Annotated in this window: 51 protein-coding genes and 1 pseudogene (2 of these 52 running past the window's edge); 24 read left to right on the top strand and 28 right to left on the bottom strand. The window is 70.9% G+C overall.

The genetic code is table 11. The features are described from left to right. A protein-coding gene (locus IEY79_RS05175) for a VWA domain-containing protein (protein ID WP_189106103.1) crosses the window boundary here: on the top strand, positions 1–884 show its 3' portion. Its footprint begins 430 nt before the window's first position; the window shows 884 of its 1,314 coding nt (coding positions 431–1,314); the start codon falls outside the window, past its left edge; its stop codon occupies positions 882–884. Between the two features lie 102 nt (positions 885–986). On the opposite strand, the gene IEY79_RS05180 is transcribed toward IEY79_RS05175, so the two are convergent. The 3 genes from IEY79_RS05180 to IEY79_RS05190 all read right to left on the bottom strand — a co-directional run bounded on the left by IEY79_RS05180 (position 987) and on the right by IEY79_RS05190 (position 2,471). After that, entirely contained in the window at positions 987–1,958 is a 972-nt protein-coding gene (locus IEY79_RS05180) for a threonine ammonia-lyase (protein ID WP_444544899.1), read from the bottom strand. Between the two features lie 76 nt (positions 1,959–2,034). Beyond that, a complete protein-coding gene (locus IEY79_RS05185; protein WP_189106104.1) occupies positions 2,035–2,292 on the bottom strand; it encodes a hypothetical protein in 258 nt (85 codons plus the stop codon). After that, positions 2,289–2,471 (bottom strand): hypothetical protein, encoded by a 183-nt coding sequence (locus IEY79_RS05190; protein WP_189106105.1) that lies wholly within the window; start codon positions 2,469–2,471, stop codon positions 2,289–2,291. The genes IEY79_RS05185 and IEY79_RS05190 overlap by 4 nt, the downstream gene beginning before the upstream one ends. Positions 2,472–2,591: 120 nt before the next feature. Here IEY79_RS05190 and IEY79_RS05195 point away from each other — a divergent pair, with 120 nt between their 5' ends. Both IEY79_RS05195 and IEY79_RS05200 read left to right on the top strand, forming a co-directional pair. Next, positions 2,592–3,437: a helix-turn-helix domain-containing protein gene (locus IEY79_RS05195; protein ID WP_189106106.1), complete on the top strand. Its 846-nt coding sequence runs from the start codon at positions 2,592–2,594 to the stop codon at positions 3,435–3,437. Continuing rightward, on the top strand, positions 3,416–3,607 hold the full coding sequence (locus IEY79_RS05200; RefSeq protein ID WP_189106107.1) for a DUF397 domain-containing protein: 192 nt from the start codon (positions 3,416–3,418) through the stop codon (positions 3,605–3,607). Before IEY79_RS05195 ends, IEY79_RS05200 begins: the two co-directional genes overlap by 22 nt. On the opposite strand, the gene IEY79_RS05205 is transcribed toward IEY79_RS05200, so the two are convergent. Next, on the bottom strand, positions 3,594–4,040 hold the full coding sequence (locus IEY79_RS05205; RefSeq protein ID WP_189106108.1) for a DUF6210 family protein: 447 nt from the start codon (positions 4,038–4,040) through the stop codon (positions 3,594–3,596). The genes IEY79_RS05200 and IEY79_RS05205 overlap by 14 nt on opposite strands. Here IEY79_RS05205 and IEY79_RS05210 point away from each other — a divergent pair. Next, positions 4,039–4,527 (top strand): HIT family protein, encoded by a 489-nt coding sequence (locus IEY79_RS05210; protein WP_229700665.1) that lies wholly within the window; start codon positions 4,039–4,041, stop codon positions 4,525–4,527. The genes IEY79_RS05205 and IEY79_RS05210 overlap by 2 nt on opposite strands. On the opposite strand, the gene IEY79_RS05215 is transcribed toward IEY79_RS05210, so the two are convergent. The 3 genes from IEY79_RS05215 to IEY79_RS05225 are packed head-to-tail and all read right to left on the bottom strand — an operon-like array spanning position 4,499 to position 6,780. After that, positions 4,499–4,945, bottom strand: a complete 447-nt coding sequence (locus IEY79_RS05215; RefSeq protein ID WP_189106109.1) for a GNAT family N-acetyltransferase — start codon at positions 4,943–4,945, stop codon at positions 4,499–4,501. The genes IEY79_RS05210 and IEY79_RS05215 overlap by 29 nt on opposite strands. A 60-nt stretch (positions 4,946–5,005) precedes the next feature. Then, positions 5,006–6,133 (bottom strand): HAMP domain-containing sensor histidine kinase, encoded by a 1,128-nt coding sequence (locus IEY79_RS05220; protein WP_189106427.1) that lies wholly within the window; start codon positions 6,131–6,133, stop codon positions 5,006–5,008. After that, on the bottom strand, positions 6,121–6,780 hold the full coding sequence (locus IEY79_RS05225; RefSeq protein WP_189106110.1) for a response regulator transcription factor: 660 nt from the start codon (positions 6,778–6,780) through the stop codon (positions 6,121–6,123). Before IEY79_RS05225 ends, IEY79_RS05220 begins: the two co-directional genes overlap by 13 nt. A 177-nt stretch (positions 6,781–6,957) precedes the next feature. On the opposite strand from IEY79_RS05225, the gene metG reads away from it, so the two are divergent. Next, positions 6,958–8,571, top strand: a complete 1,614-nt coding sequence (metG, locus tag IEY79_RS05230) for a methionine--tRNA ligase (protein WP_189106111.1) — start codon at positions 6,958–6,960, stop codon at positions 8,569–8,571. Between the two features lie 185 nt (positions 8,572–8,756). Here metG and IEY79_RS05235 read toward each other — a convergent pair whose 3' ends face one another. The 4 genes from IEY79_RS05235 to aspS all read right to left on the bottom strand — a co-directional run bounded on the left by IEY79_RS05235 (position 8,757) and on the right by aspS (position 12,878). Continuing rightward, positions 8,757–9,578, bottom strand: coding sequence for a L,D-transpeptidase family protein (locus tag IEY79_RS05235; RefSeq protein WP_189106112.1), 822 nt, complete (start codon positions 9,576–9,578; stop codon positions 8,757–8,759). Positions 9,579–9,588: 10 nt separating this feature from the next. Beyond that, the gene (locus IEY79_RS05240; protein ID WP_189106113.1) at positions 9,589–10,458 is read right to left on the bottom strand and encodes a hypothetical protein; all 870 of its coding nucleotides are present in this window, start codon (positions 10,456–10,458) and stop codon (positions 9,589–9,591) included. After that, entirely contained in the window at positions 10,451–10,960 is a 510-nt protein-coding gene (locus IEY79_RS05245) for a SigE family RNA polymerase sigma factor (protein WP_189106114.1), read from the bottom strand. Before IEY79_RS05245 ends, IEY79_RS05240 begins: the two co-directional genes overlap by 8 nt. A 154-nt stretch (positions 10,961–11,114) precedes the next feature. After that, positions 11,115–12,878 carry an aspartate--tRNA ligase gene (gene aspS, locus IEY79_RS05250; protein WP_189106115.1) on the bottom strand — a complete coding sequence of 588 codons (1,764 nt, stop codon included), beginning with the start codon at positions 12,876–12,878 and terminating at the stop codon, positions 11,115–11,117. A 187-nt stretch (positions 12,879–13,065) separates the two neighbouring features. On the opposite strand from aspS, the gene IEY79_RS05255 reads away from it, so the two are divergent. Then, positions 13,066–15,210 (top strand): ATP-binding SpoIIE family protein phosphatase, encoded by a 2,145-nt coding sequence (locus IEY79_RS05255; RefSeq protein WP_189106116.1) that lies wholly within the window; start codon positions 13,066–13,068, stop codon positions 15,208–15,210. Positions 15,211–15,236: 26 nt separating this feature from the next. Here IEY79_RS05255 and IEY79_RS05260 read toward each other — a convergent pair whose 3' ends face one another. The 3 genes and pseudogenes from IEY79_RS05260 to IEY79_RS05270 form a co-directional block, all read right to left on the bottom strand. Then, positions 15,237–16,298, bottom strand: coding sequence for an AI-2E family transporter (locus IEY79_RS05260; protein WP_189106117.1), 1,062 nt, complete (start codon positions 16,296–16,298; stop codon positions 15,237–15,239). A 79-nt stretch (positions 16,299–16,377) separates the two neighbouring features. Continuing rightward, positions 16,378–17,170: pseudogene (locus tag IEY79_RS05265) on the bottom strand (pirin family protein). Positions 17,171–17,366: 196 nt separating this feature from the next. Continuing rightward, entirely contained in the window at positions 17,367–17,831 is a 465-nt protein-coding gene (locus IEY79_RS05270) for an SseB family protein (RefSeq protein WP_189106118.1), read from the bottom strand. A 173-nt stretch (positions 17,832–18,004) separates the two neighbouring features. Here IEY79_RS05270 and IEY79_RS05275 point away from each other — a divergent pair, with 173 nt between their 5' ends. The 3 genes from IEY79_RS05275 to IEY79_RS05285 all read left to right on the top strand — a co-directional run bounded on the left by IEY79_RS05275 (position 18,005) and on the right by IEY79_RS05285 (position 21,618). After that, positions 18,005–19,831, top strand: coding sequence for an acyl-CoA dehydrogenase (locus tag IEY79_RS05275; protein WP_189106119.1), 1,827 nt, complete (start codon positions 18,005–18,007; stop codon positions 19,829–19,831). 184 nt (positions 19,832–20,015) lie between these two features. Continuing rightward, positions 20,016–21,320, top strand: a complete 1,305-nt coding sequence (locus tag IEY79_RS05280) for a M18 family aminopeptidase (RefSeq protein WP_189106120.1) — start codon at positions 20,016–20,018, stop codon at positions 21,318–21,320. A gap of 88 nt (positions 21,321–21,408) precedes the next feature. Further along, positions 21,409–21,618, top strand: a complete 210-nt coding sequence (locus IEY79_RS05285; RefSeq protein ID WP_189106121.1) for a DUF6458 family protein — start codon at positions 21,409–21,411, stop codon at positions 21,616–21,618. A gap of 30 nt (positions 21,619–21,648) precedes the next feature. Here IEY79_RS05285 and IEY79_RS05290 read toward each other — a convergent pair whose 3' ends face one another. After that, on the bottom strand, positions 21,649–23,484 hold the full coding sequence (locus tag IEY79_RS05290; RefSeq protein WP_189106122.1) for an NHL domain-containing thioredoxin family protein: 1,836 nt from the start codon (positions 23,482–23,484) through the stop codon (positions 21,649–21,651). Beyond that, complete coding sequence (locus IEY79_RS05295; RefSeq protein WP_229700667.1) at positions 23,481–24,554, bottom strand: ArsR/SmtB family transcription factor; 1,074 nt, start codon at positions 24,552–24,554, stop codon at positions 23,481–23,483. The genes IEY79_RS05290 and IEY79_RS05295 overlap by 4 nt, the downstream gene beginning before the upstream one ends. An 81-nt stretch (positions 24,555–24,635) precedes the next feature. Here IEY79_RS05295 and IEY79_RS05300 point away from each other — a divergent pair, with 81 nt between their 5' ends. Both IEY79_RS05300 and IEY79_RS05305 read left to right on the top strand, forming a co-directional pair. Further along, positions 24,636–25,883 (top strand): MFS transporter, encoded by a 1,248-nt coding sequence (locus tag IEY79_RS05300; protein ID WP_189106123.1) that lies wholly within the window; start codon positions 24,636–24,638, stop codon positions 25,881–25,883. Continuing rightward, entirely contained in the window at positions 25,880–26,374 is a 495-nt protein-coding gene (locus IEY79_RS05305) for an LURP-one-related/scramblase family protein (protein WP_189106124.1), read from the top strand. Before IEY79_RS05300 ends, IEY79_RS05305 begins: the two co-directional genes overlap by 4 nt. 61 nt (positions 26,375–26,435) lie before the next feature. Here the strand turns inward: IEY79_RS05305 and IEY79_RS05310 are convergent, their stop codons facing one another. Next, entirely contained in the window at positions 26,436–27,248 is an 813-nt protein-coding gene (locus IEY79_RS05310) for a carbon-nitrogen family hydrolase (protein ID WP_189106125.1), read from the bottom strand. A gap of 177 nt (positions 27,249–27,425) precedes the next feature. Between IEY79_RS05310 and IEY79_RS05315 the strand changes: the two genes are divergently transcribed. Then, positions 27,426–28,250 carry a maleylpyruvate isomerase family mycothiol-dependent enzyme gene (locus tag IEY79_RS05315; RefSeq protein ID WP_189106126.1) on the top strand — a complete coding sequence of 275 codons (825 nt, stop codon included), beginning with the start codon at positions 27,426–27,428 and terminating at the stop codon, positions 28,248–28,250. 47 nt (positions 28,251–28,297) lie between these two features. Here the strand turns inward: IEY79_RS05315 and IEY79_RS05320 are convergent, their stop codons facing one another. Together IEY79_RS05320 and IEY79_RS05325 are read right to left on the bottom strand one after the other, a co-directional pair. Then, the gene (locus tag IEY79_RS05320; protein WP_229700709.1) at positions 28,298–29,545 is read right to left on the bottom strand and encodes an MFS transporter; all 1,248 of its coding nucleotides are present in this window, start codon (positions 29,543–29,545) and stop codon (positions 28,298–28,300) included. Between the two features lie 200 nt (positions 29,546–29,745). Next, on the bottom strand, positions 29,746–30,429 hold the full coding sequence (locus tag IEY79_RS05325) for a GntR family transcriptional regulator (protein ID WP_189106128.1): 684 nt from the start codon (positions 30,427–30,429) through the stop codon (positions 29,746–29,748). A gap of 255 nt (positions 30,430–30,684) precedes the next feature. Between IEY79_RS05325 and IEY79_RS05330 the strand changes: the two genes are divergently transcribed. Together IEY79_RS05330 and IEY79_RS05335 are read left to right on the top strand one after the other, a co-directional pair. After that, complete coding sequence (locus IEY79_RS05330) at positions 30,685–31,593, top strand: D-alanyl-D-alanine carboxypeptidase family protein (RefSeq protein ID WP_189106428.1); 909 nt, start codon at positions 30,685–30,687, stop codon at positions 31,591–31,593. A 186-nt stretch (positions 31,594–31,779) separates the two neighbouring features. Continuing rightward, positions 31,780–32,601, top strand: a complete 822-nt coding sequence (locus tag IEY79_RS05335) for an RNA methyltransferase (RefSeq protein WP_189106129.1) — start codon at positions 31,780–31,782, stop codon at positions 32,599–32,601. Between the two features lie 171 nt (positions 32,602–32,772). On the opposite strand, the gene IEY79_RS05340 is transcribed toward IEY79_RS05335, so the two are convergent. From IEY79_RS05340 to pdhA, 3 genes are read right to left on the bottom strand one after another with little or no spacing between them, the layout of a single operon-like run. Continuing rightward, entirely contained in the window at positions 32,773–34,158 is a 1,386-nt protein-coding gene (locus IEY79_RS05340; RefSeq protein WP_189106130.1) for a dihydrolipoamide acetyltransferase family protein, read from the bottom strand. A gap of 14 nt (positions 34,159–34,172) precedes the next feature. Beyond that, positions 34,173–35,153: an alpha-ketoacid dehydrogenase subunit beta gene (locus tag IEY79_RS05345; protein WP_189106131.1), complete on the bottom strand. Its 981-nt coding sequence runs from the start codon at positions 35,151–35,153 to the stop codon at positions 34,173–34,175. A 2-nt stretch (positions 35,154–35,155) separates the two neighbouring features. Continuing rightward, entirely contained in the window at positions 35,156–36,355 is a 1,200-nt protein-coding gene (gene pdhA, locus IEY79_RS05350; protein ID WP_189106132.1) for a pyruvate dehydrogenase (acetyl-transferring) E1 component subunit alpha, read from the bottom strand. A gap of 324 nt (positions 36,356–36,679) precedes the next feature. On the opposite strand from pdhA, the gene IEY79_RS05355 reads away from it, so the two are divergent. From IEY79_RS05355 to IEY79_RS05365, 3 genes are all read left to right on the top strand, one after another. After that, positions 36,680–37,339 carry a response regulator gene (locus IEY79_RS05355; RefSeq protein ID WP_189106133.1) on the top strand — a complete coding sequence of 220 codons (660 nt, stop codon included), beginning with the start codon at positions 36,680–36,682 and terminating at the stop codon, positions 37,337–37,339. Between the two features lie 120 nt (positions 37,340–37,459). Further along, positions 37,460–37,891, top strand: a complete 432-nt coding sequence (locus IEY79_RS05360; protein WP_189106134.1) for a pyridoxamine 5'-phosphate oxidase family protein — start codon at positions 37,460–37,462, stop codon at positions 37,889–37,891. 107 nt (positions 37,892–37,998) lie between these two features. Next, complete coding sequence (locus IEY79_RS05365; RefSeq protein WP_189106135.1) at positions 37,999–39,048, top strand: phosphotransferase; 1,050 nt, start codon at positions 37,999–38,001, stop codon at positions 39,046–39,048. A gap of 49 nt (positions 39,049–39,097) precedes the next feature. Here IEY79_RS05365 and IEY79_RS05370 read toward each other — a convergent pair whose 3' ends face one another. Further along, positions 39,098–40,708, bottom strand: coding sequence for a protein kinase domain-containing protein (locus IEY79_RS05370; protein ID WP_189106136.1), 1,611 nt, complete (start codon positions 40,706–40,708; stop codon positions 39,098–39,100). A 383-nt stretch (positions 40,709–41,091) separates the two neighbouring features. On the opposite strand from IEY79_RS05370, the gene IEY79_RS05375 reads away from it, so the two are divergent. The 7 genes from IEY79_RS05375 to IEY79_RS05405 all read left to right on the top strand — a co-directional run bounded on the left by IEY79_RS05375 (position 41,092) and on the right by IEY79_RS05405 (position 49,262). Beyond that, positions 41,092–42,720 (top strand): protein kinase domain-containing protein, encoded by a 1,629-nt coding sequence (locus IEY79_RS05375; protein ID WP_189106137.1) that lies wholly within the window; start codon positions 41,092–41,094, stop codon positions 42,718–42,720. Between the two features lie 10 nt (positions 42,721–42,730). After that, positions 42,731–43,162 (top strand): hypothetical protein, encoded by a 432-nt coding sequence (locus tag IEY79_RS05380; protein ID WP_189106138.1) that lies wholly within the window; start codon positions 42,731–42,733, stop codon positions 43,160–43,162. A gap of 167 nt (positions 43,163–43,329) precedes the next feature. Continuing rightward, complete coding sequence (locus tag IEY79_RS05385; RefSeq protein ID WP_189106139.1) at positions 43,330–43,983, top strand: hypothetical protein; 654 nt, start codon at positions 43,330–43,332, stop codon at positions 43,981–43,983. Between the two features lie 157 nt (positions 43,984–44,140). Beyond that, complete coding sequence (locus tag IEY79_RS05390; protein WP_189106140.1) at positions 44,141–44,836, top strand: PadR family transcriptional regulator; 696 nt, start codon at positions 44,141–44,143, stop codon at positions 44,834–44,836. A gap of 92 nt (positions 44,837–44,928) precedes the next feature. Continuing rightward, positions 44,929–45,669 (top strand): ABC transporter ATP-binding protein, encoded by a 741-nt coding sequence (locus tag IEY79_RS05395; RefSeq protein WP_189106141.1) that lies wholly within the window; start codon positions 44,929–44,931, stop codon positions 45,667–45,669. Then, positions 45,666–48,608 carry an FtsX-like permease family protein gene (locus IEY79_RS05400; protein WP_189106142.1) on the top strand — a complete coding sequence of 981 codons (2,943 nt, stop codon included), beginning with the start codon at positions 45,666–45,668 and terminating at the stop codon, positions 48,606–48,608. The genes IEY79_RS05395 and IEY79_RS05400 overlap by 4 nt, the downstream gene beginning before the upstream one ends. 99 nt (positions 48,609–48,707) lie before the next feature. Then, entirely contained in the window at positions 48,708–49,262 is a 555-nt protein-coding gene (locus IEY79_RS05405; RefSeq protein ID WP_189106143.1) for a bacterial proteasome activator family protein, read from the top strand. 229 nt (positions 49,263–49,491) lie between these two features. Here IEY79_RS05405 and IEY79_RS05410 read toward each other — a convergent pair whose 3' ends face one another. The 5 genes from IEY79_RS05410 to IEY79_RS05425 all read right to left on the bottom strand — a co-directional run. Continuing rightward, on the bottom strand, positions 49,492–50,478 hold the full coding sequence (locus IEY79_RS05410; protein ID WP_189106144.1) for an NAD(P)H-quinone oxidoreductase: 987 nt from the start codon (positions 50,476–50,478) through the stop codon (positions 49,492–49,494). A gap of 117 nt (positions 50,479–50,595) precedes the next feature. Next, positions 50,596–51,675, bottom strand: coding sequence for a potassium channel family protein (locus tag IEY79_RS05415; protein ID WP_189106145.1), 1,080 nt, complete (start codon positions 51,673–51,675; stop codon positions 50,596–50,598). Further along, complete coding sequence (locus IEY79_RS05420; RefSeq protein WP_229700668.1) at positions 51,672–53,165, bottom strand: molybdopterin molybdotransferase MoeA; 1,494 nt, start codon at positions 53,163–53,165, stop codon at positions 51,672–51,674. The genes IEY79_RS05415 and IEY79_RS05420 overlap by 4 nt, the downstream gene beginning before the upstream one ends. Next, entirely contained in the window at positions 53,162–54,085 is a 924-nt protein-coding gene (locus IEY79_RS37230) for an NTP transferase domain-containing protein (RefSeq protein ID WP_229700711.1), read from the bottom strand. Before IEY79_RS37230 ends, IEY79_RS05420 begins: the two co-directional genes overlap by 4 nt. A gap of 350 nt (positions 54,086–54,435) precedes the next feature. Then, on the bottom strand, positions 54,436–55,847 hold the 3' portion of the coding sequence (locus tag IEY79_RS05425) for a dihydrolipoamide acetyltransferase family protein (protein ID WP_229700669.1). The gene runs 4 nt beyond the window's last position; 1,412 of the gene's 1,416 nt are visible here — the last part of the coding sequence; its start codon lies beyond the right edge, outside the window — the gene reads right to left on this strand; its stop codon occupies positions 54,436–54,438.

Here is a 55,847-nt window from a genome sequence, read left to right on the forward strand (position 1 = left end):
CCCAGTCGACACCGGAACCGGCGAAGCCGAAGCCGGTGGTCGAGCCCGAGCCGGAGCCGGTGAAGGCGGCGGCCGAGCCGGAGCCCGAGGTCGTACCCGAGCCCGAGCCCGAGCCCGAGCCGGTCGCTGTCGCCGAGCCGGCCCCGGCCCCCGCCCCGGTCGCCGCCCCCGCCCCCGCCCCCAAGGAGACGGGCAAGCCGGCGTACTCCCTCGCGAAGGTCAAGACCCAGGCGCCGGGCCTCGTCGACTCGTACAAGGCGGCGGGTGCCGCGCTCAAGAAGGCCGGCCTGGACGGAGAGCGGGCGACGGTCTATCTCGTGCTCGACCGTTCAGGTTCCATGCGCCCGTTCTTCAAGGACGGCAGCGCTCAGCGCCTCGGCGAGCAGGCCGTCGCGCTCTCGGCCCACCTGGACGAGAAGGCGACCGTGCAGGTCGTCTTCTTCTCTACCGAGATCGACGGTACGGGGGAGGTCTCCCTCTCCTCGTACGAGAACAAGGTGGACGAACTGCACGCCGGGCTCGGCCGCATGGGCCGGACGAATTACGCCGCCGCGGTCGAAGAGGTCGTCGCCCTGCACGAGAAGGCGGGCAACCCGGGCCCGGCGCTGGTGATCTTCCAGACGGACGGCCCGCCGGAGGCCAAGCAGGCGGCGGAGAAGGCGTTCGCGAACGTGGCGAAGCTGCCGCTGTTCTGGCAGATCGTGGCGTTCGGCGAGCACGAGGCGAAGGGATTCGACTTCGCGCGGAAGCTCGGCGCGGACGAGAAGGCGGCGAACGTGGCGTTCTTCCACGCGGGCCCGACGCCGAAGGAACTCCCGGAAGCGGAGATCTTCACCAACGTGCTCGCGGCGCTGCCGGCCTGGTGGTCCGCGAACAAGGCCTGATCGCAGCTGAGGCATCACGAGACGCGCCCTCCGTAGGACGACGGAGGGCGCGTCTCGTTCGCTCCCCGCCGGTCCACCACGGGTGGCATCCACCGGAACGCCTCAAGACCGCCCCCGACCGCCCCGCGTCCAGCCGTCGAAATCCGTCGGCGACACATTGCTCCCGCACAGGATCGTCGCGACCGTCCTGCCGTCGAACCGGCCGCCGCCCTCCAGGATCGACGCGACGCCCAGCGCCGCCGCGGGTTCGACCACCAGGCCCGCGTGCACGTGGATCAGGCGCATTGCCTCGACGATGCCGTCTTCCGTGACCAGGACCGCGTCGTCCACGACCGAAGCGAGATCGTCGAGCACCTCCGGCAGGACATACCGGCCGGCAACTCCGTCGGCGATGGTGTCCGGAACCCCGACCTCGACCGGCCGGCCCGCCCGCCACGCCAGCGTCATCGCCGGCGCGTTCTCGGGCTGGACACAGATGACCTCGGTGCCCCTGCGCAGACTCTTCAGCGCGTGGCCCACACCGGACGCCATCGCACCGGCGCCCAAGGAGACGACCACCGCGTCGAGTTCACCGGGCAGATCCGCCAGCTCGACACCGATCGTCGCCGCACCCTCACACGTGTCGACGTCTCTGCTGTCCTCGACCAGGAACGCGCCCGTCTCGGCGGCATATCGCGTGGCGGCTTCGAGAGCCTGCTCGATCTCCCCGTCGACCAGGATCACGTTGGCGCCGAGCGTCTTCATTCGCTCGATCTTCAGCGGGTTGGCCGCCGACGATGCGACGACCGTGACCCCGATTCCACGCGACCGGCCGCCGAAGGCGAGCGCCTGACCAAGATTCCCCGCGCTCGCACAGACGACGGCGTCCGCCGCCCCGCTGTCATGAAGACGGTTGAGAACGGTCTCGGTCCCACGGCCCTTGAACGAGCGGACGGGATTGAGGGTCTCCACCTTCAGGATCAGGCGGCAGCCCAGCGCATCGCCCAAGGGCTCGCATTCGTACTGCGGTGTGTCCAGGAACACCGGATTCATCCGGGTACGGGCCACAAGGATTCTCGCGAGATCCAACCGCACCGCGAACCTCCGGCGTCATACGAACGTGGTCGGGGCAATGTCCTCGTACCCGCTGACGTCACTCCTGGAGCCGAGACTACTCAAGGCGCGCCCGCCGGCTGTGCTGGTTGCGCTCCGCCAGACGCGCGCTCAACTTCGAGACGGGCGGTACGTAGTCCGGGCACTTGGGGCTGCCGCACTCACACTTGGGCCACGCGAGCGACCCGCCCGGCCCGAGGAGCTGTTCCATGTCGCCTTCGCCGTTGCCGTCGATTTTCCGCACCACCAGCACCCCATCCGTACCGAACGTACTCATCAACCGGGCCAGAAACCGCCGCGCGTCGCTGCCGCTCACTCGGCGACCCGCTTAAGCGCCTGTTCAACGCGGAGCAGCAGCTCAGGTGTCACCGGTGCGTACAGACGGGGGACGGAGTCGGGCACGAGCCGCCAGAAGCCGAAGCTGTGCACGACGGCGTCCAACTCGGCCACGTCGGCGGGGACACGGGACGGTGTTCGAGTCTCGGGTTCGAACATGAGGGGATGCACCTTCCGTCATTGCGCAATTACGTTCCGTGCATCAAGAATCGGCAGAAGGGGCCGTGTCCAAAAGGGCTCGGCCATAGCCGGGTTGCCGTTGGACACAGGGGAGTTGTCATGGGCGCACGGAAGCCGAACGCAGGTCAGAGGCCGTCGGCACGGCAGATGCTCGCGAAGGAACTGGCGCGGCTGCGGGAGGAGTCGGGGATGTCACTGGCCACGTTGGGCGAGGCGACGACTTATGACCGTGCGTATCTGCACAAGCTGGAAACGGGCGCGCGGGTCGGCTCGCCGGAGGTCATCGCGGCGCTGAGCGCGGTGTACGGGACGGGTGACCAGCTCTCGATGCTTTGGCAGTTGGCACGGGAGGACGCGTTCGCGGACAAGTACAAGCGGTTCATGGAGTTGGAGGCGAGGGCGACCGTTCAGTACGCGTACTCGGTCGGTGCCATTCACGGCCTGCTCCAGACGGAGGGATACGCCCGCGAGGTGTTCGAGGCCACCCGGCCACGCGATGAGCACGATCTGACCGAAGAGATCGCCGCGCGGCTGGGACGACAGGATTTGCTGCGGCGCGAAAACGCGCCGCACTTCCGCGCGGTCCTCGATGAATCCGTACTTCGACGCAAGACCCGCGACCCCAAGGAGTGGGCGCGACAGCTGGAACACCTTGTGGAGGCAAGCCAGTTGCCAAACGTCACCCTTCAGGTGTTGCCTTTTGATGCGGGGCCACACGGCCTGTTGGGCACGTCGGTCACCGTCCTCTGGCTTCCGGACGGCAAGGCCATCGCGTACACGGAAGACGCCCACTCCGGGCAGTTGATCGAAGATCCGTCAGAGGTCGAGAAACTACGGCTGTCTTACGATCTACTGAGGGACTTGGCCCTGTCGCCCCGGGAATCCGTGGCATTCATCGAGCGACTGCTGGAGGAGTACACACCATGCGCCCCCGACCTGACCTGAGTACTGCACTGTGGCGTAAGTCCAGCTACAGCAACGGCGACGGCGGCCAGTGCGTCGAGGTAGCCGACGGCTACCCCGGTGTCATCCCCGTCCGCGACAGCAAGACCCCCACCGGCCCCGTGCTCCTCCTCACCCCCGCCGCCTGGGCCGACTTCCTCAACTCGCTCTGACGCGTCTGGCCGACCACACCAGCAGTCCGGGGCCGTCGGGCGTGTGCACGGGTAGCCACGCGTCGTCGGCCTCGGGCAGGCGGGACTCGTCGAGTCGCAGCGGGTGCGGGCGCTCCGCGTTGCCGTCGCACGCCCAGAATCTGACGGCGCCGACGGCCGCACGCAGCGCGTCCAGCTGTGCGCCCTCCCAGACATGGCCTCCCGCCCCGCCGCTCCGGAACGGCTCGAAGACCGCAGCGACCGCCTCGATCTCGCCGGATGTCCCGGACATGGGGACGAGGTAGCCCTCCGTCTGGCCCTGACGGCGCGAAGTGCCGCCGTACTCCTGCTGATAGAAGACACCGGTCGGCGCTTCGACCACGACGTGGGCCCAGTCACCGGCCGTACCGTCGGGGTCGATGAAAACAAATCGTGAAGTGGGGGAAGTGGCCATGGGGGAAGTCTCCAACATGGATCTCGCGGCCTACGAAGAACGCGCCCGCAACGGGCCCTGCTTCGTCTGCGCGTTCCTGCGCGGGGAGCCCGGCTATCACCACGAGACGGTCTACGAGGACGACGCCCACATCGCCTTCCTCGATCGCTGGCCCACTCTCCCCGGGCGGGTCCTCGTGGCGCCCAAGGCGCATGTGGAACATGTTGTAAGGGAGTTGGACGAGGAGGCGTACACCCGGCTCATGCTCGTCGTACGGCGCGTGGCGCTCGCCGTGGAGAGTGTGCTGCGGCCGGAGCGTACGTATCTGCTCTCACTCGGCAGCCAGCAGGCAAACTCCCACCTCCACTGGCACATCGCCGCGCTGCCGCCCGGTGTGCCGCCGGAGCGGCAGCAGTATCACGCGCTCATGGCCGAGAACGGGGTTCTGACGCCGGCCCCTGACGAGATCGCCGCCCTGGTCACCCGCCTGCGCGCGGCACTCGGCTGAGCGGTTTCACCCAGCGGCTCCACTGCTCCTGCGCCTGGTAGCCGGCGTCGCGCCAGGCGTGGTGGGCGAGTTCGTTGTGGTCCAGGACCATGGCGTCGGCCCGGCGCCCGCCGAGTGCGACGAAGCGCTCGTGCGCGGCGGCGAGCAGCGCCGAGGCGATGCCCTGGCGGCGCCGGTCCGGGGCGACGGCCAGGCGGTACAGATGGCAGCGCCAGCCGTCGTAGCCCGCGATGACCGTGCCGACGATCGCGCCGTCGTCCGCAACGGCCACCAGCAGCGCGTCCGGGTCCCGGGAGATGAGACGGGCGACCCCGTCCATGTCGTCGGTGATACTGGCGCCTTCCGCCGACCGGGCCCAGAAGGCCAGCAGGGCGGGCACCTCGGCGGGGTTCGCGGTACGGATCCTGACGTTGGTCATGGGGGCTGTCTAGCAAAGGTGTCCGCGCGCGAGCGGAGATTTTCACCCGTCGGACAGCGTCTACGCGCCCGACGCCGGGAGCACCACCCGCACCGACAGGCCGCCCGCCTCGCCCCCCGGCCGTGCCGTCACCGTGCCGCCGTGGGCCGTCACTATCGAGCGGACGATGGAGAGGCCCAGGCCCGCCCCCGGGCCCATGCGGTCGCGGCCCTCGCCGCGGCGGAAGGGTTCGAAGAAGGCCGGGATGTCCTCCGGAGCGACGTCGGGGCCGTCATTGCGGACGGTCAGGGCCGTTCCCGAGACCGAGACGTCCACCACGCCCTTCCCGTACGCCTGCGCGTTGGCCAGCAGATTGCCGACCAGCCGGTCCAGCAGCGCCCGGTTGCCCCGTACGCCGCCCGGCTCGGTCACCGTCACCGGCAGGCCGTGCCGGGCCGACTCCTCGGTCACCAGGTCGCCCCAGTGGATCTCCTCCTGGTCCTCGACCTCCCGCTCGCTGCGCGCCAGGACCAGCAGGCCCTCGATGAGCTGCTCGCTGCGGCGGTTGTTGTCGAGCAGCAGCTCCTTCGTACGGGCCAGTTCCTCCGGCGAGCCCGCGCCCGCGAGGCCCACCTGGATCGCCGTGCGCTGCGTGGCCAGCGGGGTACGCAGCTCGTGGGAGGCGTTCGCGATGAAGCGCTTCTGGCTGTCGAAGGCCTTCTGGAGCCGGCCGAGCAACTCGTCGAGCGTGTCGCCCAGTTCCTTCAGCTCGTCGTCGGGGCCGGTCGACCCGATCCGCTCGTGGAGGTTGTGCTCGGACAGCAGCCGCGCCTTCGCCGTCATGGCGTGCACCGGCCGCAGCACCCGCCCCGCCGTCCACCAGCCGACGCCGACCGCGCACAGCGCCATCACCACCAGCGCGGCCACCGACCAGAACATCAGCTCGTCCGACGCCGCTTCGCTGACGTTGTCCGTGAGCTGGTAGACGGTGACGGGCGCGAGCCGGCCCTCCTCGTCGAGGAAGTAGCCGTTGCCCGACGACGGCGGCAGCGCCGGTACGACGCGGGCCGCGATCTCGGCGGCCTCCGTCTGCGTACCGGCGCTGGACAGCAGGTTCACGACCGTGAGCAGGCAGCCGCCGAGGACGAGGAAGACCGCGCCGTATACGAGAGCGATCCGTTCCCTGATCGCGCCCGTCACAGCACGTATCCCCCTCCGTCCAGGTCCACCGGGCGGATCAGCGCCGGTTCGCCCAGCTTCACGCCCAGCGCGCCCACGCAGACGCGTACGACACCGGCGAACGGGTCGGTCCCGGCGTCCCACGCCCGCTCCAGCAGTTGCTGCGTCGTCACCGCCTTGCCGTCCGCCTCCAGCAGGATCTGGAGCACGGTCAGCTCCTTCACGGAGAGGTCGAGTGCCTTGCCGTCGCGCAGCGCCGTACGGCTCACGGTGTCCAGCCGCACACCGCGCCGCTCCAGCGTCGGCTGTAACGCCCGCGAGCTCCGCCGGCGCAGCGCCCGCACGCGCGAGACCAGCTCGGGGAACTCGAAGGGCTTGCCCAGGTAGTCGTCCGCGCCCAGGTCGAGCCCCTTCACGCGCTCCTCCATGGAGGAGGACGCGGTGAGCATCAGGATCCGGGTCCGGGACTGGTCGGCGACGAGCTTGCGGGCGACGTCGTCGCCGTGGACGCGGGGGAGGTCACGGTCGAGGACGACGACGTCGTAGTCGTGCAGTCCGAGATAGGCGAGGGCGGCGTCCCCGCTGTAGACGGTGTCGACGGCGAAACCGGCCCGCCGCAGCCCGGTGGCGATGAGCTCGGCCAGGATTTCCTCGTCTTCGGCGACCAGCACCCGCATGTTGATCCTTCCCGCCCCGTCCTGGCTGATCCGGCCCGTGGGACCCGATGTCGTCCCTCTCCTCACTAAAGATGCGTTCGCCGGGGGCATAGGTTGTGTCGAACCCACACTCTTTAACCACACTCTCAGGTTTAACCGAGGTGAAGGGACCACGGCCGGGCCGTTAGGATTTCGACCATGGCCGCCACTGGATCCGAAGAGCAGGGTGGGCGGGCGTACTACGTCACCACCCCCATTTACTACGTCAACGACGCTCCTCACCTGGGCCACGCCTACACGACCGTCGCAGGCGACGTGCTCACCCGCTGGCACCGCCAGCGGGGCGAGAAGGTGTGGTACCTCACCGGCACGGACGAGCACGGTCAGAAGATCATGCGCACGGCCGAGGCGAACGGTGTCACCCCGCAGGAGTGGGCGGACAAGCTCGTCGACGAGGCGTGGCGGCCTCTCTGGGAACACCTGGAGATCAAGAACGACGATTTCATCCGGACGACGGAGAAGCGCCACACCGACCGCGTCCAGGAATTCGTGCAGGACCTGTTCGACAAGGACGAGATCTACAAGGGCGGCTACGAGGGCCCGTACTGCGTGGGCTGCGAGGAGTACAAACTCCCGGGCGAACTGCTCGAAGGCGAGGGTGAGTTCGCGGGTCTGAAGATCTGCGCGATCCACAAGACGCCGGTGGAGATCCTCAAGGAGGAGAACTACTTCTTCAAGCTCAGCGAGTACGGCCCGAGGCTCCTGGAGCACTACGAGGCCAACCCGGGCTTCATCCAGCCCGAGTCCGCGCGCAACGAGGTCGTGAACTTCGTCCGGCAGGGGCTTCAGGACCTGTCGATCTCCCGGTCGACGTTCGACTGGGGCGTGCCGGTGCCGTGGGACGAGAAGCATGTGATCTACGTGTGGATCGACGCGCTCCTGAACTACGCGACGGCCGTCGGCTACAACGAGAACCCGGCGAAGTTCGAGGAGACCTTCCCCGCCGACGTCCACCTCGTCGGCAAGGACATCCTGCGCTTCCACGCGATCATCTGGCCCGCGATGCTGCTCGCGCAGGGCCTGCCGCTGCCCGGCAAGATCGCCGCGAACGGGTGGCTGATGGTCGGCGGCGAGAAGATGTCCAAGTCGAATCTGACCGGCATCAAGCCGCAGGACCTGACCTCGCACTTCGGGGTGGACGCGTACCGCTGGTACTTCCTGCGGGCGATCGCGTTCGGGCAGGACGGCTCGTTCTCCTGGGAGGACTTCTCCGCCCGGTACACCTCCGAGCTGGCCAACGACTACGGCAACCTCGCGTCGCGCGTCGCGGCGATGGTCGGCAAGTACTACGGCGGCACCCTGCCGGAGACGAACTCCGGCGGGGTCGCCGAGCAGGCCGTACGGGACGGGCTGATCAAGGCGGTGACCGAGGCCGACCGGAAGATCGGCGAGGAGCTGGACTTCCAGGGCGGCATCCTGGCGATCTTCGACTTCGTGAAGCAGGTCAACGGCTACATCACGGAGCAGGAGCCCTGGAAGGTCGCGAAGGACACGTCCGCCGAGGGCCAGGCGGCGCTCGCGACGATCCTGTACACGGCCTCGGAGGCGCTGCGCGGGGTCGCGGTGCTGCTCAACCCGGTGATGCCGGACACGTCGCAGAAGCTGTGGGACTCGCTGGGCGCGGAGGACGCGCTGGGCGCGCTGGCGGACCAGCGGATCCAGGACGCGGCCACGTGGGGGCAGCTCCCGGCGGGTACGACGGTCACGAAGGGCGCGGTGCTGTTCCCGCGCCTGGAGGAGAAGCCGGCGTAGCCCCGCCGGGGGTTGCGGGGTGACCCTCAAGCGCCGGACGAGCCGCGTGCGCGGCCCGTCCGGCGCTTTGGCGTTCCGGCCGGGGCGCAGACCACCGTTCCGCCCGGTGGGCAGGGCGCGGCAACGGATTCCTCGCCCGGGGCGGTACCGAACCCAGCCCCGGGGGGTCGCCGGCACGGGGTCCGTCAGCGGCCCAGGGACGACACGTCCCCCATCACCACCTGCGGGCGCTTCGACGGGTCCAGCCAGCGCAGGAGTTCCTTCATCCGCTTCATCGGGAGCGAGACGCAGCCCTGCGTCGGGCCGCCGTGGTCCACATGGATCCAGATGCCGCCGCCCTTGGACGCGCCCAGCGGGCGCGTCCAGTCCAGCGGGGTCGTGCCCGGCTTGCGGTTGTAGTTGATCGCCACCACATGGTCGAAGGACCCCGCCAGCGGTTCACCCTCGAAGCCCACGCCGCTGAGCGTGAAGGCCGGGCCCCGGTCGTACGGGAGTCTCGTCCCCGGGTCCGGCAGCCGGCCGCCCGCGTCCGTCAGTCCGAAGACACCGATCGGGCTGCGGAGGTCGCCCTGCCGGTGGTCGTCGGTCCAGCCCTTCAGGGCGTTGTGCGCGGGCCAGGGGTCGGAGACCGACCGCCAGCCCTCGACGGGGTCCCGCTCGTAGAGGACCAGGGTCGCGCGGTTGGAGTCGGGCGCGTCGCCCGTGACCACGACGGCCTGGCGCGAGGTCTCGGGGATCGCCGAGCGCGTCTTCGGGCCGAGCGACGGGATCTCCCTGGGGCGTACGGTCCGCTGGTCGCCCGCCGCGTCCGGCACGGCCCGCCCCAGACCGCCGCGTGCGCCCTCGGTCCCGTCGGCTCCCGCGGCCTTGTCGTCCACCGCCGTCGGGACGGACGATCCTCCGCCTCCCCCGAACCCGCCGCCCAGCCCGCCCGCGCAGCCGCTGAGCAGCAGACCGCCGACGAGGAGAAGGGCGGCCGCTTGGTGGGGGCTTACCCGGTGAGACATGTCTGACCTTTCAGTTCGCATGGGCGTCGGTCCCCCCGTTGTTCCGGGCATGGGTGGTCGGAGCCGTGCTGGGCTCCGGACGCGCCCCGGGGGCGGGATAGTGCGCACCGGCGATCATGGCGCGTACGTCGTCGAGGATCGGGGAACTCGCCCCCGCCCCGGCCGCGCAGACACTGACTTGGATGCCCAGGTCGGCGGCGGGGTCCGGCCCGGCGAGCAGGGCGCTGTACTCCTCGGTGCCGGTGAGCTTGCGGCAGAGCACCGAGAGATTCGTCAGCGTGTGGAGCGTGGCCGGGTCCTGCGTCTTGGTGTGGAGCCCGGCGAACTTCTTCATGTCCAGCGAGACCAGCACGCCCCCCGGCCGCAGCGCCACGACCGGGTCGCAGTCCTCTTCCGGATTCCCCGGGCAGGGCGGTGTGAAGAGGTCGGGCACCCGCTGGCTGGCGACGTACCCGCGGGAGACGAGGCCGAGCTCGGGGTCCCCGGGCACGGCGAGCGCCTGCCAGCCCGGCGGCAGCCGCAGGGTGAGATCGAACAGGTCGGGGAAGCGGACCGGGCGGCCGGCCCCGGTGTCCGTGGCCGAGACGGTCGGGGCGGGGCCGGCCGGTGGCGCGCCCTCGTCCGGGCCGCCGCGCGGGAAGCCGGGCAGGAGCGTGCCGGCCACGACGAGACCGGCCACCGCGACCGCCGTCGTCCCGGCGGCCCGGCGGCGCCGGCGGCTGCGGGCGGCCCGCTCCCGTACGCGCCGCAGACGCTCCTCGGGAGCGGGCAGCCGGGGCACGGCACGCTCCAGCAGGATCCGCAGCTCCCGCTCGTCCTCGGGCCGGCTCACGCCCCCGGCCGTGCCCGGGTCCCCGCTCTCGCGCTCGTCCTCAGACACCCCGCTCACCCCCGTCCACCGGCACCGGCAGCGCCGCGCGCAGTGTGCGCAGCGCCTTCGCCGACTGGCTCTTGACCGTCCCCGGCGCGCAGCCGAGCGTCGCCGCCGTGTCCTCGACGCTCAGGTCCTCGAAGTAGCGCAGTACGACGACCGCCCGCTGTCTCACCGGCAGCGACCGCACCGCGGCGGCCAGCGACTGCGCCAGGTCCACGCTCTCGTACGCGTCGAACGAGGCCGCCGCGTCCGGCACTTCGCGGTGCGGCACCTCGCCGCGCCAGCGTCTGCGCCACCAGGACGCGTGCGTATGGACCAGCGCCCTGCGTACGTACGCCTCCGGCCGCTCCCCGGAGATCCGGTGCCACTTGGGCCACACCTTGGCGAGCGTCGTCTGGAGCAGGTCCTCCGCGAGGTGCGCGTCGCCCGTCAGCAGCCAGGCCATCCGCAGCAGTCGCGGCCCGCGAGCGGCGACGAACGCCTCGAAGTCGCCGTCGCCCGGGTCCATCGTCTCGTCGCCCTCGCCAATCCGTTCGGTCGTCCACGACCGGTCAACGTGCCGGAGGGGCTTTCAGGTTGCCCCCTGGCAAGAAGACGCCACGCACGGGGGCCCGGAACCGTACGGTTCCGGGCCCCCGTGCGAACGGATATCCGCGGCGCGGCTACTTCACGACCGGCTTGCGGAGCTGGATGTTCAGCTCCCGCAGCCGCGTCTCGTCCAGCTCGGTCGGCGCGCCCATCATCAGGTCCTGCGCGTTGCCGTTGAGCGGGAACGCGATCGTCTCGCGGATGTTGGGCTCGTCGGCGAGCAGCATCACGATGCGGTCGACGCCCGGCGCGATGCCGCCGTGCGGCGGGGCGCCGAGACGGAACGCGCGCAGCATGCCCGCGAACTCGTGCTCGACGGTCTCGCGGTCGTACCCCGCGATCTCGAACGCCTTGAGCATCAGCTCCGGCTCGTGGTTCCTGATCGCGCCCGATGACAGCTCGATGCCGTTGCAGACGATGTCGTACTGCCACGCCAGGATGGACAGCGGGTCCTTCGTCTCCAGGTCTTCGAGACCGCCCTGGGGCATGGAGAAGGGGTTGTGCGAGAAGTCGATCTTGCCGGTCTCCTCGTCCTTCTCGTACATCGGGAAGTCCACGACCCAGCAGAAGCGGAAGACGCCTTCCTCGAAGTGGCCGGAGCGCTTGGCCGCCTCGACGCGGACCGCGCTCATGATCTTCGAGACCTCGTCGAACTCGCCCGCGCCGAAGAAGATCGCGTGGCCGGGGACGAGGGACAGACGCTCGGTGAGGACCTTGACGTTGTCCTCGGTGAGGAACTTGGCGATCGGGCCCGCCAGCGTGCCGTCCTCGCCGACGCGGACCCAGGCGAGGCCCTTGGCGCCCTGCTCGACCGCGTAGTCACCGAGGCCGTCGAAGAACTTCCGCGACTGGCCGGCCGTGTCCGGCACGGGCAGCGCGCGTACGTGCCTGCCCGCGAACGCCTTGAACTCGGAGCCCTCGAAGACGTCCGAGATGTCGACCAGCTCCAGCTGGGCCCGCAGGTCCGGCTTGTCGTTGCCGTACTTGAGCATCGACTCACGGAAGGGGATGCGCGGGAACGGGGACGTGACCTCGCGGCCGCCGCCGAACTCGGTGAACAGCTCCGTCATCAGCTTCTCGATCGGCCGGAAGACGTCCTCCTGCTCGACGAAGGACATCTCCACGTCGAGCTGGTAGAACTCGCCGGGCGAGCGGTCCGCGCGGGCGTCCTCGTCGCGGAAGCAGGGGGCGATCTGGAAGTAGCGGTCGAAGCCGGAGATCATCAGCAGCTGCTTGAACTGCTGGGGGGCCTGCGGCAGCGCGTAGAACTTGCCCGGGTTCAGCCGGGAGGGGACCACGAAGTCGCGGGCGCCCTCGGGGGACGTCGCCGTCAGGATCGGGGTCGCCATCTCGTTGAAGCCCAGCGCGGTCATCTTGTGCCGGATGGCGGAGATGACGGCTGTACGCAGCAGGATGTTGCGGTGCATGCGCTCGCGGCGCAGGTCAAGGAAGCGGTATTCGAGCCGCCGCTCCTCGTTGACGCCGTCGTCGGTGTTGATCGTGAACGGCAGCGGGCCCGCGGCGCCGAGGATCTCGACCTCGCCGACCTCGATCTCGATCTCGCCGGTCGGCAGTTCCGGGTTCACGTTGTCCGCGCCACGGGCGGAGACCTTGCCGTCGATACGGACGACGGTCTCCTTGGTGAGCTTGGAGAGCGCCTCGTTGGCGGGGGTGCCGGGGCGGGCGACGAGCTGGACGAGACCGTAGTGGTCGCGGAGATCGATGAAGAGGATGCCGCCCAGGTCTCGACGATTGTGCAGCCAGCCGCTCAGCCGGACGTCTGTGGAGACGTCAGAGGCGCGGAGCTCGCCGCAGGTGTGGGACCTGTACCGATGCATCGTCGTTCATCCAGTCTTAGCTCTTGGCGGGTGGGCTTGGCCGCACCAGGTTACCGGCAGGGCCGCCGGCACCTCCCCCGCGTTTACGGGGTCTGTCCCTCGGCCGGTCCCCGCCCGGCGGGCGCCCGGCCACTCGCACGCCTGCTTGACACCGCGCTCACCGCCCGTACCGGTTTAAAGTGGTGCAATGCGCACCGAGGAGGTACTGGCCGCGATCGCGACCGGTCTGTGGCGCTGGGACAACGCGGCCGGGTACGTCACTCTCGACGCGGAGGCGGCTCGGCTCTTCGGCCTGCCCGCCGAGCCCACGGTCCTCAGCGAGGCGGCCATGCGCGCGCGCCTGCATCCGGTCGACTGGGCGGAGAGCTACGGCATCGTGCGCCTCGCGGTCGCCGACGGGACGCTCGCCGAGAACCAGGTGCGGATCGTGGGCGAGGACGGGGAGGTGATCCGTACCATCAGGTCCCGCTCGAAGCCGCTGGTCACCAACCACGAGTACGGCGACGACTACGAGCTGATCGGGACCGTTCAGGAGATCGTCGAGCCCCATGCGGGCGCGCTGACCGGGCAGAGCCCCGTCGCCGGCGACTGGCGGCGCTCCCGCGAGGCGTTCCTGCTCGACGCGGGCCGGGCGCTCGCCGAGGCGCGCTCCACGGCCGAGGTGCTGCGGGTCGCGGCGTCGCTGTCCATGCCGGGCTTCTCCCCCGACGGGCTCGCCGTCTTCGGCATCGAGGGCGAGCATCTGACGATCATCGGACACCACGGGCACCCGGACGGCGCGGAGGGGCCCTTCACGGACATGTCCGTGAACACGGACTACCCGGCGGCCGAGGTCGTGCGGACCGGCCGGGCCATCTATCTGCCGACGCCCAAGGACTACCAGGACCGCTACCCGGCGACCTGGCCGCTGGTGCAGGGCTTCGGCCGCCGTTCCTGGGCCTTCGTGCCGCTGATCGTCGCCGGGCGCACGATGGGCGCCTGGATGGCGGCCTTCAAGAACCCGGTGACGTTCACGCCCGACGAGCGGTCCGTGCTGACGACGGTCGCCAGGATGCTCGGGCAGGCGCTGGTACGCGCGGACGCGGCGGAGACGGAGCGCGAGGTGTCGCTGGGGCTCCAGCGCTCGATGATGCCGACGCTGGGGCCGGACATCCCGGGGATGAGCGTGGCCGCGCGCTATGTGCCGACGGGCGGCGGGCTCCAGGTGGGCGGCGACTGGTACGACATGATCCCGCTGCCGGGCGGCCGGAAGGTGGCCCTGGTCATCGGGGACGTCCAGGGGCACGACGTACGGGCGGCGGGCCTGATGGGACAGCTGCGGATCGCCCTGCGCGCGTACGCCGCCGAGGGGCACCGCCCGGACGCCGTACTGGCGCGGGCCTCACGCTTTCTGCACGGCATGTACGAGTTCTCGGTCCCGCACGGCCTCACCGACCCCGACGAGGACGAGGAGGACGAGGACACCGCGTTCGGCCTGGCGCGCTTCGCGACGTGTCTGTACATGGAGGTCGACCCGGACTCCGGGACGCTCGACATCGCGCGGGCCGGGCATCCCGACCCGGTGATCCGGTCGGTGGACGGCACGGCCATCATCCGGCAGACGGCGGGCGGGCTGCCGCTGGGCATCGAGGCGGACTCGAACTACCCGACGACCCGGGTGGTCCTGGAGCCCGGCGACACGATGATGCTCTGCACCGACGGGCTGATCGAGACCGGCGGGCACGACATGCTGAGCGGCTGGACGCGGCTGCGGCCCGTGCTGGAGAGCAACACGGGCGCGTCGCTGGAGAAGCTCGCGGACGCGCTGGTCGAGGCGGTCCACGGCCCCGGCTCCCACTACACGACGGGTCCGCTCGCGGACCGCCGCGAGGACGACATCGCGCTGATGCTGCTCTCGCGGGACAGCACGACCGCGGTACCGCCGCGGCCGCACCCGCGCCGTACGGTGCTGACGATCTCCCAGGCCGAACCCGAGCAGGTCGCCGCCGCGCGAGGGCAGTTGAAGCAGCTGCTGCACGACTGGCGGGACGAGGAGCAGGTCGACTCGGCCGTACTGATGCTCTCCGAGATGGCCACCAACGTGCTCGTCCACACGGACGGCGACGCGGTGCTGATCGCGGAGGCGGCGGGGGAGCGGGGCAGACGCCGCCTCCGTGTGGAGGTCGCGGACGCGAGCGACGAACTCCCCCACAAGCGCAAGCCCGGCGAACTGGCGTCGAGCGGCCGGGGACTGGTGCTGATGGAGATGCTGGCGGACGCGTGGGGGGTGGACCCGCGGGGTGAGGGCAAGTCGATCTGGTTCGAGATCTACGAGGAGGGCGACGCGGACTGACCCCGGTCACACCGGCGCGGGTCCCGTCATGTGCTGCCCGCCTCGTACCTTTCGCGGATCTCCGCCAGGACTCCGAACGCCGCCGCCGTCAGCGGGACCGCCAGCAGCGTTCCCAGGATTCCCGCCACGCTCGCGCCCGCCGTGATCGCCAGCATCACCACCGCCGGATGCATCTGGACCGTACGGCTCTGGATCACCGGCTGGAGCACATGGCCCTCCAGGACCTGGACGGCGAGGACGACCCCGAGCGCCCACAGCGCGATCGCCACGCCCCGGTCGGCGAGCGCGACGAGCACCGCGACCGCGCCGGTCAGGAACGCGCCCAGGTAGGGGATGTACGCCCCCACGAACACCAGCGCGCCGAGACCGACCGCCCCCGGCACGCGCAGGATCAGCAGGCCCGCGGTGATGCAGATGGCGTCGATGAGCGCGATGAAGGTCGTCCCGCGCATGAAGCCCTCGACGGCCCCGTACGCCCGCCGCGCCATCGCCTCCACGACGTCGCCGGTACGGCGCGGGGCGACCGAGCGCAGCGCGCCGGCGACCCGGTCGGAGTCCTTGAGGAAGAAGAAGATCAACAGCAGTGCGAGGACGGCGGTGGCGATCAGCTCGCCCACGACGCTGAGCCCGCTGATCACGCCGGAGGCGGCCGTACCGCCGAACTTGCCCAGCAGATCCTTCGCGTTCGACGCCACATCGTGGAGCGACGTCCCCGCCACCCCGAACTGGTCGCTGAGATCGCGCCCGGCCTGCTTGAGCGAGTCGACGATCTGGTCGCCGGTCTCGATGAGGGCGGTGACGACGACGTATCCGGCGCCGCCGACGACCCCGACCACGGCCAGGCAGGTCAGCCCGGCGGCCAGGGACTTGGGCAGTCCCATGGCGACCAGTCGCCGGTGGAGAGGGCCGAGGAGCGCGGTCCCGAGAATCGCGAGCAGTACGGGGGTGACGGCCGTCTGGAAGGTGACGACGAGCCACACCCCGACGGCGACGACACCGGCGACGAGCAGCACGACGGCGCACCAGGCACCCACCCGCCAGACCTCGGGGGGCAGCACGCCGGGCGGGCCCCCGCGCGAGTTCTCCATCCGCCCACCCGACCACGCCGTCCGGGCGGCTGCCCCGCCGACGGGGCCGGGTGGGTGACGGAGTGTCACTCACAGGTGCTTACACGGCGTCCGCGGGCACCGTGCCCAGCCGGCCGGACTGGAAGTCCTCGAAGGCCTGCTTCAGCTCGGCGTGACTGTTCATCACGAACGGACCGTAGTGCGCCATCGGCTCCCGGATCGGCCTGCCGCCCAGCAGGACGACCTCCAGGTCCGGCGTGTTCGAGTCCTGGGACTCGTCCGCGCGGACCGTCAGTGACGACCCGGCGCCGAAGACCGCCGTCTGGCCCATGTGCACGGGCCGCCGGTCGGGACCGGCCGCGCCGCGCCCGGCCAGGACGTACGCGAGACCGTTGAAGTCCTCGCGCCAGGGCAGCGTGACCTCGGCACCCGGCCGCAGCGTCGCGTGGATCATCGTGATCGGCGTGTGCGTGATGCCCGGGCCCTCGTGCCCGTCCAGCGAGCCGGCGATCACGCGCAGCAGCGCGCCGCCGTCGTGCGAGGTCAGGAGCTGGACCTGGCCGCCGCGGATGTCCTGGTAGCGCGGGTCCATCATCTTGTCGGCCGCGGGCAGGTTCACCCAGAGCTGGAGGCCGTGGAAGAGACCGCCGGACATCACGAGCGACTCCGGCGGCGCCTCGATGTGCAGCAGGCCGGAGCCCGCCGTCATCCACTGCGTGTCACCGTTGCGGATCGTGCCGCCGCCACCGTTGCTGTCCTGGTGGATGAAGGTGCCGTCGATCAGGTACGCCACCGGGTGCGGTGGACACGGCGAGCACCGGCCGGGCGACGGCGTCGGCGGCCGCCGTGACACGGGGAAGGGTGAGTGGGTTTTCGACGGTCACAGCGGGCATTGGGGGCCTCCTCGGCTTCTGGCTCCAATTTAGTTGAACGGTGAACATCTGACAAGGCAGCGGGTATTCCCGGCGCGTGTCACGCGCGTCACGTCGAGAGATCCGGCCCCGGCCGTGGCTCAGCCGTACATCCGGCAGCGGTGCGTCCGCGGCCCGCGCGACCGTTCAGCCGTGCGTCCGCGGGCCGTGCGACGGCTCAGCCGTACATCCGCCGCATCGCGAAGTCCACCATCTGCTCCACGGCCTTCGCGTCGAACACCATCCGGTGCTCGCCCTCCATGTCGATCACGAAGCCGTACCCCGTCGGCAGCAGATCGATCACCTCGGCACCCGTGATCACGAAGTACTTCGACTCCTTGCCCGCGTACCGGCGCAGCTCCTTGAGCGTGCTGAACATCGGGATGACCGGCTGCTGGGTGTTGTGCAGCGCCAGGAAGCCGGGGTTGTCACCGCGCGGGCAGTAGACCTTCGACGTCGCGAAGATCTGCTGGAAGTCCTCGGCGGAGAGCGATCCGGTCGTGAACGCCCGCACCGCGTCCGCCAGCGAGGGAGGGGACGGCTCGGGGTACAGCGGCTGCTCCCCGTATCCGCCGCCGCCCATCGGCTGCTGCGGGGGTGCGTACTGCTGCTGAGGGCCAGCGTTCTGGTCGTAGCCGTACATGGGGCCAAGACTACTGAGGAAAGGCCCGCCGATGGGCCGCATGGGCTCCTCGTCGTCCTCGTCACAGATGTCCGGTAGGGGTTGCATCTTATTACCGGCGGGTAGCATCATCGGAGCCACTACTGATACGCGTACGAGGAATCCGCCTCCCAACCGCTTACGGAGCCGTCGCCATGGGGCACTACAAGTCGAATCTCCGCGACATCGAGTTCAACCTCTTCGAGGTCCTCGGGCGCGACAAGCTGTACGGCTCGGGTCCGTTCGCGGAGATGGACGTCGAGACAGCCAAGACGATTCTCGCCGAGGTCACCAAGCTCGCCGAGTCCGAGCTGGCCGCCTCCTACGCCGACGCGGACCGCAATCCCCCCGTCTTCGACCCGGAGACCAACACCGCTCCCGTGCCCGCCTCCTTCAAGAAGAGCTACCAGGCCTTCATGGACTCGGAGTACTGGCGTCTCGGCCTGCCCGAGGAGATCGGCGGCACCACCTCGCCCCGCTCCCTGATCTGGGCGTACGCGGAGCTGCTGCTCGGCGCCAACCCGGCGATCTGGATGTACACCTCGGGCCCGGCCTTCGCCGGCATCCTCTTCCAGGAGGGCAACGAGGCGCAGAAGAAGATCGCCGAGATCGCCGTCGAGAAGCAGTGGGGCTCCACGATGGTGCTCACCGAGCCCGACGCGGGTTCGGACGTGGGCGCGGGCCGGACGAAGGCCGTCCAGCAGGAGGACGGCTCCTGGCACATCGAGGGCGTGAAGCGCTTCATCACCTCCGGCGAGCACGACATGTCGGACAACATCCTTCATTACGTGCTGGCCCGCCCCGAGGGCGCGGGACCCGGCACCAAGGGCCTGTCCCTCTTCCTCGTACCGAAGTACGAGTTCGACTGGGAGACCGGCGAGCTGGGCGAGCGCAACGGTGTGTACGCGACGAACGTCGAGCACAAGATGGGCCTCAAGGCGTCGAACACGTGCGAGCTGACCTTCGGCGACCGGCACCCCGCCAAGGGCTGGCTGATCGGTGACAAGCACGAGGGCATCCGCCAGATGTTCATGATCATCGAGTTCGCCCGGATGATGGTCGGCACGAAGGCCATCGCCGCGCTCTCGACGGGCTATCTGAACGCGCTGGAGTACGCGAAGGAGCGCGTCCAGGGCCCGGACCTCTCGCAGTTCATGGACAAGAGCGCGCCCAAGGTCACCATCACGCACCACCCCGACGTACGCCGCTCGCTGATGACGCAGAAGGCGTACGCCGAGGGCATGCGCGCGCTCGTGCTCTACACCGCATCCCTCCAGGACGAGATCGCCAAGAAGGAGGCGGAGGGCGAGGACGTCAAGGCGGACCACGCGCTCAACGACCTGCTGCTGCCGATCGTGAAGGGCTACGGCTCCGAGAAGTCGTACGAGCAGCTGGCCCAGTCGCTCCAGACGCTCGGCGGCTCCGGGTATCTCCAGGAGTACCCGGTCGAGCAGTACATCCGGGACGCCAAGATCGACACTCTTTACGAGGGCACCACCGCCATCCAGGGCCAGGACTTCTTCTTCCGGAAGATCGTCCGGGACCAGGGGCAGGCGCTGAACGCGCTGTCCGAGGAGATCAAGCAGTTCCTCGCCGTCGGGACGGGGGGCGCGGAGCTGGCGCCGGCCCGTGACGCGCTCGCCAAGGCCGCCGTGGACCTGGAGGCGATCGTCGGCAGGATGCTGACCGATCTCTCCGCCACCGCCGAGGACGTCAAGAACATCTACAAGGTGGGCCTCAACACCACCCGTCTGCTGATGGCCTCGGGCGATGTCGTCGTCGGCTATCTGCTGCTGCGCGGTGCGGCGGTGGCCGTGGAGAAGCTGGAGACGGCGTCCGCGAAGGACGTGCCCTTCTACCAGGGCAAGATCGCGGCGGCGAAGTTCTTCGCGGCGAGCGTCCTGCCGGGGGTCTCGGTGGAGCGCGCGGTCGCCGAGTCGGTCGACAACTCGCTGATGGAGCTGGACGAAGCCGCTTTCTGACGCGGGGAGCGGGTCTTCTTCGATCGCCGGACGGGCCGATGACGGCCTGTCCGGCGATTTCGCTGTCCGGTCCGGAGTGTCCGGTCGGGAGTTCCTCGCGGCACCGACGATTTCCGTGTACGGGACAGGCATGGTCCGCCGTCCGGGTCCGAGGCGCCGGCGGCCGTCTCGTTATGGTGATCCCATGAGCAGATCCGCCCGCTTCGACCGCGGCCACACCGACGACCTGATGACCTTCCTCGCCACCAGCCCCACGCCGTACCACGCGGTGGCGAGCGCGGCCGAGCGCCTGGAGAAGGCCGGTTTCCGGCAGGTCCGGGAGACGGACGCGTGGGAGGGGACCACCGGCGGCAAGTACATCCTGCGCGGCGGGGCGCTCATCGCCTGGTACGTCCCGGAGGGGGCCGAGCCGCACACGCCGTTCCGGATCGTCGGCGCGCACACGGACTCCCCCAACCTGCGGGTGAAGCCGATCCCGGACACCGGTGCGTACGGCTGGCGGCAGGTCGCCGTCGAGGTGTACGGCGGGCCGCTGCTCAACACCTGGCTCGACCGGGACCTCGGGCTGGCCGGCCGTCTCTCCCTGCGGGACGGCAGCCACCGGCTCGTCAACGTGGACCGGCCGCTGATGCGCGTGCCGCAGCTCGCCGTACATCTGGACCGCGGCGTCAACACCGACGGTCTGAAGCTCAACCCGCAGCGGCACATGCAGCCGATCTGGGGTCTCGGCGAGGTCGAGGAGGGCGATCTGATCCGCTTCGTCGCCGAGGAGGCCGGGGTCGAGGCGTCGGACATCACCGGCTGGGACCTGATGCCGCACTCCGTCGAGCCGCCCGCCTACCTCGGGCGCGACCGCGAACTGGTGGCCGGGCCGCGGATGGACAACCTGCTGTCGGTGCACGCCGGTACGGCCGCGCTGGCCGCCGTCGCGGGGTCCGCCGATTCGGGCGCGGGGCTGCCGTACATCCCGGTCCTCGCCGCCTTCGACCACGAGGAGAGCGGCTCGCAGTCGGACACCGGCGCCGACGGGCCCCTGCTGGGGACGGTGATGGAGCGCTCGGTACTGTCGCGCGGCGGTTCGTACGAGGACCGGGCGCGGGCCCTGGCCGGCACGGTCTGCCTCTCCTCCGACACCGGGCACGCCGTGCACCCCAACTACCCGGAGCGGCACGACCCGACGCACCACCCGCGTGCCAACGGCGGCCCGATCCTCAAGGTCAACGTCAACATGCGGTACGCCACGGACGGCGGCGGGCGCGCGGTGTTCGCGGCGGCGTGCGAGCGGGCGGGCGTGCCGTGGCAGACGTTCGTCTCGAACAACTCGATGCCCTGCGGCACGACGATCGGGCCGATCACCGCGGCCCGGCACGGCATCAAGACGGTCGACATCGGGGCGGCGATCGTCTCGATGCACAGCGCGCGCGAACTGTGCGGCGCGGACGACCCGTTCCTGCTGGCGAACGCGCTGGCGGCGTTCCTGGAAGGCTGAATTCCCCTCTTCTGCATGGGTGTTCCCGGGCCGGGTACCCGCATAACGGCCCGGGAATGGCCACCACTCGTAACAGGAGGCGGGATTCATGGGCATTGGCGGATGCATCGCACTCATCGCGGTGGGGGCGATCCTCACCTTCGCGACGGACTGGGAGGCCGAGAGCGTCAATCTCGACCTGGTCGGGGTGATCCTCATGGCGGTCGGCCTCATCGGCATCGCGACGTTCACCAGCATCGCGAAGCGCCGGCGGGCGGTCGTACAACGGCCGACGGTCATCGAACGCGACCACCGGTAGGCGGCATCGGCCCCGCGAGCCCGCCGAGCTCTACGCGTCCAGCCCGGCCAGCACCAGCCCCAGCCGGCCCGTGCCGGACTCGGTGACGCGTACGGGCACACCCCAGTCCTGCTGGTGCACATGGCACGCCGGGTACTCGATCTCCGGCGCGTCGTCGCAGGACGCGGCCATCGCCGAGACATGCAGCACGCCCTCGGTGACACCGTCCGCGAAGACCAGCTCGCGCCCCAGGTCGCTGCCGGCACCGGCGCCCTCCGCCAGCAGCTCCGGCGGGGTGGCGGAGACCAGGAGACGGGTCGAGGGACCGTAACGGGTGTCCAGCTTCTGCCCCTTGGGCGCTTCGAAGACCACGTCGAGCCGCAGCGCGCCCGGCGCGACATCGGTCGCGGCGCGCCGCGTGCGGTGCGCGACGGCCTCGACGCGGACGGCCTCGTCGGGCAGCCGCAGCCGGGTCAGCCGGTGCCGGGCGGACTCGACCACGACGATGTCGTCACCGACGAGGACCGCGCCGGACGGCTCCCGCAGGTCGGTGGCGAGCGTCGTGACCTCGCCGGTCGCCGGGTCGTAGCGGCGCAGGGCGTGGTTGTACGTGTCGGAGACGGCGACCGAGCCGTCGGGCAGCGCGGTCACACCGAGCGGGTGCTGGAGCAGGGCCTGGCCGGCGGGGCCGTCGCGGTGACCGAAGTCGAAGAGCCCGGTCCCGACGGCGGTCCGGACGGCGTACCCGTCCCCGTCCCGCTCCACGTACCGAAGGGCGCTGGTCTCGGAGTCGGCGACCCACAGCCGGTCCTCGGTGGCGGCCAGCCCGGACGGCTGCGCGAACCACGCCTCGGCGGCGGGCCCGTCGACCAGACCCTCGTTGGTGGTCCCGGCCGCGACCCCGACGGTGCCGGTCTTCGGGTCGTACGTCCACAGCTGGTGCACCCCGGCCATCGCGATCCACAGCCGGTCGTTCCACCAGGCCACGTCCCACGGCGAGGAGAGCGCCACGTCGAGCGCGGGGCCATGGGTCGGTGAGCCCTGCCACCACTGCCTGCCCGTGCCGGCGAGGGTCTCGACCCTGCCCGAGGCGGGGACGTACTCACGGATGGCGTGGTTCACGGTGTCGGCGACGGCGATCCGGCCGTTCGGGAGCTGGGCCAGCCCCTGCGGCTCGTTGAACGACTCGGGCCCGAAGCCCCGCTCGCCGCCGCCGATCCGCCGTACGACACTCTCGCCGTCGGCCGCCAGCTCGACGAGCTGGTGCCGGGTGGTGTCGGAGACCAGGAAGTTCCCCGAGTCCAGCGTGAGGACCTTGCCGGGAAAGCGCAGGTCGGTGGCGACCGGCTCGGGCGCGACATACGGCCCGTCGCCGCGCCGCAGCGTGCCCTTCGCGGCGTGCTCGGCCTCCAGCTCCTCCACCAGCTTCTCGATGGCGTGGGCGTGGCCCTCGCCGGCGTGCTGCGCGACCACGTATCCCTCGGGGTCGATGACGACGAGCGTGGGCCAGGCCCGCACCGCGTACTGCTTCCAGGTCGCCAGCTCCGGGTCGTCCAGGACGGGGTGGTGCACCTCGTACCGCTCGACGGCGTCCACGACGGCGGCGTGCTCGGCCTCGTGGACGAACTTCGGCGAGTGGACGCCGATGGTCACCACGGTGTCGCTGTGCTTCTGCTCCAGCTCCCGCAACTCGTCGATGACATGCAGACAGTTGATGCAGCAGAAGGTCCAGAAGTCGAGCAGAACAATACGTCCCCGCAGGTCGGCCAGGGTGAGTGCGGTGCCTCCCGTGTTCAGCCAGCCGCCCTTGCCGACCAGCTCGGGAGCACGGACACGGGCACGGCGGCGTGGTGCGGGAGGGGGTGCTGAGGCGGAGGCGTCGTTCATGGTTCAAGGGTGCCATCCGGCTCGGACAACGCCACCTCGTGGTCCCGCCGTCGCCGGTCGCCCCGGGTGCCGGGCCTGTCCGGCGGATCTTCGTCGGCCGGGGGCGCGCCCACCAGGACCTCGCCCGCCTCCGTACGGAAGTAGAGCACCGACCGTCCCGCCCGCCGCCGGCCGATCAGCCCCGCGTCCCACAGCACCCTCAGATGACGGCCCACCGAGCCCAGGCCCTGGCCGGTCAGTGCGACCAGTTGCGTCGTGCTCTTCGGGGAGCCGAGCAGGGCCAGCACCGCGGCTCTGCCGGGACCGAGCAGGACGCGCAGCGGCTCGGGCACCGGCGGCCGGCCGCCCTCGTGGGCGAGGGCCCCGGCGCACGGGTACACCACGGCGTACCGGTCGGCGTCCCACGACACCCAGCTCTGCCTGGGCGTCACCGGCACGAACATCAGCCGCGCCCCGGGGATCTCCTGGGACCGGTCCGCGCGGGTGGAGATCTGGAGCCGGCTGCCGCCGAGCCAGCGCATCCCGCGGCGCATGTCGCCCAGCGCGCTCGCCCAGCCGCCCCGGCTCAGCTGCGCCGTACGCGCGACGACGTCGGCCTCGATGAGGCGCCGGCGCCGTGGCCAGTACGGCAGCACCGTCTCCGCCCACACCCACTCCACGACCGCGGCCGCCCGCTCCGGAAGATCGTCTCGGCCGGCGAGGAGGGCGGGGAGCGGGCCGTTCAGGGAGACCAGCAGGTCGGCGCGGACGGTCGCGGGCGGGGTGTCCCGTATCCGCGTCAGCTCGGTCTCGAAGGTCTGCTCGGTCAGGGGCTCACCGGTGGGCGTGGGGGTGATGAAGTCCGCGTTCCAGGTGCGGCCGAAGGCCGACCGTACGAGCAGGGCCGCGACCGGGTCCTCGGCCTGCCGGGCGCGGTACGCGGGCAGATGGGCGTCGAGCCACGCGCGCTCGCCCGGGTGCGCGGCCCGGCCGTCCTCCAGGGCCCGCAGGCTCGCGACCGCCTCCGTAAGAGGCGACACGACGAACCGGCTCCCGGCGAGCGTGTCCGCGTCCACCTGCCACCAGCCCATGTCACACCTCCCGCCCCCGGCATGTTTCGCTCTCCCGCGAAACATTAACGCCCCCTCCCGCGCGCCTCGGAGACTCCCGGCATGCGCACCTACCAAGAGCTCTTCCGGACACCGGAGTTCACGCCGTTCTTCCTCACCTCGTCCGGACAGGTCGCCGCCCAGACAGTGAGCGGCCTGGCGCTGGGCACGCTCGTCTACACGGCGACCGGCTCGCCGCTGCTCTCCGCGCTCGCCATGTTCGGCCCCTCCCTCGCCCAGGTGCTCGGCGCGACGATGCTGCTGTCGGCGGCCGACCGGCTGCCCCCGCGCGCCACGCTGACCGCGCTGTCGCTGGTCTTCGCCCTCGGCACGGCCGCCACCGCCCTGCCGGGTCTCCCCGTCCCCGCGGTCCTCGCGCTCGTGCTCTGTCTCGGCACCGTCTCCGCGCTCGGCGGCGGGGTGCGCTACGGGCTCCTCAACGAAGTCCTCTCCAAGGAGGGCTATCTGCTCGGCCGCTCCGCGATCAACATGTCCGCGGGCCTGATGCAGATATGCGGCTATGCGGCCGGGGGTGCGCTGGTCGCCCTCCTGTCGCCGCGCGGCGCGCTGCTCACCGGCGCCGGGCTGTACCTCACCACGGCGGCCGTCGCGCGGCTCGGCCTCGGCAAGAGGCCGCCGCGGGCCACCGGCCGCCCCTCGGTCGCCCAGACGTGGCGGAACAACGCGCGCCTGTGGTCGTCACGCCCGCGCCGCACCGTCTATCTCGCGCTGTGGGTGCCCAACGGTCTGGTCGTCGGCTGTGAGTCGCTGTACGTGCCCTACGCCCCCGAGCACGCGGGCCTGCTCTTCGCCGCCGGTGCGGCGGGCATGCTCGCCGGGGACATCCTGATCGGCCGGTTCGTGCCCCGTCGGTGGCGTTCACACCTCGCGGTCCCGCTGTTGCTGCTGCTCGCCGTGCCGCACCTGTTCTTCTTCCTCGACCCGGCGCTCCCACTCGCCGTACCGCTCGTGACGCTCGCGACGGTCGGCTACGCGGCGAGCCTCGTCTCCCAGGAGCGGCTGATGGCGCTGACACCGGACGAGCTGAGCGGGCACGCGCTCGGGCTGCACTCCTCCGGCATGCTCACGATGCAGGGCGTGTGCGCCCTCCTGGCGGGCACCGTCGCCGAGCGGACCTCACCGGCCACCGGCATCACGGTGCTGGCGGCGGCCTCCGTCGCCGTCACGCTCATGCTGGCGCGCGGGCTGCGGGAGAAGGAGGTGCCGCCGTCGGACACCGTCATCCGTACGCGTACAGGTGACGCCGTACCACCGTCGCCCGGCAGCCCGGTGGGTACGGATACGGCATGAAGTACTTGGTGCGCGACAAGATCTTCGCCATCGGCGACGACTACTGGATCGAGGACGAGCAGGGCCGCCAGGCCTTCCTCGTGGACGGAAAGGCGCTGCGGCTGCGCGACACCCTGGAGCTGAAGGACCCTCAGGGGCGCGTGCTGATCACGCTCCGTCAGAAGCTGCTGAGCCTGCGGGACGCGATGACGATCGAGCGGGACGGTGAGCCGCTCGCCACCATCCGTAAGAAGAGGCTGTCGCTGCTCCGCAACCACTACCGGGTCGAGATGGCCGACGGTACCGAGCTGGACGTGAGCGGGCGGATCCTGGACCGCGAGTTCGCGATCGAGTACGACGGCGAGCTGCTGGCGCACGTGTCGCGCAGGTGGTTCCGGGTGCGGGAGACGTACGCCGTGGATGTGATCAGGGACGAGGCGGACCCGTCGCTGCTGATCGCGGTCGCGGTGTGTGTGATCCGGATGGCGGAGAAGGAGCGCGAGGAGGGCTGAGAGCCGGCCCGTCGGCCGTCCGGGCCCGTCCTCGTGACGGACGGGCCGGAAGAGGCGGGGCTCAGCGGCCGGGCGCCGTCACGCCCAGCAGCCGGTCCTTCAGCACGGGGAACTGCTCGCGCGTCGTCGCGACCTTCGCCGGGTCGAACTCGACGGTCAGGACCTCCTCGCCGGTCCCCGCCTCCGCCAGCACCTCGCCCCAGGGGTCGACCACGATGCTGTGCCCGGACTGCTCCACCCCGGCGTGCGTGCCGGCGGTCGAGCAAGCGAGCACATACGCCTGGTTCTCCACCGCGCGCGCCTGCGCCAGCAGCGTCCAATGGGCGCGGCGGCGGGCCGGCCAGCCGGCCGGGACCACAAAGACCTGCGCGCCCTCGTCGAGCAGCCCCCGGAACAGCTCGGGGAACCGCAGGTCGTAGCAGGTGGCGAGACCCATCACCGCGTCCGGCAGGGCGACTGTCACCAGCTCGTCGCCCGCGCCCATCAGGGTCGCCTCGCCCTTGTCGAACCCGAAACGGTGGATCTTGCGGTACGAGCGCACGAGCGAGCCGTCCGGCGCGATGACGAGCGCGGTGTTGTAGAGGTCGGCCGCGCCGTCCAGGACCGCCTCGGGAGCGCGTTCCACGATGGACCCGGCGTGCAGCCAGACGGCCGCGTCGCGCGCCGCCTTCGACATCTCCTGGAACGTCGGACCGTCCAGCGTCTCCGCCTCGGCGGCGAACGATTCGTACGCGAACGCGCCCACCGGCCAGAGCTCGGGCAGGACCACGAGGTCGGCGCCGCGCTGCTGCCGTACCAAGGAGGCGGCGCGCTGCCTACGGGAAATGACTGATTCGTCCGGTTCTACTGCGATCTGGATGAGGGAGGCGCGCACACTACCACCGTCCTGGCATTCGAGCCGTCTACACGGGCCTACGATCGTCACACGAAAGCACTGCCGGGGTGCCAACGGGCAGCGTAACTTAGGCCTTCGAACCTCCCACGCAGCCCACAGCCCGCCGCCCGCAGCCAGCAGCCCAGCCCGCTAACCGCAGAACCGTCGAGGGGTCCCGTGACCGTCCATCCCAGCCTTCAAACCTACGCCGACGCCTGGTCCCACTCCATTGAAGCCATAGCCGAGCTGGTGCAGCCACTCGTCGAGGGCGAGTGGAACCGGCGCACGCCGTGCCCCGGCTGGTCGGTGCGGGACATCGTCTCGCACGTCATCGGTCTGGAGTGCGAGATGCTCGGGGACCCGCGGCCGATCCACACCCTGCCGCGCGACCTGTACCACGTGCAGAGCGAGATCTCCCGCTACATGGAGATGCAGGTGGATGTACGGCGCCACCACACCGCTCCGGAGATGACGTCCGAGCTCGAATACACGATCATTCGCCGCAACCGCCAGCTGCGGAACGAGAACCGCGCGCCCGACACCATGGTCCGCGCCCCGCTCGGCACCGAGCAGACGCTCGAACAGGCCATGCGGGCACGCGCGTTCGACATCTGGGTGCACGAGCAGGACCTGCGTACGACGCTGAGCAAGCCCGGCAACCTCGACTCCGGCGGCGCGCTGGTCACCCGCGACGTGCTCCTGGAAGCCCTCCCGAAGGTCGTCGCCAAGGGCGCCGGAGCCCCGCCGAACACGGCGGTCGTCTTCGACGTGCACGGCCCCGTCGAGTTCCTGCGGACGGTCCGGGTCGACGCGGACGGCCGCGGCACGATCGACGGCTCGCCCTCGCTCGGCCCCGCGGTGACGCTGGTGATGGACTGGGAGACGTACTTCCGGCTGGCGTGCGGGCGGGTACGGGCCGCCGCGGTGCCCGACCGGATCAAGACGGACGGGGACGCGGAGCTGGCGGCGGCGATCCTGCGGGAGTTCGCGGTCACGCAGTAGCGCCGCGCGCCTGTGTCCTTCGCCAGCCTGCCGTGTGTGCCCTCCCGTCAGGCGGGCACGTGCACCGCCTCCACCCGGCTGGCCACCAGCCGCTCACGCTCCCGTCGCGCCGTGCGCGCCCGCAGCCGCAGGATCTGGACGATCCCGAGCGCTTCGAGGACGAAGACGGACGAGAACGCGACGCGGTAGTCGCCGCCGGTCGCGTCGAGCAGCACGCCGATGGCGAACAGCGTCGTCATCGAGGCCATGAAACCGCCCATGTTGACGATGCCGGAGGCGGTGCCCTGACGGGCCGGCGGGTTCGCGGGCCGGGCGAAGTCGAAGCCGATCATCGAGGCCGGTCCGCAGGAGCCGAGGACAACGCAGAGGGTGATCAGCAGCCACATCGGCGCGTGGTCGCCGGGACAGAGGAGCGTCGACGCCCAGACGAGAGCGGTCACGCCGACCGTACCGAGGGCCAGCGGGGCTCTGGCGGCGTGGTGGCGGGCGATGATCTGCCCGTAGACGAGGCCGATCACCATGTTGACGAGGACGACCAGGGTGAGCAGATCGCCCGCCGTGGCGCGGGACAGCCCCTGGGCCTCGACGAGGAACGGCAGGCCCCACAGCAGCAGGAAGACCATGGCGGGGAACTGGGTGGTGAAGTGCACCCAGAGCCCCAGCCGGGTGCCGGGCTCCCGCCACGACTCGGCGATCTGCCTCCGTACATAGGTCGCGCCCGCGTGCTCGGACGGCGGAGGCTCGTGGCCCTCGGGGTGGTCCTTCAGGAAGCACAGCAGGAGTACGAGGACGACGACACCGGCCATCGAGCTGCCGACGAACGTCGTCGTCCAGCCGAGGTCGCTCAGCAGGCGGGCGATGAGAAGGGTCGAGACCAGATTGCCCGCCATCCCGAAGAGCCCGGTGAACTGCGCGATCAACGGGCCCTGGCGGGCGGGGAACCAGTGGGCGCCGAGGCGCAGTACGGCGATGAAGGTCATCGCGTCGCCGCAGCCGAGCAGGGCGCGGGCGGCGAGGGCCATGCCGTAGGTGGGGGCGAGGGCGAAGCTGAGCTGGCCGATGGTGAAGAGCGTCACGCCCAGGGTGAGGACCCTGCGGGTGCCGAGCCGGTCGACCATGAGGCCGACGGGTATCTGCATCCCGGCGTAGACGAGGAGTTGGAGGATCGAGAACGTGGAGAGGGCGGAGGCGTTGACGTCGAAGCGGTCGGCGGCGTCGAGTCCGGCGACGCCCAGGCTCGTACGGAAGATGACGGCGACGAAGTAGACGGCGACACCGATGCTCCATACGGCGATGGCGCGGCGGCCGCCGGGCGGGTCGCCGGGGAGGGCGAGGGCGGGGCCGCGGCCGGAGGAACCGGATGATCCGGAGGACCCGCCTGAGGCAGCTTCCGAAGGTCCGGATCCTTCCGGGGGCCCGGACGCGCCGGACGGTCCGGACGGTCCGGGAGGTTCCGACGCACCGGACGCACCGGACGCTCCGGAAGAGGGCGCGCTCACCGGGCCTCACCCCGTATGAGCACCTTGACGCGGCCGACGTGGGCGCGCACGCACCGCGCCGCGGCCTCGGCGTCACCGGCCCTGATGGCTTCGAGCAGTTCGGCGTGCTCGACGATGCTGGTCTCGACGCGCTCGGGGTGCGCCTCCAGCACGGCGACGCCCATCCTCAACTGCCGGTCCCTGAGCTGGTCGTAGAGCTTCGAGAGGATCTCGTTGCCGGCGTTGCGCACGATCTCGGCGTGGAAGCAGCGGTCGGTGACCGCCACGGCGGCCAGATCGCCCTCCTCGGCGAGACGACGCTGCTTCTCGACCAGTTCCTCCAGGCGCGCGATGAGCCGCGCGGACGCGGGGACGGCCTTGCGGGCGGCGAACTCCTCGACCAGCAGGCGGGTCTCGACGACATCGGCGATCTCCTGCGCGGAGACGGCGAGGACGAGGGCGCCCTTCTTGGGATAGAGCTTGATCAGCCCCTCGACCTCAAGCTTCAGCAGCGCCTCGCGCACGGGCGTACGTGACACCCCCACGGCCTCGGCGAGTTCGCCCTCCGTAAGGAGGGTCCCGCCCTGGTAGTGCCGGTCGAGAACACCCTGCTTGATGTGGCTGTAGACACGGTCGGCGGCGGGCGGCTGTTTCACGGGGACGGCGGAGACGGGGGAGGTGGCGGCGGGCGCGGATGGCATGAGCACAGCTTAGATACAACAGGGATGCGTGAGTGATCGCGTCCATATCGCGGAACGACAGGATTTTCGGCGCGTGTCGTACATCCCTTCAGATCACTCGTGCGTCTTCTCAGTGGACCACCCCTGTACGGGCGTGCGTCGAATTCACTTCAGACAGGGCATTTGCGACATCGGAGCGTTCCTTTGATCAAGAGCTTCCCCGGCGTGCGGAGAAACGTGCGTAGGTCCACCGTGATCGCCCTCACCGCCGGCGCCATGCTGACGGGCACGGCCCTGGTCGCCCCGGCGACCCAGGCGGCCGAGTCCGCGCCCGCCGCCAAGGCGGCGGCAGCCGCCCTGCCGACCCTCTCGGCCAAGGGTGCCTTCCTGCTGGACGACACCACCGGCGCGAAGCGGTACGGCAAGGCCGCGGACATCCGCCGCCAGATGGCCAGCACCACCAAGATCATGACCGCGGCCGTCGTGCTCAACACCAAGGGCATCGACCTCAACCGCCAGATCACCGTCAAGCAGACCTACCGCGACTACGTGGTCCGCGAAGGCGCGAGCACCGCGGACCTGCGCACCGGCGACAAGGTGACGATCCGTCAGCTCCTGTACGGCCTGATGCTCCCGTCCGGCTGCGACGCGGCGTACGCCCTCGCGGACGCGGTCGGCACCGGCTCGACGGTGGCGGCGCGCACGAAGTCGTTCATCGGGAAGATGAACGCGAAGGCCAAGGAACTGGGCCTGACCAACACCAAGTTCGACTCGTTCGACGGCATCTCGGCGGCCGGCGACAACTACACGACCCCGCGCGACCTGGCGACGATCGCCCAGTACGCGATGAAGAACTCCACGCTGCGTACGGTCGTCAAGTCCACGAGCTACAAGACCACGACCCCGACCAGCACGGGCGGCACCCGCACGTACACCTGGTACAACACGAACCAGCTGCTCGGCTCGTACACGGGCGCGTTCGGCGTCAAGACCGGCACGGGCACGGCCGCCGGCCCCTGCCTGATCTTCGCCGCCACACGCAACGGCAAGACGCACATCGGCGTCATCCTGAACGGCACGGACCGCTACAACGACGCGGCGAAGCTGCTGGACTACTACTCGGGCGCGTCGGCTGCGAAGACGATGAAGCTCCGCAAGCTCCCGGCGGGCGCCCAGCGCGACTGACCCCCCTGCGGGATGCGGTAAGGGGCGCGGCCACCACAAGGTGGCCGCGCCCTTCTTGCTGTCGCCTACGTCCACGGGGCGACGGGTCCCGGATCCGCAGGCTGCCCGACCTCCAAGGTCTGAGCCCGGCCCGGCCGTCGCTGTAACCTTCCCCGGTCAGGGATCGCAGAGCGACGAGGAGTACGGGTGGCCGGTCAGCGGATCACAACCCGCAACGCCCGCTTCCAGCAGTGGCACGCGCTGCTCGCCAACCGCAACAAGCGCAAGCGGCAGGGCGAGTTCCTCGTGCAGGGCGTACGCCCCATCACGATGGCCGTCGAGCACGGGTGGACCGTACGCGCCCTGCTGTACGACGCGAGCCGGCCGCTCTCGCGGTGGGCCGAGGAGTTGCTGCGCGGCATCAGTACGGACCGTGTCGCGATGGCCCCCGAACTCCTCGCCGAACTGGGCGAACGTAACGACGGGCCGCCCGAGGTCCTGGCCGTGGTCGAGACGCGGCCGGACGACCTGAGCCGGATCCGCGTCCACGACAGCTTCCTGGGCGTGCTGTTCGACCGGCCCACCCAGCCCGGCAACATCGGCAGCATCATCCGCTCGGCCGACGCCTTCGGCGCGGACGGCCTGATCGTCACGGGCCACGCGGCCGACGTCTACGACCCGAAGGCCGTACGCGCCACGACAGGCTCCCTGTTCGCGCTCCCGGTCGTCCGGAGCCCCTCCCACCAGGAGGTCGCGGAGTGGCTGTCGAAGGAACGCGCGGCGGGACGCCCGGTCGCCGTCGTCGGCACGGACGAGCACGGCGACGCGGACACCGACGCGTTCGACCTGACGCAGCCGGTACTGCTGCTGATCGGCAACGAGACATCCGGCCTGAGCACGAGCTGGCGCGAGCTGTGCGACCACGTGGTGAGCATCCCGATGTCAGGCTCGGCCAGCTCCCTGAACGCCTCGAACGCGGCGACGGTGGTCCTGTACGAGGCGGCGCGCCAGCGCCGGCGGGCGGCCTGAGCGCGAGGGTTGCGCGGGGCGACGGTACCGCTTACGGGACTCCGCCGTCCCCGGCTCGTGGCGCACCGCCCAGTCCGCCAGGGCCGACGCCATCAGGGGCGCGTGGAGGCGGAAAGGTCGCAACTCCCGGCGGAGTTGCGACCCTTACGTCCTTCCGTCAGCCCTCAGCCCTCAGCCCCAGGTGATCAGTCGCTTCGGCTGTTCCAGGATCGCCGCCACGTCCGCCAGGACCTTCGAGCCCAGCTCGCCGTCGACCAGGCGGTGGTCGAACGACAGGGCCAGCGTGGTGACCTGGCGAGGCTTGACCTTGCCCTTGTGGACCCAGGGCTGGAGCTTGATCGCGCCGACCGCCAGGATCGCCGACTCGCCCGGGTTGAGGATCGGGGTGCCCGTGTCGACGCCGAAGACGCCGACGTTCGTGATGGTCACCGTGCCGCCCTGCATGGCCGACGGGGTCGTCTTGCCCTCGCGGGCCGTGGACACCAGTTCGCCCAGGGACCGGGCGAGTTCGGGCAGGGTCATGTCGTGCGCGTCCTTGATGTTCGGGACGAGCAGGCCGCGAGGGGTCGCCGCCGCGATGCCCAGGTTCACGTAGTGCTTGACCACGATCTCCTGGGCGGCCTCGTCCCACGCGGCGTTGACCTCGGGGTGGCGCTTGATCGCCACCAGCAGCGCCTTGGCGATGAGCAGCAGCGGGTTGACCCGTACGCCCGCCATGTCCTTGTCGGACTTGAGCTCGTCCACCAGCCTCATCGTGCGCGTCACATCGACCGTCACGAACTCCGTGACGTGCGGGGCGGTGAACGCGCTGCCCACCATCGCCGCCGCCGTCGCCTTCCGTACGCCCTTGACGGGGATACGGGTCTCCCGGCCGGCCGTCGCGGGAGCGGCGGCCACCGGAGCCGGCGCGGCCTCCGCGACCGGTGCCTCGGCCACGGGTGCCGTCGCCGCGTGCACGTCCTCGCGGGTGATGATCCCGTCCGGGCCCGTCGGTGTGACCGTCGTCAGGTCCACACCCAGGTCCTTGGCGAGCTTGCGCACCGGCGGCTTCGCCAGCGGGCGTGACAGGCCCTCGGCCACGGGGGCGGAAGCGACCCCGTTCATCTCCGCCTGGATCGCCGCCGCGGCGCCCTGTTCGGGGACCGCAGCCGCCCCCCTGCGCGGACGCCGCTTCGTGGACGCCTCGGAGACGCCGTAGCCGACGAGCACCGGCTGGCGCCCCTTCGGCTCGGCGGCCGGTTCGGCCACCGGAGCAGGTGCCGGAGCAGCGGCCGGAGCCGGTCCGTCGTCGCTCCCCGGCGCCACGTCCACCGTGATGATCGACGCCCCGACATCGACGGTCGTGCCCTCGTCGAAGCGCAGCGCGTGCACCACCCCGTCGTAGGGGATGGGCAGTTCGACGGCCGCCTTCGCCGTCTCCACCTCGCACACCACCTGGCCGTCGACGACGGTGTCGCCCGGCTGTACGTACCACTTGAGGATCTCGGCCTCGGTGAGCCCTTCGCCCACGTCGGGCATCTTGAACTCTCGATAGCGGGTAGAAGTGTCAGCAGTCATGGTCACGGCACTCCTCAGTACGCGAGCGAGCGGTCGACGGCGTCGAGCACCCGGTCCAGGCCCGGAAGGTACTCCTCCTCCAGGCGCGCCGGCGGATACGGGGCGTGGAATCCGCCCACCCGCAGCACCGGAGCCTCCAGGTGGTAGAAGGAGCGCTCCGTGATCCGGGCGGCGATCTCCGCGCCGGAGCCGTAGAACACCGGCGCCTCGTGGACCACGACCAGCCGGCGGGTCTTCTCCACCGACGTCTGGATCGTGTCGAAGTCGATCGGGGACATCGAGCGCAGATCAAGGACCTCCACCGACCTGCCCTCCTCGGCGGCGGCGGCCGCCGCCTCCAGACAGACCTTGACCATCGGGCCGTACGCCGCGAGCGTCACATCCGTGCCGGCCTGAGTGACCCGCGCCTTGTGGAGCGGCCCGGGGATGGCCTCGTTGTCGACCTCGCCCTTGTCCCAGTAGCGGCGCTTGGGCTCGAAGAAGATGATCGGGTCGTCGCTCTGGATGGCCTGCTGCATCATCCAGTAGCCGTCCGCCGACGTCGACGGCGAGACGATCTTCAACCCCGCCACATGCGCGAACAGCGCTTCAGGCGACTCGGAGTGGTGCTCGACGGCGCCGATGCCACCGCCGTACGGAATGCGGATGACGACCGGCATCTTGATCTTGCCCAGCGCGCGGGCGTGCATCTTCGCGAGCTGCGTGACGATCTGGTCGTAGGCGGGGAAGACGAAGCCGTCGAACTGAATCTCCACGACGGGCCGGTAGCCGCGCAGTGCCAGGCCGATCGCCGTACCGACGATGCCCGACTCGGCGAGCGGGGTGTCGATGACCCGGTCCTCGCCGAAGTCCTTCTGGAGACCGTCGGTGACCCGGAAGACGCCGCCGAGCTTGCCGACGTCCTCGCCCATGATCAGGACCTTGGGGTCGGTTTCGAGGGCGACGCGCAGCGACTCGTTGATCGCCTTCGCGAGGGGGAGTTTCTGTACGGCCATGGCTACTTGTCCTCCTCAACGGAACCGGCATCCGAACCGGAGTCCGCGAACGACGCCTCGTACGCGGCGAACTGCGCCCGCTCCTCGTCGACGAGCGCGTGCCCGTCCGCGTAGACATGCTCGAAGATCGCCATGTGGTCCGGGTCGGGCATCGCCCGCACCGCCTCGCGCACCCGCCTGCCGAGCGCCTCGCTCTCCTTCTCCAGAGCCGCGAAGAACGCCTCGTCGGCGGCCGACTCGCGCTCCAGGTACGCGCGCAGCCGCAGGATCGGGTCCTTCGCCTCCCACGCCTCGCGCTCCTCGTCCGCCCGGTACTTCGTCGGGTCGTCGGACGTGGTGTGCGCGCCCATGCGGTAGGTGAACGCCTCGACGAGCATCGGGCCCTCGCCGCTGCGGGCGCGCTCCAGCGCGGCGCGCGTCACGGCCAGACAGGCCAGGACGTCGTTGCCGTCGACCCGGACGCCGGGGAAACCGAAGCCTTGCGCGCGCTGGTAGAGCGGCACGCGCATCTGCTTCTCGGTCGGCTCCGAGATGGCCCACTGGTTGTTCTGGCAGAAGAAGACCACCGGCGCGTTGTAGACGGCCGAGAAGGTGAACGACTCGGCCACGTCGCCCTGGCTGGACGCGCCGTCGCCGAAGTAGGCGATGACGGCGGAGTCCGCGCCGTCCTTGGCGACGCCCATCGCGTAGCCGGTGGCGTGCAGCGTCTGCGAGCCGATGACGATCGTGTACAGGTGGAAGTTGTTGGTCTTCGGGTCCCAGCCGCCGTGGTTCACACCGCGGAACATCCCCAGCAGGTTCGTCGGGTCGACGCCCCGGCACCAGGCGACGCCGTGCTCCCGGTAGGTCGGGAAGACGTAGTCCTCGTCGCGCAGCGCGCGTCCCGAGCCGATCTGGGCGGCCTCCTGGCCGAGCAGCGAGGCCCACAGGCCCAGCTCGCCCTGACGCTGGAGGGACGTGGCCTCGGCGTCGAAACGGCGGGTGAGGACCATGTCGCGGTAGAGACCGCGCAGGGACTCGGGGGTGATGTCGGCCACGAAGCCGTCGTACTCGTCGTTCTTGACGCGTTCGCCCTCGGGCGTCAGCAGCTGTACGAGCTGGGGCTCGGAAGCCTTCGGCTGCGGCGTCGTCTTGGCGCCGGCGCGCTTGGTGCCGCTGCTACGTCGCGGCTTTCGCGCGGCGGCAGTGCTCTCCACGGTCACGTGCGTGCTCCTCCGTCGGTCCGGTCCCCGGGATCCGCCGGGAACCAGTGCGGCTCGCCTGCTTCCGGCCGTGCGCACGGGGTGGGTGCGGCCCGGCCGGGACAGGCGTGACAGGTGCCCCGGCGAGCGCCCTGTCACAGGCACGTTACCCAGTGGGTCGCATTCCTGCGAAACCCCCTTGACCTGCGATTTTGATTGGATTTCCAAGTAAATCGAAAAAGTCGGGGACAACCACTGGTCACAGCCTTGCAGGCCGCCGGAACAACGGCACGTTATCCCGGCGGCCCACGACGGGGATAGAGGGAAGTGTGTTTGACTGATGTCGTGCCTGAAAAGGGGAAAATCACCGTATTTCTGCTGGACGACCATGAGGTCGTCCGACGGGGCGTGCATGAGCTGCTCGCCGTCGAGGACGACATCGAGGTCGTGGGCGAGGCGGGGACGGCCGAGGACGCGCTGACCAGAATCCCGGCGACCCGGCCCGATGTCGCGGTGCTCGACGTACGGCTGCCGGACGGCAGCGGGGTCGAGGTCTGCCGTGAGATCCGCTCCAGGGACGAGAGCATCAAGTGTCTGATGCTGACCTCGTTCTCCGACGACGAGGCGCTCTTCGACGCGATCATGGCCGGCGCGTCGGGTTATGTCCTGAAGGCCATTCGCGGCGACGAGCTGCTGACCGCCGTACGGGACGTGGCCGCGGGCCGGTCCCTGCTGGACCCGGTCGCGACGGCACGGGTGCTTCAGCGGCTCCGGGAGGGCAACGCCCCCAAGGGTGACGAACGGCTGGCGAACCTCACCGAGCAGGAGCGCAAGATCCTGGACCTCATCGGCGAGGGCATGACCAACCGCGCCATCGGCGAGCGGCTGCATCTCGCCGAGAAGACGATCAAGAATTACGTCTCCAGCCTCCTGTCCAAGCTGGGCATGGAGCGCCGCTCGCAGGCCGCCGCGTACGTGGCCAGAATCCAGGCCGAGCAGCGCTGAAACCTGTCGAAGGACCTCTCAAGGCCCGGGTTGCCTAAAGGCCCGATAAGGACCAAGGTCCCGCGCATCCGGGGCGGGCTCCCCTGTTCTGTGGACGATCGGTGACTGAGAGTGGGATCCATGTCCACCGATGATCTGCGCGCCATCGAGCTGCTCAACCGGGTCCGGTACGGACGGGTGGCGACGAGCATGCGGGCGATGCCCTTCGTGGCCCCCGCCCGCCACATCGTCAGGGACGACAGCGTCGTCCTGCGGATGCACCGGGGGATGGGTTACCACCGCGCGTGCAGCGGCAGTGTGGTCGCGTACGGCGCCGACAACTTCCACACCGGCGAGCCCGACCTCTGGTCGGTCCAGTTCACCGGCACCGCGACCATGGTCAGGCCGACCGACGACGAGCTGGCGCTCTTCGGGCCGGGTCCGCACCACGTCGACGGCGAACCGTTCGATGCCGTCTACATGAGCATGACGCCCCAGTTCGCGACCGTGCACATCCTCGAATACTCGTCGGAGAAAGCCACCGCGGAGGCGACCGCCGAAGCAGCGGGCTGAGCGGCGGCGGGACCGCGAGCGGGGGCGGAAGCGGACCGCGACACGATCAACACGCTGAGTGATCTATCATTTGACGGGTGCCGCGCTCATCTGCAACGACTGCGACGATGCCTTACGTCGCTACCGCTCCACCCGTGGCGGACCAGCCCTTCGGCCTCCTCCCCCTCGGTGACCTGCTCAGACGCTACGAGCACGGCGGTGAACCCCTGTCCTGCCGACCCGTCGCCCAAGGCCTGCTGAACCGCGGCTACCGGCTCACCACGACCCACGGCTCCTACTTCCTCAAGCACCATCTCGACGGCGACCACGAGTCCATCGCCCGCCAGCACCGCGCCACCCGGCGGCTTCAGGCGCTCGGCGTGCCCGTCGCACCGCCCGTACGGGACACCGAGGGCGGCACCGTCGCCGTCCTCGGCGGCCACTGCTACGCCCTGCACCCCTGGATCGACGGCAGGCACCGCACCGGCGCGCAGCTGACCCCCGCCGCGTCGGGGCGGCTCGGATCGCTCCTCGGAGTCGTACACACCTGTCTGGAACAGGTCATGGAGTCGGCGAAGTGCCGCCTCGCGTACGACGGCGCGTACGACAGCGCCACCCCGGCGGACACCTTCGCGCTCATCGACGAACTGCTCGTCCTCGCCCGTGGCCGCACTCCGCGCGACGGCTTCGACTCCCTCGCCGAACACCGGCTGCGGGAGCGCCGTACGCTCCTGGAGACCCACGCCCACCACCGTCCGCCGGCGGGGGCCGAGACGGCCATCGGCTGGGTGCACGGCGATTTCCACCCGTTGAACCTGCTCTACCGGGGCACGGAGCCCGCGGCGATCGTCGACTGGGACCGGCTCTCCGTCCAGCCGCGCGCCGAGGAGGCGGTCCGGGCGGCGGCGATCTTCTTCGTACGGCCGTCGGGGGAGCTGGACCTGGAGAAGGTACGGGCGTACGCGCGTGCCTACCGGCTCGCGGCCGGGGCCGACGCCGCCGAACTGGCCGCGGCCGTCCACCGGGTGTGGTGGGAGCGGCTGAACGACTTCTGGATACTGCGCTGGCGCTATCTGCTGGACGACCGAAGGGCCGACCCGCAGTTCCCCGCGGTGTCGGCCCTGGCGGTCTGGTGGACGCGGAGGTACGAGGAGGTGCGCGAGGCGTTCGCGGGGTGAGGGACGGGCGCCTGCGGGAGGGGCGGCCGGGCCGGCCCTCCCGGGACCGCTACCTCGTGACGCCCTCGATGGTGCCGGGATCTCCCGCGCCGCCATCGGTCGTTCCGGTGGTGGTGCCCTCCGCGTCGCCGCCCTCGGTGGTCCCCTCCGCCGTTCCCTCCGAGGTGCCTTCGCTGGTGCCCTCCGTCGCGCCCTCCGTGGCACCTTCGGAGGTGCCCTCGGTGTCGCCCTCCGTCGCGCCCTCGTCGTCGCCCGGATCCGGCGTGGACGGCGTGTCCGACGGCTTCTCGGACGGCGTCGGCTCCTCGCTCGGGGTGTTGTCCGTCGGGTACTCCGGCTGCTGGTTGCCGCCCGTCGAGGTGGACTCCTCCTCCTCGGACGGCGTGGCCTCGTCGTCCGACTTCGTCGGTTCCTCGCTCGGCGTGGTGGACGGGCTCTGCGTGGTCTTCTGGTCTTCCTTGTTCCCGGTGTCCGTGCCGGCCATGTTGTTCAGCGCGTACGCGGCGCCCGCCAGGATCGCGATCACGGCCAGCACGGCGAACAGCCACATCTTGCCCCGGCCGCCGCCCCCGTTGCCGTGGTGGCCGCCGTCGTAACCGCCGTCGTTCGGGTTCTGCGGCGGCAGCAGCGGGCGCTGCGCGGTGTCGCCGTGCGGCGGGTGACCGAGCACGCTCGTGGCGGCGACGCCCATCGCCGGGGTGCCGCCCTCGTGCATGTCGACGGGGCCGGTGTTCCAGGTGCCGACGTGGCTGCCCTGCTGCTGGAGCATCTGCATGCCGTACTGGACCAGGCCGCGCATCTCCTCGGCGCTCTGGAACCGGTCGTCCGGGTCCTTCGCGAGCGAGCGCATGACCAGCCCGTCCAGCTCCGGCGGCACCACGTCCGAGACCTCGGACGGCGGGACGGGGATGTCCTGGACGTGCTGATACACCACGGAGAGCGGCGTCTCGCCGGTGAACGGCGGGCGCAGCGACAGGAGTTCGTAGAGCAGACAGCCCGTGGCGTACAGGTCGGACCGGTGGTCGACGGCCTTGCCGAGTGCCTGCTCGGGGGAGAGGTACTGCGGCGTGCCCATGACCATGCCGGTCTGGGTCATCGTCGACTGCGCGCCGTGCAGGGCACGGGCGATGCCGAAGTCCATCACCTTGACCGCGCCGCCGTGCGTGATGATCACGTTCGCGGGCTTGATGTCGCGGTGCACGATGCCGTGCTGGTGCGAGTACGCGAGCGCTTCGAGCACACCGGAGACGATGATCAGCGCCTGTTCCGGCGGCGGCGCCTCCGCGTTGAGGAGCAGATCGCGGATCGTGCGGCCCTCGACGAGCTCCATGACGATGTACGGGACGGTCTGGCCGCCCACGACATCTTCACCGGAGTCGTACACCGCCACCACGGCGTGGTGGTTGAGACCGGCCACCGACTGGGCCTCGCGGGTGAAGCGGGCCTTGGAGACCGGGTCCTCGGCGAGATCGGAGCGGAGCAGCTTGACGGCCACGGTACGGCCGAGCCGGACGTCCTCCGCCGCGTACACCTCCGCCATCCCGCCCCGGCCGAGGCGGTACGTCATCCGGTAACGGCCGTCGCCGACCAGCCCGCCGACGCCCCATGAGTCCGCAGCATCAGGCACTCCGCCGCCGCCTGCTTCGGGTTCGGGTGCCATCAGTCCTCGCCGTCGTATCTGTCCGCTCCGCCGCGCGTGGGTGCGGGGTCAGCGGTGGTGCCTGGGATGGATGAAGGTGTGGGACCAGGAGCCGCTACGAATCCTGGTTGTTGCTGTGCCGGTCACGCTACAGCCTTCGCGCGGCACGCCGATCGGAGATGGACCGGTCATCAAACCCGGTACGCCTGCGCACCGGCAAATTCCATGCGTTTCCTGTAACGCTTCCGAGACGCTTGTTGTGCGTAGGGTCACGGAACGGGCACCCCGCTTGACGTGTCAGGGCCCTGCGGCAGACTTGGCCCGTAAATACGGGAGCATGTGAGCACGGATCAGCGCGAAGCACTGACATCACCGCGTCGCCGCGCCGAGGGGGAAGCACAGTCATGAGCCACGACGGCGCACAGGGCCGCTACGCGGGCGGTTCGGTCGCGGGCGGCCGGTACCAGCTTCGCGACCTTCTCGGCGAGGGCGGTATGGCGTCCGTCTACCTCGCGTACGACGCGGCTCTCGACCGGCAGGTCGCCATCAAGACGCTCCACACCGAGCTGGGCCGCGAGCAGTCCTTCCGCGAACGCTTCCGGCGCGAGGCCCAGGCTGTCGCGAAACTGTCGCACACCAACATCGTCTCGGTCTTCGACACCGGTGAGGACGAGCTGGACGGCTCGCTCATGCCGTACATCGTCATGGAGTACGTGGAGGGGCAGCCGCTCGGCTCCGTACTCCAGTCGGACATCCAGCAGTACGGCGCGATGCCGGCCGACCGCGCGCTGAAGGTGACGGCGGACGTGCTCGCCGCACTGGAGACCAGCCACGAGATGGGCCTGGTCCACCGCGACATCAAGCCCGGCAACGTGATGATGACCAAGCGCGGCGTCGTCAAGGTGATGGACTTCGGCATCGCGCGGGCCATGCAGTCGGGCGTCACGTCGATGACGCAGACCGGCATGGTCGTGGGCACGCCGCAGTACCTCTCCCCCGAGCAGGCGCTGGGGCGCGGCGTCGACGCCCGCTCCGACCTGTACTCGGTCGGCATCATGCTCTTCCAGCTGCTGACGGGCCGGCTGCCTTTCGAGGCGGACTCGCCGCTGGCGATCGCGTACGCGCATGTGCAGGAGGAGCCGGTCGCGCCCTCCTCCATCAACCGCTCCATCACTCCCGCGATGGACGCGCTCGTCGCACGGGCGCTGAAGAAGAACCCGAACGAGCGGTTCCCGAGCGCCGCCGCGATGCGCGACGAGTGCGCGCGGGTGCTGCCGCAGGGCCACACCGGTGCCCCGGTGATCGTCCAGGGCGCCCCGTCGGTGAGCGGCGCGGGCGTGGGCTCTGCGGTCTTCCCGCCGGTCGACCAGGGGACGCAGCCGCCGCACGGCGGCGTGCAGACGCCGTACCAGCCGGGGGCGTACGGCCCGCCGACACCGGCGCAGATGCAGACACCGCCGCCCACGTACGGCTACCCGCCGCAGCCCACGCCGGGCTACCAGACCCCGTCCCCCTCGTACTCGATGTCGCCGCAGCCCCCGATGGGCCCGGGCCAGGGCGGGCACGTCGGCCACGGCGGCGGTGCAGGCAACGGGGGCGGCAAGCGGAACATGCCGGTGATCGTCGGCTCGATCGTGGTCGCGGTCGCGGCGATCGCCGGTCTGACGTTCGCGCTCACGCAGGGCGGCGACGACGAGAAGGGCGGGACGGAGTCGAAGCCCAGCGGCTCGGCCGTCGAGGGCCACCGGCCGCCGGAGCGCTACCGGACGATCGATCCGGAGAAGTGCTCGGAAGCCTCGGAGGACGGGGTGGACCCGACGAAGGTCCAGGCACCCGACCTTCGTTACAAGGACATCCTCTCGGTGAAGGACTGCCTGACGGCCGCGGGGTGGACCTGGGCCGAGGTCAAGGAAGTGGACGACGGCGCCCAGGCGGAGGGCATCGTCGTCGAGCAGTACCCGCGCCAGGGCGCGGCCGTTCTCCCCAAGGACCAGGAGTTCGAACTGAAGATCTCGACCGGCAACGCCGGCTAGATCAATCGCCTTGCGCAAACGACTGTCCAGCCTTGTTGTCGCCGGTGCGGCAGCCGCCGCCATCATCCCCGCCGCCGCTTCTCCGGCGGCGGCGGCGGTGAACGCCGTGGGCGCCTCGTGCAGCGTCACGGGCGCATCGGGAAGTGGCTCCTGGGTATTCGCCAGCCGTACCCAGCTCAACAGCGTCAGCCTCAGGATCACGGACACCTCGGCCGACGGCCACCATGTGGCGATCCAGCTCCAGACCGTGCAGGGGTCGGGCGCGACACACCTGTGGCCGCTGCACCACGAGTACGGCGGAAACGGCGCCTCGCACACCTGGAACACCACGGCCACCGACTCCCTCGGCATCAAGTACGCCTACATCGAGGCGTTCGTGATGGAGGGCGGCAGCGTGATCCGGTCCTGCGGTGACAGTTCGATCACCAACCCGTACTACTAGAATCCCGGCCGGCCGCCTCTGGCAACGTTCCGGCCTTTTCACGACCGCCCGGCACACCGTGTGTGCCGGGCGTTTCGTCTCTCCGGCGGGCGCGCGTCAACTCCGCGTACCGGAGGCCGCACGGCCGAGATGCCGCTTCTGTCACCGCATGTGACGCTGAGTCGGTGATGTCACGGCTCCACGCACGGCTCCGTTCCTCCCGCGCGATCGTGGTCGCGATCGCGGTCATACTCGCCTCTCTCCTGTCGGGCGCGCCGCTCGCGTACGCCGAGGACCGCCGAGCCCCGCGCGCCGAGCCGTCGCGTTCCCCGAGTGCCGGTTCCTCGCTCGCGGGGAACGAGGCCGGACAGGGCCGGCCGCGGCCGGGGCGGCCGAGCGCGAGTGGCGAGGCGTCGTCGTCGGCCGCCGTCACCTCCTCCGCCTACCTCACCGTGCCGATGTCGCCGAGTGCGACGGGAGGACCTTCGTCCGGTTCCGCTTCGCCGTCCCACAGCGGTTCCGCCTCGGACTTGGCCACACCGGAGAGCGACAGGAAACCGGAGAGCGAGAGGTCCCCGAAGAGGGAACGCGAGCGCGAGCGGGACGACTCGGACGAGGATGAACTCGACGACGAAGAGCTCCTGTCGGACGACTCCGAAGCCTCCGAGGAAGGGCCCGCCCCACCCCGTACACCCCCTGGGGACGCCTCCGCGCAGGAGCAGAGCAGCCAGGCCGTCTCCGAGCCCGTCGCCCGCGCCGTCCCCGCACTGACCCTCGGCGTCGGCATGGCGCTGATGGGACTCGGTATCGGTTTTCTTGGTCTACGGCTGCGGCGACGCTGACGCCGGCCAACCGGCCGCCCCCTACACACCGCCTCTGACCTGCGTGTTCACCGCCCTTGTACATCCCACGTCACTCTTACCTCCTCCTTACGACGGACCCGCGACGTCCCTCTCAGGGCCCTTGCCGCCATGGCCATACCGGGTATACATACTGAGTATGTCGATCCGCCACGGGCTGCTGGCCCTCCTCGAATCGGGACCGCGCTACGGCTCTCAGCTCCGTACGGAGTTCGAATCCCGTACCGGCGCCACCTGGCCCCTGAACGTCGGCCAGGTCTATACGACCCTCAACCGTCTGGAGCGCGACGGCATGGTCGTCCAGGACGGTGAGGACGACGCCGGCCACGCGCTCTACGTGATCACGGACGCCGGCCGTGAGGAGCTGCGGAACTGGTTCCGGTCACCGGTCGACCGGCGCAGTCCGCCACGCGACGAACTCGCCATCAAACTCGCGATGGCCGTCGGCGCACCCGGGATCGACATCCGCGACGTGATCCAGTCGCAGCGCCACCACACCGTGCAGGCGATGCAGGACTACACGCGGCTCAAGGCCCAGGCCACCGACGTCTCGCCGGACAACCGCGACGACGTGGCGTGGCTGCTCGTCCTCGAACAGCTCATCTTCCAGACCGAGGCCGAGGCGCGCTGGCTCGACCACTGCGAGGCCCGGCTCGTCCGGCTCTCGCTGATGAACACGCAGAAGGAGAAGCAGCGGAGGAAGGAACAGGAGGGCGCCGCCGACGCGGCGGGCGACGGGACCGACGGTCAGATCCGGCCGGCCGACCCCGCGCCGACGGGGGAGAAGCCCTCGCCCGCCTCCCGGGTCGGCCTCGGCCGCTCCCGAAGCCGCTGACACCGCGCCGGCACCACCAACGACGTAACCCAGCCACCCCACCCACCCACCTACGCGTCTGCGCACAGATCCGTTCTCAAGGGGGACCACCCATGCCTGACCAGGCACCGCATCCCGTGCTCCAACTCAAGGACCTGACCCGCGTCCACGGCAGTGGCGCCACCGAGGTCCACGCCCTGCGCGGGATCAATCTCGACGTCTTTCCCGGCGAACTCGTCGCCGTCATGGGCCCGTCAGGCTCCGGCAAGTCCACGCTGCTCACCATCGCCGGCGGTCTCGACACCCCGACATCGGGCCAGGTGATCGTCGAGAACACCGACCTCACCACCGCGGACCGCAAGCAGATAGCCGCGCTGCGCCGCCGCAGCATCGGCTACGTCTTCCAGGACTACAACCTCATCCCGGCACTCACCGCCGCCGAGAACGTCGCCCTCCCCCGCGAGCTCGACGGCACGTCCGCCCGCAAGGCCCGCACCGAGGCCGTCGCCGCGCTGCGCGAGATGGACCTCGACTCCCTCGCCGACCGCTTCCCCGACGAGATGTCCGGCGGCCAGCAGCAGCGCGTGGCCATCGCCCGCGCGCTCGTCGGCGACCGCCGCCTGGTCCTCGCCGACGAGCCCACCGGCGCCCTCGACTCCGAGACCGGCGAGTCCGTGCTCGCCCTGCTGCGCAGCCGCTGCGACGCGGGCGCGGCCGGCGTCCTCGTCACGCACGAGCCGCGTTTCGCGGCCTGGGCCGACCGCGTGGTCTTCCTGCGGGACGGCGCCGTCGTCGACCAGACCCTCCGCAGCCAGGCCGACTCGCTCCTCACGGGCCAGGCGGCCGAGCGGTGAAGAACTGGTACCACTCCTGGCGCGCCGCGATCCGCATAGCCCGCCGTGACGCCTGGCGCTTCAAGGGACGCAGCTTCCTCGTCCTCGCCATGCTCGCCCTGCCGATCCTCGGTGTGAGCGCCGCCGACCTGACGCTGCGCAGCGCCGATCTCACCGCCGCCCAGCAACTGGACCGCGATCTGGGGCGCGCCGACGCCCGCGTCTCCGATCCTCATATGGGCGGCGTCCCCCTCATGCAGAACCCCGAGGGTGACAACTACCAGCCGGTGAAGAGCTACGACGACGAGCCCTGGCCCGAGGGCGAGATGGACGTCACGACGGCCCTCCCGGCGGGCAACGAGTCCCTGGTCGACTCGGAGGGCACGGCCAAGCTCAGGACGACCCACGGTCTGCTGAGCACCTCGGTCCGGGAGCTGAGGGCGGCGGACCCGATGGCCGAGGGCATCATGGTCCTCGACCGCGGCCGGTTCCCGCGGGCGTCCGGCGAGGTCGCCGCGACCGACGCCTTCCTGGAGAGCAGCGGTCTCCACGTCGGTTCGAAGCTCACGGCGCGCGGATTCGACACCTCGTACCGGATCGTCGGCGCGTACGAACTGCCGGACAGTCTGAACACCGCCCAGGTCAACGCGCTTCCCGGCGCCCTGCTGGCCCCGCTCGACAAGGCGCTGGCCGCCGCGGAGCTGCCCGGCACCCAGATGTCCACCACCTATCTGACCTCGGTCTCCGGCGACGCCGGTTTCACGTGGAACATGGTCAAGGAGGCGAACGCCAAGGGCGCCACGGTCATCTCGCGCGCGGTGGTGCTCGACCCGCCGCCGGACTCGGACGTGCCGCTGTACCAGAAGGAGGGCGCGTCCGACTTCGGGGGCGGCTCCGCCAACGCCACCGAGCTCGCCATCATCAGCACCGTCGTGGGCCTCGCGATGCTGGAGATCTGCCTGCTGGCGGGCCCCGCCTTCGCCGTCGGCGCCCGCCGCTCCCGCCGGCAGCTCGGCCTGGTCGGCGCCAACGGCGGCGACCGGCACCACATCAGGGCCATCGTCCTCAGCGGCGGTCTGGTGATCGGCGCGGTCGCCGCCGTGGTCGGTACGGTGCTGGGCATCGTCCTGACCTTCGCGCTCCAGCCGGTGCTCGAAGCCTTCCTGGGCAAGCGCTTCGGCAGCTTCGACCTGCGCCCGCTGGAGCTGATCGCGATCGCGCTGGTCGCGGTCGTCACCGGCCTGCTGGCCGCGATCGTGCCCGCCGTGACCGCGTCCCGGCAGACCGTCGTCGCCTCCCTCACCGGGCGCCGTGGCATCCGCAAGAGCAGCAGGGTGCTGCCGGTACTGGGCCTGAGCGCCGTCGTACTCGGCGCGGGCATCGCGCTGTACGGCTCGACGGCGTCCGACCAGACCATGATCGTCGCAGGCGGCAGCGCGCTCGCCGAGCTCGGCGTCGTGGCCCTGACGCCGGCCCTCGTGGGACTCTTCGGCCGGATCGGCCGCTGGCTGCCGCTCTCACCGCGGCTCGCGCTACGGGACGCCGTACGCAACCGGGGCCGTACGGCTCCGGCCGTGGCGGCGGTGCTGGCGGCGGTCGCGGGCACGGTGGCCGTGGCGACGTACACGGCCAGCTCGGACGCCCAGGCCGAGGCCCGGTACGAGCCGGAGCTGCCGTACGGCGCGGTCGCGGTCCTGTCCCCGGAATCCGCCGCGGACGTCCCGTCGATGCGCGAGGACGCGCAGAAGGTGCTTCCGACGGAGGTACGGGCCGATGTGGACCGTGTCGTGGTCGGCAAGAAGAGCTGCTCCTCCTACGGAGACGGCGACGAGTGCGGACGGTACGAGATCGTCACGCCCAAGGCGTACGAGTGCCCGCTCTGGGCGTACGGCGAGACGGACGAGGACCCGTCGGAGAAGTTCTCCAAGGCCGAGAGGCGCAAGCTCGCCAAGGACTGGCGCTGCGAACAGGGAGGCACCGGCCTCGGCAGCGTCGGGGGCGAGATCCTGGTCGGTGACGACAAGCTGCTCAAGGTGCTGGAGATCAACAATCCGGAAGCGAGCGAGGCGCTGGCGAACGGGCGCGCGGTCTCCTTCAGCAAGCGGATCTTCACCCCCGAGGGCGCTGCCGATGCCGGCAAGGGCGGGGCGAAGGGCGGCGCCGTGGCCGCGCCCAAGGGCGGCCTGAACGGGACGATCGATGTCCGCGTCGTCAGCGCCGCGCAGATGAAGGAGGCGGAATCGGCGGGCGAATCGGATGCCGAGAAGCAGCCGGGCACCGTCAAGAAGCTCCCCGCCCACCAGTTCTCGGGCAGCGAGAACGCGTACGGCGTCACGGTGATCGTGCCTCCGGACGCGGCCGAGAAGGCGGGCATGACGACCGTCCCGTTCGGTTCCTTCTTCACCACCGAGAAGCTGCCGAGCGACGCGCAGCAGCAGAAGCTCGCCGGCGAGCTCGACAAGACGGGCAGCGACCCCTGGCTGACCATCGAGAAGGGCTTCGTCCCCGAGAACAGCGCCACGCTGCTGGCGCTCGCCGTCTTCGCGGGGCTGATCACCATCGGCGCCGCCGGTATCGCCACGGGCCTCGCCCAGGCCGACGCCGAGGCCGACCTGAAGACGCTCGCGGCCGTCGGGGCGCCGCCCAGGGTCCGCAAGGCACTGAGCGGTTTCCAGTGCGGGGTGGTGGCCGCGATGGGTGTCGTACTCGGCTCGGCGTCGGGGATCCTGCCCGCCGTCGGGCTGCGCTTCACCGAACGCCGCGCGGAGGACCTGATGTACGCGCGGATGATGGACGAGGGATGGTCCAGCGGGGAGGAGGCCACGGCGCCCTTCGTGCCGGTGGTCATCCCGTGGGAGACGCTGGGCGTCCTGCTCGTCGTGGTCCCGCTCGGCGCGGCGGTTCTCGCCGCGCTGGTCACCCGCTCGCGAGGCGCTCTGGCGCGCAGGGCGGCGATCTGACACCGGTCCGCGGGCGCGGGTGAGCCCCCGGCGGAGAGCGATTCGCTTTCCCCCGGGGGCTCACCTCGCGTCGGTACCCAGGTGCGAGACAATGAAAGTATGGAAATGCCGAGGAACGAACGGTCGCAGGAGAGCAACCCCCATGTCCTCGTGGTGGGACAGGACGGGATGGCGCTCGGCGGCGGACACGGGGACGACGAGCCGCGCGAGATCCCGGTGACGGAGATGGTCGAGCAGCCGGCGAAGGTCATGCGTATCGGCAGCATGATCAAGCAGTTGCTCGAAGAAGTGCGGGCGGCTCCTCTGGACGAGGCGAGCAGGGTACGGCTCAAGGAGATCCACGCCGGTTCGGTGAAGGAGCTGGAGGACGGGCTCGCGCCCGAGCTCGTCGACGAGCTGGAACGGCTCTCGCTTCCGTTCACCGACGAGGCCATTCCGTCCGAGGCCGAACTGCGCATCGCGCAGGCTCAGTTGGTGGGCTGGCTGGAGGGCCTCTTCCACGGGATCCAGACGGCGCTCTTCGCCCAGCAGATGGCGGCGCGGGCGCAGTTGGAGCAGATGCGCCGGGCGCTGCCGCCGGGTGCGTCGCAGGACGACGAGGACGGCGAGGACCCGGGCACGCACGGCGCGATCCGGTCGGGGCCGTATCTCTGAGGCCTCCGCCCGCCTGAGCCACGGGGGTCCCGCGAGCGCGGCCCGTGGACCCCTCGCGAACCGCGATCTGGTTGACGCCGAACGGGCCGCGGGTCGCGTTCGGCTTCTTTGCCAAGGTCGCGACCGGTCCCGACCAGTTCGGACCGAGCTGCCCACCCGCTGAGCGAGACCCCCGGGCTGAGGTCGGTCTCCGGAGGTTCTCGGAGACCGACCGGAGTGCCCGCGGGTGTTACGGGCGCAGCAGCAGGATCTTGCCGACGTGGTCGCCCGACTCCAGCGCGCGGTGCGCCTCCGCCGCCTCCGACAGCGGGAAGGTGCGGTCCACGATGGGCCGCACCTGCCCGGCGCCGATCAGCGGCCAGACGTGCTCCCGTACGGCGGCGACTATCGACGCCTTCTCGCCGAGCGGACGTCCCCGCAGCGATGTCGCCGTGATCGCGGCGCGCTTGCCCAGGAGGGCGGCCAGGTTCAGCTCACCCTTCACCCCGCCCTGGAGACCGATCACCGCGAGGCGGCCGTTGACGGCCAGGGCCTTCACATTGCGGCCGAGGTACTTGGCGCCGACGATGTCGAGGATGACATCCGCCCCGACGCCGTCCGTGGCCTTCTTCAGCTCCTCGACGAAGTCCTGCTCGCGGTAGTCGATCAGGATGTCCGCGCCCAACTCCGCGCAGCGCGCCAGCTTTTCGGGCCCACCCGCCGTGACGGCGACCCGCGCGCCGACCGACTTCGCGAGCTGGATCGCCATCGTGCCGATGCCGCTCGCGCCACCGTGCGCCAACAGCGTCTCGCCGGGGCGCAGATGGGCGATCATGAAGACGTTCGACCACACGGTGGCGGTCACTTCGGGAAGCCCGGCGGCCGTCACCAGGTCCACGCCGTCGGGTATGGGGAGCAGCTGGCCCACGGGGACCGCGACCTTCTCGGCGTAACCGCCGCCCGAGAGCAGGGCGCACACCTCGTCGCCGACCGACCAGCCCGAGCCCTCGGTGCCAGGGCCGAGCGCGGCTATCCGGCCCGCGCACTCCAGACCGGGGTAGGGGGACGCGCCGGGGGGCGGATCGTAGTTGCCCTGGCGTTGCAGCAGATCGGCGCGGTTGACCGCGCTCGCCGCGACGTCGACGAGGACCTCGCCCTCGGTGAGTACGGGATCGGGCACTTCGGCCCAGACGAGCGCCTCTGGGCCACCGGGTTCCGGAATCGTGATCGCATACATGGACGGGAGGCTACCCCCCGGCTCTGCGCGCAGTACCGCTCGCGGGTGCGGACTCCGGCCCGTATGCCCCGCCCCCGGTCACGGGCCGCGGGACGGCGGTGGCCGGCAGCCGGCCGGTCAGTCCGACTTGCTCTGCTCCGGACTGGGATCCGCCCGCACGATCGTGATCAGCCGGTCGGTGAGCTGGAGCGGGCTGGCCGACGGGTCGTCGTACCCCAGCAGCCGGTGCCCGCGCAGGACACTGACCACCAGATCGTCCGTCTCTCGTACGCTCCGCCCCACCTCGGCCTTTATCACCGGTCGTTCGATGAGATCGAGACCGCTGCCCTGCTGGATCAGGTCCTCCATCACCGTGCCCGCGACGGGGCTGAGCACGGAGAGCCCGAGCAGCCGGCCGGCCGCGCTGGCGCTGGTGATCACGGCGTCCGCGCCGGACTGGCGCAGCAGCGGCGCGTTCTCCTCCTCGCGTACGGCGGCGACGATCTTCGCCCCGCGGTTGAGCTGACGCGCGGTCAGCGCCACCAGTACCGCCGTGTCGTCGCGCTGAGTGGCGATCACCACCTGTCGCGCCCGCTGGAGTTCGGCCCGCAGCAGTACGTCGCTCCGGGTCGCGTCGCCCATGACGCCCACGAATCCGTCCGCGTTCGCCGCCTCGATCACCTTCGCGCTGGGGTCGACGATGACGATCTGGTCCTTCTTGAGACCGGTCGCGCAGAGGGTCTGCACCGCCGACCGGCCCTTGGTGCCGAAGCCGACGATGATCGTGTGGTCACGCAAGTTGGACCTCCAGCGGTTCAGCCGCCACTCCTCCCGGGTGCGCTCCGTGAGGACCTCAAGAGTGGTGCCGACCAGGATGATCAGAAAGAGCACGCGCAGCGGTGTGACCAGCACGACGTTGATGAGCCGGGCCGCGTCGCTGTACGGGACGATATCGCCGTAACCCGTGGTGGAGAGGGTGACGGTGGCGTAGTAGACGGAGTCGAGGAAATCGACCGAGGCATCCGAGTTGTCGTGATAGCCGGTGCGGTCGATCCAGACGATGAAGACCGTGGTGGCCAGCACCCCCAGCGCCATCAGAAGCCGCTTGCTGACCTGCCGCAGCGGCCGGTCGACGATCCGGCGCGGCAGCTTCACCCGACTGGTGACCAGGTGTTCGTCGGCATGGCGCGCCATGGCGTCTTGGCCGGGAAGTTTCACGTGAAACACCCGTCATCGATCGAGCCGGTGGCATCGGTCCAGGCGGCCCAGGGCAGGTCGAGGACTTCCAGTTCATCACCCGGACGCGCGCCGCCGGGGGGCACGACCGCGAGCCCGTCGGCGACGGCGATGCCGCGCAGCATGGCCGGACCGTTGTAGCGCAGCGGCACGAGCCGGTCGTCGCGGTGGACGAAGGGAACGAGCCGGGTGTCGTGGGGGTGGCCGTGCACCTCGTCCCGTACGGGCGCGTGGTACGCGGGCGCGGGCGCCCGGCCGCCGAGTGCCCGCAGCAGCGGCTCGGCGAGGGTCAGCAGCCCCGATACGGCGGCGAGCGGATTGCCCGGCAGGCCCACCAGATGGCGGCCGGAGGCGAGCCTGGCCAGCAGCATGGGGTGGCCGGGGCGTACGGCGACCCCGTCCACGAGCAGTTCGGCACCCGCCCTGGTCAGCACGGGGTGGACATGGTCGACGGGGCCGCCGGCCGTACCGCCCGTGGTGAGGACCAGATCGGCCTCGGACTCGGTCACCGCCCGGTACAGGGCGTGCTCGTCGTCGGCGACCCGCCGGGTGTCGATGACCTCGGCGCCGAGTGCGCGCAGCCAGGGCGCGATCATCGGGCCGAGCGCGTCACGGATGAGGCCGTCGTGGGGCAGTCCCCGGACGAGGAGTTCGTCGCCGAGGACCAGGATGTCGACGGTCGGGCGGCGGGCGGTGAGCAGTTCGTCGTAACCGGCGGCGGCGGCGAGGCCGAGCACCGCCGGAGTCACCACGGCGCCCGCGGGCAGGAGTTGGTCGCCGGAGCGGCACTCCTGGGCACGGGGGCGGATGTCCTGGCCGTGGACCACCTGGCGTTCGGCGTGGAGGTGGCCGGTGGTGTCCGTGCGGGCGTGCTCGCTGCGGAGCACGGCGGTGGTGTCGGGCGGGACGCGGGCGCCGGTGGCGATCCGTACGGCTGTGCCGTCCGGGAGCGGGGTGGCGGCGGCGTGCCCCGCGAGGATGCCGGTGTCGGCGGCGGGGGGTGCGTCCTCAGTCGTGGGGTCCGCCGCTTCGTCGGGCTCCACGGGTCGTACGGACCAGGGGCCCGGTCCGGACACCGCCCAGCCGTCCATCGCGGAGGTGTCGAAGGACGGCAGGTCGGTGAGGGCGGTCAGGGGCTCGGCGAGCACATGACCCAGGGCCTGTTCGAGGGGGACGCGGCGGGTGCGGGCGGGGTTCGAGGGGCTGCTGAGGTCTTCCGCGGGCGCGGACTCGGGCGCGGTCGCCATCGCCGCCGCCGAACGGCCGGAGCGGGCCGCGATCGCACGGGCCTCGGCCCACGGCACTGCCCGGTGCCTGTCCCTGCCTGCCGCTTGCCTCGCCGGCGCGGAGCTGTGGTCGGTGCCGTGGCACGCGCCGGCGCCCGGCTCCTCGCCCCGGCCCGCCTCCGGCTGCCTGGCGAACAGCGCGAGGACGTCCTCGACGCCGTCGACCTCGCGGTCCTGAGCCGTCATCCGGCGTCGGCCCCCTCGGCCCTGCCGCCGTTCCCGTCCTTCCCTCTCTTTCCTTCCGTCTCGTCCTTCCCGTCCGTCTCGTCTGCCCAGCGCAGGGCGAGGGCCACGGCCTTCCGGGACGCCTCGGCCACCGCCTCGGGACCTCCGCCGCCCGCCGCCGCACGTCCCGCCGCGTACCCGACCAGAAAGGTCGTCAGCGGCGCGGCCGGCCGCGCCACACCGTGCGCGGCGTCGCGGGCGAGATCGAGCAGGAGCTTGATGTCGACGTCGAGTTCGAGGCCGAGTTCGTCCTTGACCGCGGTAATCCATTCATCCAGCACCGTTCCATGCTCCCTGATGCGTGCCCGCGCTGTGGAGATGTCTTCCCAGGTGTCGCAGTCGAAGGATGCGAGCGGGTCGACGTCCGCAGCGACCCGGGCGAGGTCGAGTTCATTCGTCAGCAGTCGGAGCGGCAGCCCTGCGATGCTGCCGTACTCGGTGGCGAGGAGGGCGATCTCGCGGCGCAGCGGTTCGGTGCGGTACGCCGCGACCAGCGGCTGGTCGCGGCCGTCCGCGTCGGTGAGCAGCGCGCCTTCCCGTTCGGCGTCGGCCGCGAGCACGTCCAGAAGCCGGCGCGTCGTCTCCCGTGTCAGGAAGGGCAGATCGGCGGAGAGCACGAGCACCGTGTCCGCCTCGACGTGCCGTACCCCCGCGTCGAGCGCGGCGACCGGGCCACCGCCCGGTGGCTCCTCGCGCGCCCAGCGCACCGGCCGCGCCGTGGGCCGCCGACCGCCCACGACCACGGTCCGCGCGGCGTCGGCGCACGCGCCGAGCACCCGGTCGAGCAGCGCCCGGCCGCCGACGCTGACGGCGGGCTTGTCGACCCCGCCGAGCCGCTTGGCGGCACCTCCGGCGAGCACGATGGCGTCATGGGCGGTCATGGTCATGGCTGAAGTATGGTCCGCGATCGCGTGTCCGACGCATGTGATGTCGGACCGTGATGTACGACCGTGATCTTGGCCGGGTCCCGACGGTGATGGCGACCGGTGCGGAATGTGATCTTGGCCCCGCTCCTTCGGCCTCGTCCGGGAGAGCCCGAGCACATGCGCCGGCGCCTCGGTGACATTCCGCTCGTACGGCGCGTTCGCCGCCCGCGTCACCAGCGCGTCCGCGTGACGGGCACGATCAGCCGGAAGCCGCTCGGCGACCCCGTCCGCGTCCACCCGGCTCGGCACGGCACGGTCGCCGCGGGCTGCCGGGTGGTACGGAACGTGATCGTGCCCGGCGTGGTCTACAACGTGCGCAGCAGCACCGCCGGTTGTTCCACGCAGTCCGCGACGTACCGGAGGAACCCGCCCGCCGTGCCGCCGTCGCACACCCGGTGGTCGAAGGTGAGGGAGAGCTGGACGACCTGGCGTACGGCCAACTCGCCCTGGTGCACCCACGGTTTGGCGACGATACGGCCGATGCCGAGCATCGCGGCCTCGGGGTGGTTGATGATCGGCGTGGAGCCGTCGACGCCGAACACGCCGTAGTTGTTCAGCGTGAACGTGCCGCCCGTCAGATCGGCCGGAGTCAGCGTCCCCGACCGGCCGGCCTCCGTGAGCCGGGCGAACTCCGCGCTCAGGGACTCCGCCGAACGGTTCTGCGCGTCCCGTACGACGGGGACGACCAGCCCGCGGTCGGTCTGCGCGGCGAAGCCGAGATGGACGTCGCGCAGGCGGACGATCTCCCTGGCTTCCATGTCCACCGTGGAGTTGAGCTCCGGGAAGCGCGCGAGCGCCGCCGTGCAGATCCGCGCCAGCAGGGCGATGAGGGAGATCTTCGGTCCGCCGGCCGCGTTGGCGGCCGTCCTCGCCGCCATCAGTTCCGTCGCGTCCGCGTCGACCCAGCAGGTCGCCTCGGGGATCTCACGCCGGCTGCGGCTGAGCTTGTCGGCGACCGCGCCACGCACACCGCGCAGCGGTACCCGCTCGGTGACCGCCCCGGCGGCGGAAGAGGAAGCGGGGGCGGTGGGCGCCGCTGTCTGCTCTGCCGGCTGTCCGGCCTGCTCGATCCGCTCGATGGCCTGCTCGACGTCGCACCGCAGGATCAGCCCGTCCCGGCCCGATCCGGCCAGCTCCCGGAGATCGAGCCCGTTCTGCCGGGCCAGCCGCCGCACCAGCGGCGAGATGACCGGAACGGGCCCCGAACGCTCAGGTGCGGGTGTCGGCGCCGGCGACGGCGGATCGACAAGCACGACCGGGGCGACCGGGGCGGCAGGCCCGGCCGCTGCCGGAGCCGCGCCGACGACCGTCGCGGGGCGCACCCGGCGCCGCCGGGCGGCCGGAGCCCCCGTGCCGTAGCCGACCAGCACGTTCCCCGACGTCTCGCCCGAGCCCGACCCTGCGGCCGCGGCCGCCTCGGTGCCCGGACCGGAACCCGAATCCGCGCCGGGACCGGCGGCGGTGGCCGGCTCCGACGCCCCCACCGCCACCGTCAGCAGCGGCGCGCCGACCGGCAGCTCCGTGCCCTCCTCGCCGTACCGCGCGGTCACCACGCCCCCGTAGGGGCACGGGACCTCCACCATCGCCTTGGCCGTCTCGACCTCGACGACGGGCTGGTCGATGGCGACGACGTCGCCGACCGCCACCAGCCAGCGGACGATCTCGGCCTCGGTCAGCCCCTCACCGAGATCCGGCAGCTTGAATTCGAGCACCTGGG

The organism is Streptomyces camponoticapitis (assembly GCF_014646115.1).
Lineage (GTDB): Bacteria > Actinomycetota > Actinomycetes > Streptomycetales > Streptomycetaceae > Streptomyces > Streptomyces camponoticapitis.

Excerpts from the sequence above, each read along its gene's own strand:
- IEY79_RS05295 (WP_229700667.1), bottom strand. The coding sequence starts at position 24,554 with ATGGGCTGGTGGCAGGTGGACGCGGACACGCTCGCCGGGAGCCGGTTC.
- IEY79_RS05260 (WP_189106117.1), bottom strand. The coding sequence starts at position 16,298 with ATGGAGAACTCGCGCGGGGGCCCGCCCGGCGTGCTGCCCCCCGAGGTC.
- IEY79_RS05290 (WP_189106122.1), bottom strand. The coding sequence starts at position 23,484 with ATGAACGACGCCTCCGCCTCAGCACCCCCTCCCGCACCACGCCGCCGT.
- IEY79_RS05410 (WP_189106144.1), bottom strand. The coding sequence starts at position 50,478 with ATGTATGCGATCACGATTCCGGAACCCGGTGGCCCAGAGGCGCTCGTC.
- IEY79_RS05205 (WP_189106108.1), bottom strand. The coding sequence starts at position 4,040 with ATGGCCACTTCCCCCACTTCACGATTTGTTTTCATCGACCCCGACGGT.
- IEY79_RS05280 (WP_189106120.1), top strand. The coding sequence starts at position 20,016 with ATGAGCAGATCCGCCCGCTTCGACCGCGGCCACACCGACGACCTGATG.
- IEY79_RS05200 (WP_189106107.1), top strand. The coding sequence starts at position 3,416 with ATGCGCCCCCGACCTGACCTGAGTACTGCACTGTGGCGTAAGTCCAGC.
- IEY79_RS05325 (WP_189106128.1), bottom strand. The coding sequence starts at position 30,429 with ATGCCATCCGCGCCCGCCGCCACCTCCCCCGTCTCCGCCGTCCCCGTG.
- IEY79_RS05420 (WP_229700668.1), bottom strand. The coding sequence starts at position 53,165 with ATGACGGCTCAGGACCGCGAGGTCGACGGCGTCGAGGACGTCCTCGCG.
- IEY79_RS05305 (WP_189106124.1), top strand. The coding sequence starts at position 25,880 with ATGAAGTACTTGGTGCGCGACAAGATCTTCGCCATCGGCGACGACTAC.
- IEY79_RS05385 (WP_189106139.1), top strand. The coding sequence starts at position 43,330 with ATGTCACGGCTCCACGCACGGCTCCGTTCCTCCCGCGCGATCGTGGTC.
- IEY79_RS05215 (WP_189106109.1), bottom strand. The coding sequence starts at position 4,945 with ATGACCAACGTCAGGATCCGTACCGCGAACCCCGCCGAGGTGCCCGCC.
- IEY79_RS05255 (WP_189106116.1), top strand. The coding sequence starts at position 13,066 with ATGCGCACCGAGGAGGTACTGGCCGCGATCGCGACCGGTCTGTGGCGC.
- IEY79_RS05245 (WP_189106114.1), bottom strand. The coding sequence starts at position 10,960 with ATGGACCCGGGCGACGGCGACTTCGAGGCGTTCGTCGCCGCTCGCGGG.
- IEY79_RS05390 (WP_189106140.1), top strand. The coding sequence starts at position 44,141 with ATGTCGATCCGCCACGGGCTGCTGGCCCTCCTCGAATCGGGACCGCGC.
- IEY79_RS05300 (WP_189106123.1), top strand. The coding sequence starts at position 24,636 with ATGCGCACCTACCAAGAGCTCTTCCGGACACCGGAGTTCACGCCGTTC.
- IEY79_RS05370 (WP_189106136.1), bottom strand. The coding sequence starts at position 40,708 with ATGGCACCCGAACCCGAAGCAGGCGGCGGCGGAGTGCCTGATGCTGCG.
- IEY79_RS05330 (WP_189106428.1), top strand. The coding sequence starts at position 30,685 with ATGCTGACGGGCACGGCCCTGGTCGCCCCGGCGACCCAGGCGGCCGAG.
- IEY79_RS05405 (WP_189106143.1), top strand. The coding sequence starts at position 48,708 with ATGGAAATGCCGAGGAACGAACGGTCGCAGGAGAGCAACCCCCATGTC.
- IEY79_RS05210 (WP_229700665.1), top strand. The coding sequence starts at position 4,039 with ATGGGGGAAGTCTCCAACATGGATCTCGCGGCCTACGAAGAACGCGCC.
- IEY79_RS05345 (WP_189106131.1), bottom strand. The coding sequence starts at position 35,153 with ATGGCCGTACAGAAACTCCCCCTCGCGAAGGCGATCAACGAGTCGCTG.
- IEY79_RS05360 (WP_189106134.1), top strand. The coding sequence starts at position 37,460 with ATGTCCACCGATGATCTGCGCGCCATCGAGCTGCTCAACCGGGTCCGG.
- IEY79_RS37230 (WP_229700711.1), bottom strand. The coding sequence starts at position 54,085 with ATGACCGCCCATGACGCCATCGTGCTCGCCGGAGGTGCCGCCAAGCGG.
- IEY79_RS05365 (WP_189106135.1), top strand. The coding sequence starts at position 37,999 with ATGCCTTACGTCGCTACCGCTCCACCCGTGGCGGACCAGCCCTTCGGC.
- IEY79_RS05275 (WP_189106119.1), top strand. The coding sequence starts at position 18,005 with ATGGGGCACTACAAGTCGAATCTCCGCGACATCGAGTTCAACCTCTTC.
- metG (WP_189106111.1), top strand. The coding sequence starts at position 6,958 with ATGGCCGCCACTGGATCCGAAGAGCAGGGTGGGCGGGCGTACTACGTC.
- IEY79_RS05235 (WP_189106112.1), bottom strand. The coding sequence starts at position 9,578 with ATGTCTCACCGGGTAAGCCCCCACCAAGCGGCCGCCCTTCTCCTCGTC.
- IEY79_RS05195 (WP_189106106.1), top strand. The coding sequence starts at position 2,592 with ATGGGCGCACGGAAGCCGAACGCAGGTCAGAGGCCGTCGGCACGGCAG.
- IEY79_RS05225 (WP_189106110.1), bottom strand. The coding sequence starts at position 6,780 with ATGCGGGTGCTGGTCGCCGAAGACGAGGAAATCCTGGCCGAGCTCATC.
- IEY79_RS05270 (WP_189106118.1), bottom strand. The coding sequence starts at position 17,831 with ATGTACGGCTACGACCAGAACGCTGGCCCTCAGCAGCAGTACGCACCC.
- IEY79_RS05285 (WP_189106121.1), top strand. The coding sequence starts at position 21,409 with ATGGGCATTGGCGGATGCATCGCACTCATCGCGGTGGGGGCGATCCTC.
- IEY79_RS05395 (WP_189106141.1), top strand. The coding sequence starts at position 44,929 with ATGCCTGACCAGGCACCGCATCCCGTGCTCCAACTCAAGGACCTGACC.
- IEY79_RS05340 (WP_189106130.1), bottom strand. The coding sequence starts at position 34,158 with ATGACTGCTGACACTTCTACCCGCTATCGAGAGTTCAAGATGCCCGAC.
- IEY79_RS05190 (WP_189106105.1), bottom strand. The coding sequence starts at position 2,471 with ATGTTCGAACCCGAGACTCGAACACCGTCCCGTGTCCCCGCCGACGTG.
- IEY79_RS05375 (WP_189106137.1), top strand. The coding sequence starts at position 41,092 with ATGAGCCACGACGGCGCACAGGGCCGCTACGCGGGCGGTTCGGTCGCG.
- aspS (WP_189106115.1), bottom strand. The coding sequence starts at position 12,878 with ATGCATCGGTACAGGTCCCACACCTGCGGCGAGCTCCGCGCCTCTGAC.